Source organism: Rhodoferax sp. (genome assembly GCF_028688795.1).
Lineage (GTDB): Bacteria > Pseudomonadota > Gammaproteobacteria > Burkholderiales > Burkholderiaceae_C > Rhodoferax.
Map to the genome: position 1 here is coordinate 1 of NZ_JAQTXM010000026.1, position 57671 is coordinate 57671.

General features: G+C 57.7%; 44 protein-coding genes and 1 pseudogene (1 of these 45 running past the window's edge). 17 read left to right on the forward strand and 28 right to left on the reverse strand.

Annotated elements, in window-relative coordinates:
- Positions 1-568 (forward strand): GMC oxidoreductase (locus PHQ58_RS17330; protein WP_300113296.1); only part of this gene is annotated, 568 nt, incomplete at its 5' end.
- Between the two features lie 128 nt (positions 569-696).
- Here PHQ58_RS17330 and PHQ58_RS17335 read toward each other — a convergent pair.
- The 4 genes from PHQ58_RS17335 to PHQ58_RS17350 form a co-directional block, all read right to left on the reverse strand.
- Positions 697-1953 (reverse strand): type II toxin-antitoxin system HipA family toxin, encoded by a 1257-nt coding sequence (locus tag PHQ58_RS17335; protein ID WP_300113297.1) that lies wholly within the window; start codon positions 1951-1953, stop codon positions 697-699.
- Complete coding sequence (locus PHQ58_RS17340; RefSeq protein WP_300113299.1) at positions 1943-2281, reverse strand: helix-turn-helix domain-containing protein; 339 nt, start codon at positions 2279-2281, stop codon at positions 1943-1945. The genes PHQ58_RS17335 and PHQ58_RS17340 overlap by 11 nt, the downstream gene beginning before the upstream one ends.
- Before the next feature lie 55 nt (positions 2282-2336).
- Positions 2337-3098 (reverse strand): ABC transporter permease, encoded by a 762-nt coding sequence (locus PHQ58_RS17345; RefSeq protein WP_300113452.1) that lies wholly within the window; start codon positions 3096-3098, stop codon positions 2337-2339.
- A gap of 89 nt (positions 3099-3187) precedes the next feature.
- On the reverse strand, positions 3188-4111 hold the full coding sequence (locus PHQ58_RS17350; RefSeq protein WP_300113301.1) for an ATP-binding cassette domain-containing protein: 924 nt from the start codon (positions 4109-4111) through the stop codon (positions 3188-3190).
- A gap of 242 nt (positions 4112-4353) precedes the next feature.
- Here PHQ58_RS17350 and purT point away from each other — a divergent pair, with 242 nt between their 5' ends.
- The gene (gene purT, locus PHQ58_RS17355; protein ID WP_300113304.1) at positions 4354-5598 is read left to right on the forward strand and encodes a formate-dependent phosphoribosylglycinamide formyltransferase; all 1245 of its coding nucleotides are present in this window, start codon (positions 4354-4356) and stop codon (positions 5596-5598) included.
- Positions 5599-5714: 116 nt separating this feature from the next.
- Here purT and PHQ58_RS17360 read toward each other — a convergent pair whose 3' ends face one another.
- The gene (locus PHQ58_RS17360) at positions 5715-8804 is read right to left on the reverse strand and encodes an EAL domain-containing protein (protein ID WP_300113307.1); all 3090 of its coding nucleotides are present in this window, start codon (positions 8802-8804) and stop codon (positions 5715-5717) included.
- Between the two features lie 190 nt (positions 8805-8994).
- Positions 8995-10509: an AMP nucleosidase gene (locus tag PHQ58_RS17365; RefSeq protein WP_300113310.1), complete on the reverse strand. Its 1515-nt coding sequence runs from the start codon at positions 10507-10509 to the stop codon at positions 8995-8997.
- A gap of 96 nt (positions 10510-10605) precedes the next feature.
- Here PHQ58_RS17365 and gshA point away from each other — a divergent pair, with 96 nt between their 5' ends.
- A complete protein-coding gene (gshA, locus tag PHQ58_RS17370; protein ID WP_300113314.1) occupies positions 10606-12168 on the forward strand; it encodes a glutamate--cysteine ligase in 1563 nt (520 codons plus the stop codon).
- An 80-nt stretch (positions 12169-12248) separates the two neighbouring features.
- Here gshA and PHQ58_RS17375 read toward each other — a convergent pair whose 3' ends face one another.
- From PHQ58_RS17375 to PHQ58_RS17385, 3 genes are all read right to left on the reverse strand, one after another.
- Entirely contained in the window at positions 12249-13403 is a 1155-nt protein-coding gene (locus PHQ58_RS17375) for a M14-type cytosolic carboxypeptidase (RefSeq protein WP_300113317.1), read from the reverse strand.
- Positions 13404-13582: 179 nt separating this feature from the next.
- A complete protein-coding gene (locus PHQ58_RS17380) occupies positions 13583-18652 on the reverse strand; it encodes an ExeM/NucH family extracellular endonuclease (protein WP_300113320.1) in 5070 nt (1689 codons plus the stop codon).
- A gap of 59 nt (positions 18653-18711) precedes the next feature.
- On the reverse strand, positions 18712-19485 hold the full coding sequence (locus tag PHQ58_RS17385) for a PEP-CTERM sorting domain-containing protein (RefSeq protein ID WP_300113322.1): 774 nt from the start codon (positions 19483-19485) through the stop codon (positions 18712-18714).
- A gap of 250 nt (positions 19486-19735) precedes the next feature.
- On the opposite strand from PHQ58_RS17385, the gene dbpA reads away from it, so the two are divergent.
- Both dbpA and PHQ58_RS17395 read left to right on the forward strand, forming a co-directional pair.
- Positions 19736-21124, forward strand: a complete 1389-nt coding sequence (gene dbpA, locus PHQ58_RS17390; protein WP_300113325.1) for an ATP-dependent RNA helicase DbpA — start codon at positions 19736-19738, stop codon at positions 21122-21124.
- A 164-nt stretch (positions 21125-21288) separates the two neighbouring features.
- Positions 21289-21522 carry a hypothetical protein gene (locus tag PHQ58_RS17395; protein ID WP_300113328.1) on the forward strand — a complete coding sequence of 78 codons (234 nt, stop codon included), beginning with the start codon at positions 21289-21291 and terminating at the stop codon, positions 21520-21522.
- Positions 21523-21557: 35 nt separating this feature from the next.
- Here PHQ58_RS17395 and PHQ58_RS17400 read toward each other — a convergent pair whose 3' ends face one another.
- The 9 genes from PHQ58_RS17400 to PHQ58_RS17440 all read right to left on the reverse strand — a co-directional run bounded on the left by PHQ58_RS17400 (position 21558) and on the right by PHQ58_RS17440 (position 27597).
- Positions 21558-22541, reverse strand: coding sequence for a GDP-mannose 4,6-dehydratase (locus PHQ58_RS17400; protein ID WP_300113331.1), 984 nt, complete (start codon positions 22539-22541; stop codon positions 21558-21560).
- 6 nt (positions 22542-22547) lie between these two features.
- The gene (gene gmd, locus PHQ58_RS17405) at positions 22548-23678 is read right to left on the reverse strand and encodes a GDP-mannose 4,6-dehydratase (RefSeq protein WP_300113334.1); all 1131 of its coding nucleotides are present in this window, start codon (positions 23676-23678) and stop codon (positions 22548-22550) included.
- Positions 23679-24100: 422 nt separating this feature from the next.
- Complete coding sequence (locus tag PHQ58_RS17410) at positions 24101-24457, reverse strand: type II toxin-antitoxin system RelE/ParE family toxin (protein WP_300113337.1); 357 nt, start codon at positions 24455-24457, stop codon at positions 24101-24103.
- A complete protein-coding gene (locus PHQ58_RS17415) occupies positions 24454-24849 on the reverse strand; it encodes a type II toxin-antitoxin system ParD family antitoxin (protein ID WP_300113340.1) in 396 nt (131 codons plus the stop codon). Before PHQ58_RS17415 ends, PHQ58_RS17410 begins: the two co-directional genes overlap by 4 nt.
- 269 nt (positions 24850-25118) lie before the next feature.
- Positions 25119-25967, reverse strand: coding sequence for a peptidylprolyl isomerase (locus PHQ58_RS17420; RefSeq protein WP_300113343.1), 849 nt, complete (start codon positions 25965-25967; stop codon positions 25119-25121).
- A gap of 19 nt (positions 25968-25986) precedes the next feature.
- Positions 25987-26214: a hypothetical protein gene (locus PHQ58_RS17425; RefSeq protein WP_300113346.1), complete on the reverse strand. Its 228-nt coding sequence runs from the start codon at positions 26212-26214 to the stop codon at positions 25987-25989.
- Between the two features lies 1 nt (position 26215).
- Positions 26216-26443 carry a hypothetical protein gene (locus PHQ58_RS17430; RefSeq protein WP_367187342.1) on the reverse strand — a complete coding sequence of 76 codons (228 nt, stop codon included), beginning with the start codon at positions 26441-26443 and terminating at the stop codon, positions 26216-26218.
- A gap of 568 nt (positions 26444-27011) precedes the next feature.
- Positions 27012-27377: a hypothetical protein gene (locus PHQ58_RS17435; RefSeq protein ID WP_300113350.1), complete on the reverse strand. Its 366-nt coding sequence runs from the start codon at positions 27375-27377 to the stop codon at positions 27012-27014.
- A gap of 28 nt (positions 27378-27405) precedes the next feature.
- Positions 27406-27597, reverse strand: a complete 192-nt coding sequence (locus tag PHQ58_RS17440) for a DUF6447 family protein (protein ID WP_300113353.1) — start codon at positions 27595-27597, stop codon at positions 27406-27408.
- A 204-nt stretch (positions 27598-27801) separates the two neighbouring features.
- Here PHQ58_RS17440 and PHQ58_RS17445 point away from each other — a divergent pair, with 204 nt between their 5' ends.
- The gene (locus tag PHQ58_RS17445; RefSeq protein WP_300113356.1) at positions 27802-28512 is read left to right on the forward strand and encodes a helix-turn-helix domain-containing protein; all 711 of its coding nucleotides are present in this window, start codon (positions 27802-27804) and stop codon (positions 28510-28512) included.
- Between the two features lie 30 nt (positions 28513-28542).
- Complete coding sequence (locus tag PHQ58_RS17450) at positions 28543-28914, forward strand: integrase core domain-containing protein (RefSeq protein ID WP_300113359.1); 372 nt, start codon at positions 28543-28545, stop codon at positions 28912-28914.
- Between the two features lie 270 nt (positions 28915-29184).
- Here PHQ58_RS17450 and PHQ58_RS17455 read toward each other — a convergent pair whose 3' ends face one another.
- The 4 genes and pseudogenes from PHQ58_RS17455 to PHQ58_RS17465 form a co-directional block, all read right to left on the reverse strand.
- On the reverse strand, positions 29185-30720 hold the full coding sequence (locus PHQ58_RS17455; RefSeq protein ID WP_300113362.1) for a class I SAM-dependent methyltransferase: 1536 nt from the start codon (positions 30718-30720) through the stop codon (positions 29185-29187).
- Positions 30721-30896: 176 nt separating this feature from the next.
- Positions 30897-33938 (reverse strand): hypothetical protein, encoded by a 3042-nt coding sequence (locus PHQ58_RS17460; RefSeq protein WP_300113365.1) that lies wholly within the window; start codon positions 33936-33938, stop codon positions 30897-30899.
- 108 nt (positions 33939-34046) lie between these two features.
- Positions 34047-34328 (reverse strand): annotated as a pseudogene (locus tag PHQ58_RS23680) (DUF4214 domain-containing protein); the annotation flags it as partial.
- Positions 34329-34497: 169 nt separating this feature from the next.
- Positions 34498-35778, reverse strand: a complete 1281-nt coding sequence (locus PHQ58_RS17465; RefSeq protein ID WP_300113368.1) for a FecR family protein — start codon at positions 35776-35778, stop codon at positions 34498-34500.
- On the opposite strand from PHQ58_RS17465, the gene PHQ58_RS17470 reads away from it, so the two are divergent.
- The 9 genes from PHQ58_RS17470 (at position 35777) to PHQ58_RS17510 (ending at position 48910) form a co-directional block, all read left to right on the forward strand.
- Positions 35777-37060: a tetratricopeptide repeat protein gene (locus PHQ58_RS17470; protein ID WP_300113371.1), complete on the forward strand. Its 1284-nt coding sequence runs from the start codon at positions 35777-35779 to the stop codon at positions 37058-37060. The two genes, PHQ58_RS17465 and PHQ58_RS17470, sit on opposite strands and share 2 nt — an antisense overlap.
- A 31-nt stretch (positions 37061-37091) precedes the next feature.
- Positions 37092-37886: an ABC transporter permease gene (locus PHQ58_RS17475; RefSeq protein WP_300113457.1), complete on the forward strand. Its 795-nt coding sequence runs from the start codon at positions 37092-37094 to the stop codon at positions 37884-37886.
- The gene (locus tag PHQ58_RS17480) at positions 37886-39121 is read left to right on the forward strand and encodes an ABC transporter ATP-binding protein (RefSeq protein WP_300113374.1); all 1236 of its coding nucleotides are present in this window, start codon (positions 37886-37888) and stop codon (positions 39119-39121) included. Before PHQ58_RS17475 ends, PHQ58_RS17480 begins: the two co-directional genes overlap by 1 nt.
- A complete protein-coding gene (locus PHQ58_RS17485; RefSeq protein ID WP_300113377.1) occupies positions 39118-43710 on the forward strand; it encodes an FkbM family methyltransferase in 4593 nt (1530 codons plus the stop codon). The genes PHQ58_RS17480 and PHQ58_RS17485 overlap by 4 nt, the downstream gene beginning before the upstream one ends.
- Positions 43711-43719: 9 nt before the next feature.
- The gene (locus PHQ58_RS17490; RefSeq protein ID WP_300113380.1) at positions 43720-44493 is read left to right on the forward strand and encodes a Crp/Fnr family transcriptional regulator; all 774 of its coding nucleotides are present in this window, start codon (positions 43720-43722) and stop codon (positions 44491-44493) included.
- Positions 44483-44776 carry a hypothetical protein gene (locus tag PHQ58_RS17495; protein WP_300113383.1) on the forward strand — a complete coding sequence of 98 codons (294 nt, stop codon included), beginning with the start codon at positions 44483-44485 and terminating at the stop codon, positions 44774-44776. Before PHQ58_RS17490 ends, PHQ58_RS17495 begins: the two co-directional genes overlap by 11 nt.
- A gap of 107 nt (positions 44777-44883) precedes the next feature.
- Positions 44884-45936: a glycosyltransferase family 1 protein gene (locus PHQ58_RS17500; protein ID WP_300113386.1), complete on the forward strand. Its 1053-nt coding sequence runs from the start codon at positions 44884-44886 to the stop codon at positions 45934-45936.
- Positions 45933-47057, forward strand: a complete 1125-nt coding sequence (locus tag PHQ58_RS17505; protein WP_300113389.1) for a glycosyltransferase — start codon at positions 45933-45935, stop codon at positions 47055-47057. Before PHQ58_RS17500 ends, PHQ58_RS17505 begins: the two co-directional genes overlap by 4 nt.
- A 17-nt stretch (positions 47058-47074) precedes the next feature.
- Positions 47075-48910 carry a CHASE2 domain-containing protein gene (locus PHQ58_RS17510; protein WP_300113392.1) on the forward strand — a complete coding sequence of 612 codons (1836 nt, stop codon included), beginning with the start codon at positions 47075-47077 and terminating at the stop codon, positions 48908-48910.
- An 81-nt stretch (positions 48911-48991) separates the two neighbouring features.
- On the opposite strand, the gene PHQ58_RS17515 is transcribed toward PHQ58_RS17510, so the two are convergent.
- From PHQ58_RS17515 to PHQ58_RS17535, 5 genes are read right to left on the reverse strand one after another with little or no spacing between them, the layout of a single operon-like run.
- Positions 48992-50350 (reverse strand): TolC family outer membrane protein, encoded by a 1359-nt coding sequence (locus tag PHQ58_RS17515; RefSeq protein WP_300113395.1) that lies wholly within the window; start codon positions 50348-50350, stop codon positions 48992-48994.
- A gap of 4 nt (positions 50351-50354) precedes the next feature.
- Positions 50355-51719 carry an HlyD family type I secretion periplasmic adaptor subunit gene (locus PHQ58_RS17520; RefSeq protein WP_300113398.1) on the reverse strand — a complete coding sequence of 455 codons (1365 nt, stop codon included), beginning with the start codon at positions 51717-51719 and terminating at the stop codon, positions 50355-50357.
- Positions 51720-51747: 28 nt separating this feature from the next.
- Positions 51748-53496, reverse strand: a complete 1749-nt coding sequence (locus tag PHQ58_RS17525) for a type I secretion system permease/ATPase (protein ID WP_300113401.1) — start codon at positions 53494-53496, stop codon at positions 51748-51750.
- A gap of 14 nt (positions 53497-53510) precedes the next feature.
- The gene (locus PHQ58_RS17530) at positions 53511-55244 is read right to left on the reverse strand and encodes a type I secretion system permease/ATPase (protein WP_300113404.1); all 1734 of its coding nucleotides are present in this window, start codon (positions 55242-55244) and stop codon (positions 53511-53513) included.
- Positions 55241-55846: a hypothetical protein gene (locus PHQ58_RS17535; protein ID WP_300113407.1), complete on the reverse strand. Its 606-nt coding sequence runs from the start codon at positions 55844-55846 to the stop codon at positions 55241-55243. The genes PHQ58_RS17530 and PHQ58_RS17535 overlap by 4 nt, the downstream gene beginning before the upstream one ends.
- Positions 55847-55970: 124 nt before the next feature.
- Here PHQ58_RS17535 and PHQ58_RS17540 point away from each other — a divergent pair, with 124 nt between their 5' ends.
- Complete coding sequence (locus tag PHQ58_RS17540; RefSeq protein WP_300113410.1) at positions 55971-56138, forward strand: hypothetical protein; 168 nt, start codon at positions 55971-55973, stop codon at positions 56136-56138.
- Between the two features lie 99 nt (positions 56139-56237).
- Here PHQ58_RS17540 and icmF read toward each other — a convergent pair whose 3' ends face one another.
- On the reverse strand, positions 56238-57671 hold the final stretch of the coding sequence (gene icmF / locus PHQ58_RS17545; protein WP_300113413.1) for a fused isobutyryl-CoA mutase/GTPase IcmF. It continues 1908 nt past the right edge of the window; 1434 of the gene's 3342 nt are visible here — the last part of the coding sequence; its start codon lies off the right edge, out of view — the gene reads right to left on this strand; it ends in the stop codon at positions 56238-56240.

Below are 57671 nucleotides of genomic sequence, written 5' to 3' on the forward strand. Positions count from 1 at the left end.
GGGCGCATGGCAGGAGTTGCTGTTGTTCGGGGTGGTAGGCAATGTAGCTTGTGCTCATGCCTGTATTTCACTTCAAACCCGTCAATTTGGCATCGGGGAAATCCCTTCTGCCGCCCAGACTCCTAGAAGTTATGGCAGCGTGCGCCTGGCCAGCAAAGACCCGCAGGATCTGCCGCTGGTCGACCCTGATTTTTTGGCCAGCCGTGACGACATGGACCGCATGGTGCGTGGCTTCAAGCTGACCCGCCACATCCTGGCGCAGCCCGCGCTGGCGCAATTTGGCGGGCGTGAGCTGGCCGCCACCGCCCAGGCGCAAACGGATGAGGAGATCGAGCAAGTCATCCGCAACCTGGCCGACACCATTTACCACCCAGTGGGCAGCTGCCGCATGGGCCCGGGTGAGATGGATGTGGTGGACGCCGAGCTGCGCGTGCACGGCCTGCAGGGCTTGCGCGTGGTGGACGCCTCCATCATGCCGCGTGTTGTGGGCGGCAACACCAACGCCCCGGTGATCATGATGGCCGAGAAGGCTGCAGACATGATCAAGGCGGCGCGGCAAGTGCCCTGATTCCATTTCTAAATCATTCGTGTCGTTGTTGCTTCGCCTTGCCGTGCAACTGCACTGTCTGCGGCTTCGCGCCTAGACACAAATGATTTGTAAACGGAATGAGCATTCACCCAGGCTGGCGGCCCCGGTCAAGCCGCAATGCGCTCGGCCTGCTGCGCCATAAAAGCCGTGACACGTCTGGCCAGGGCCGGGCTGCCGCCTGAGCTTGTGATGGCTAGGTGAGCCTGGGTGCTTACGGTCTGCCCAATACTTTGAATGATGTGCGCCGCACTTGTGCTTGACAGCCCGAAATGTGGTGCCGCTTCACGCGCCAGTGCCAGGCTGGAGGCGCGTTGGCCAGGCAGAATGGCCAGCTCCTGGTAGCCGGTGTGGCTGTTCAATTGCGCTACCAGGTCAAAGGCTGGTGCTAGCAGCCAAACCCCTTGGCCTTGATGCAGCACCCCGTGGTTTTTGACATGGTCGTCGCTGTTGCCCGCCACCAGGTTGAACACCATACGCCGAAAAAGCTCGGTGACATCTTGCTCTGGCTTGGCCGAGATGCGGCGCAGCGTTTGCGCCAGTTCCACATAGCTTCCATCACTGGATTCGTAGGGCACGTTGAGCAGCGCCGAGGCCGAGAGGTAATGCCAGCGCTGCTCATCGCTGATCGGGCCGGCGCGGTCAAAGCGCGCCACCAGCAGCGCATGCCCGCCCACCAGTTCGCGCAGCTGAAACGGCGGCACCGTGATGCCGCAGGCACTGGCCATGCCGAGCGTGGCGGCTTCTACCACCTCCATGTCGTGCTCGTCACCCATGGAGGCGAATTTGGCAATAAAGCGGCGCCCTTCGTGCACAAAAGTGGCCTTGGGCCTTGCCCCGCCCAAGCTGGCACCACCACGCAACAGTTGCTGCATGCGTGGTGTCACCGCCAGACCGGCTTCAAGATGGCGCGCGGCCTCGGCCAGGTCGGGCAGCAGCAATATATCTGCGGGCGGCACATCGGTCTGGATGGGCAAGGTTTCAGAAAACACCATGGCCCCAATTCGATCGTCATTGGTGAGCAGCAACGCATCGAGGTCAGACACGGCCCGCCCCTGTTGCGCCTCCAGCACCTTGCGGCCCCAGGCATCTGGCAAGGCATCGCGCAAGCTCAGCGGCATGGCGCCACCGTCGCGCAAACGGCGCTCTGGCAGGACAAAAACAGCGTCACGCAAGGGCAAATGCTCGGGGTTCAAAGGCTGGGCGTTGGGCGTTTGTAGAAAGCGGCGACCGTAAGCGAATTCCCCGGATTCCATCACGCCATGGCGCACCAGCTTCAGCAGGCCAACCGGCTGCACATCGTGGTTGGCCTGCCAGGCTAGGCCAACGTAGGCCAAACGCTCGGCTGGTGCGGCGTCAGAAGTCACGTTCGCTTTCAAGGATCACGCCGGGCGCAGCACGTCCGGCCGGGCGGCGCACGCGCTTGTTGGCAGCCAAGGCGGCAGGTGCGGGGGCCACGGCGGCGAGCGAATCGGTTTCACCCAACAGCCACAGCGCATGCATCAAGAGGCCGACACGGGTGCCCGGTTTGCCAGCCTCCAGCGCGCGCAGGGTGGTGGGTGAGCACATCAAGCGCTCGGCCATGTCAGCTAGCGTCCAGGCCTGCTGCACCCGGTGCGCACGCAGGCGTTGACCCAGGTGTTTGAGCGCCAGTTGTGCTGGCGCGGGAAGGATGGTGGCGACCGGAGTTGGCATCAGTCAATTGGTGATTAAGGGGCTTAATCGACAGTTTACTGGCTAATTTGCCAAATCACCCCCGAAACCGCTTGCGGGTCAGCGCCAGCGCCAGCCAAAAACCCACAGCGGCGTAGACCGCCAGCACCGCCACGGGCCGCAGCCAGTCGGTCGGCCACTGGTCCATGAACAGTGGGCGCACCAGCGCCACGGCATTGGTCAGCGGCAACCAATGTGAGATGGCGCGCACCACGGGTGGCAACTGGTCCAGCGGAAAGAAGATGCCGCTCAGGAACATCATGGGCGTGAGAAACAGCGTGAAGTAGTAGGTGAAAAAGTCATAACCCTTGGCCAGCGCGTTAAAAATCAGCGCGACACAGCTGAAGGTGATGCCCACGCCCAGCAGCACCGGCCAGGCCACCAGCAGCTTGGGGCTGTAGCTGATGCCAAGCGCCAGCATCACACCCAGAATGGCGGTCACGGTAAAAATTGCCTTGAAGGCGGCCCACAGCATTTCGGCCATCACGATGTCGTCCAGGTTCACCGGCGCGTTCATGATGCCGTCCCAGGTTTTTTGCACATGCATGCGTGAAAACGCCGAATACAGTGCCTCAAAGCTGGCCGCGTTCATGGCGCTCATGCAGATCGAACCACTGGCCAGAAACAAGATGTAAGGCACTTGCACGCCATCCACCGTGACCTTGCCCACCAGCGCGCCCATGCCGTAGCCAAAGGCCACCAGCCACATCAGCGGTTCGGCAATGTTGCCTACCAAGCTCGGAATGGCCAGTTTTTTCCAGACCAGCAGGTTGCGCAAAAACACCGGCCACCAGCGCATGGAAAGTTCTGGCGCGCGCCAGATTGACAAGCATTTTTGGCTTGTAGCCCCTGTAGTCATTGCGTGAGTAGCTTCATTTTTAATAGTATTCATGCGTCTTCCCGAATCTGTCGGCCGGTGAGTTTGAGGAACAAATCCTCCAGATTGGCTGGGCGGTGCAGCGTGCGCAGCTGCGGGTAAGCGGCCAGGGCCTGCATCAGTGGTTTGGCGTCTGCGGTGTAGAAAAACACGGTTTCACCACTCACCTCCAGCCGCGCCGCCAGCGCTTTCAGGGGTGAATCCACCAGCGCCAGGGCGCCAGCGCCAAACACCTCAACCACGTCGGGTTCCAGGTGCTGGGCAATCAGGTCGCGCGGCGTGCCTTCGGCAATCTTTTTGCCGTGGTCTACCACCAAGAGCCGGTGGCACAGGCGCTCGGCCTCGTCCATGAAGTGGGTGGTGAGCAAAATCGATTTGCCCTCGGCCAGCAGCAGTTGCAGGCGCTCCCACATCAGATGGCGGGCTTGCGGGTCAAGCCCGGTGGTGGGTTCGTCCAGCAGCAGCAGGCGCGGGTTGTTGACCAAGGCGCGCGCCAGGCTCAGGCGCCGCTTCATGCCGCCAGACAACTCGCCGGGCTTGGCGTTGGCCTTGTGTGTCAGCGAGGCAAATTCCAGCAGCGCCGGAATACGCTCACGAATTTGTGCCTCTTTCATGCCGAAATAACGGCCGTAAACCAGCAGGTTTTCAGCACAACTGAAGTCGGGGTCGAGCGTGTCCATCTGGCTCACCACACCTAACTGCGCCTTGATCGCCAGCGCGTCCCGGGGCATTTGCAGACCAAAGGCACTCACCAGCCCTTCATCGGGCACGGTCAGCCCCAGGCACATGCGAATGGTGGTGGTTTTGCCCGCACCGTTGGGGCCAATCACGCCCAGGCATTCGCCCGGCGCAATGTGGAAAGACATGTCGTTGACCGCCGTGGCGTCGCCATAGCGCTTGACCAGGTGTTGAACGGAGAGGATGGGTTCATTCATATGGGCGGAATTGTCGCCCAGACTGCGTATTGAGCCTGCAGATGGTGAGTGGATTGATAAATTTCAGCACCTTTGCGGCATGGCCTTTGCATTCGCTGGTTGAACTCAGGCTGACACAGAAGATTGACCGAATCGGCATCAACTGACACTCAGCAAAGCACTTAAAGAAGAGGAAAAGTGCCCCACCCCTGCATAAAATCGAATCACTTGTTTAACCACGGAACGCTCTCACGCGCCAACCTATGACCACCATCGGCACCCCCTTGTCTCGCCACGCCACCAAAGTCATGCTGCTGGGCAGCGGCGAGCTGGGTAAAGAAGTCATCATTGCATTGCAGCGCCTGGGTGTGGAAACCATTGCCGTAGACCGGTACCCAAACGCGCCCGGCCACCAGGTGGCGCACCACGCACGCACTGTGGTCATGAGCGACCCGGCGCTACTGCGCGAGCTCATTGAGCACGAAAAGCCCGACCTGGTGGTGCCCGAGATCGAGGCCATTGCCACCCCCATGCTTGAGGTGCTGGAGGCCACTGGCGTGGTGCGCGTCATTCCCACAGCCCGCGCGGCGCGCCTGACCATGGACCGCGAAGGCATTCGCCGCCTGGCCGCTGAATCCCTGGGCCTGCCGACCAGCCCTTACAAGTTTTGCGACTCACTGGTCGAGTTGCAGGCCGCCATCGATGGCGACGGCGCAGGCGGGCAGGGCATTGGTTACCCGTGCATCGTCAAGCCGGTGATGAGCTCCAGCGGCAAAGGTCAAAGCAAGATCGATGGCCCGGCAGACGTGCAAGCCGCCTGGGACCACGCCATGGCCGGTGGGCGCGTCAGCCACGGCCGTGTCATCGTCGAGGGTTTCATTGACTTCGACTATGAAATCACGCTGCTCACGGTGCGCGCCAAAAATGCCGAGGGCAGCATCGACACCCACTTTTGCGAACCTGTGGGCCATGTGCAAGTGAACGGCGACTATGTCGAAAGCTGGCAACCGCACCCGATGAGCGCCACCGCCCTGCAGCAAGCCCAGCACATTGCCAAAACCGTCACCGACGACCTCGGTATGGAGCTTGACGGCAAGCCCAGCGGCTTGGGCCTCTTTGGCGTGGAGCTGTTTGTGAAGGGTGACATGGTGTGGTTCAGTGAGGTGAGCCCGCGCCCGCACGACACCGGTTTGGTGACGTTGACGACCCAGTGGCAAAGTGAATTCGAGTTACACGCCCGCGCCATTCTGGGCCTGCCCGTCAACACCGCCCTGCGCAACCCCGGCGCCAGCGCCGTGATTTACGGCGGCGTAGAGGCCAAGGGCATTGTGTTTGACGGCGTTGACGACGCGCTGCGCGTGCCCGGCACCGACATTCGCCTGTTTGGCAAACCCGAGAGTTTCATCAAACGCCGCATGGGTGTGGCGCTGGCGGCGCATGCGGACATTGAGCAAGCGCGTGTCAACGCCAAGCTGGCAGCTTCCAAGGTGAAACCCCGTATGGCGTGATTTGAATGCTACTTAATATGTAGCTGCTTACGCTTATTGAATAAGGGCTAGAGCCTTATTTTTCATAAATTAATGGATGGGCTACCGGCATGCCCGCCGCAAGCCGCCCAGGGCAGCTACTTGGCTGCTGCTGACAGCGTGGGCCTCAGCAGCAGCTGGGCAAACGCCTCGGCTGGTACCGGGCGGCTGAAGAAATAGCCTTGAATTTCATCGCAACCGTCGGCGCGTAAGGCGTCCAACTGGGCTTGCGTCTCGACCCCTTCGGCAATGGTCTTGAACCCCATGCTGTGCGCCATGTGAATGATGGCCCGCACCAGCGAGCCGTCGTCCGTGCCGCTGTCGAGGTCGCGCACAAAACTCTGGTCGATCTTGAGCTTGTCGATCTGGTAGCGCTTGAGGTAGCTCAGTGACGAATAGCCGGTGCCAAAGTCGTCAATCGACAGGGTGATGCCCATGGCGTGCAGGCGGCTGATCTGGTCGAGCGTGAAGCCGGAGTCTTCCATGGCAATGCTCTCGGTCAGCTCCAGCTCAAGCAGGTTTGGGGCCACGCCCGAGGCGCTCAGCGCCTCGCTGACGGTGTCGCACAGCGTGGCCTGGCGAAACTGCAGGGCCGACAAATTGACTGCCACCGGCACCACGGGCAGGCCAGCCGCCTGCCAGTCGGCCACTTGTTGCGTGGCGGCGCGCAGCACCCATTCGCCAATTTGAAGAATTTGTCCGCTGCTCTCGGCAATTGGGATGAAGCGCATCGGTGACACCAGACCCCATTCCGGGTGCTGCCAGCGAATCAGGGCCTCGGCGCCAATGATGCGCGAGGTCACGGCATCCACCTGCGGCTGGTAATGCAGCAACAGCTCGCCCCGGGCCATGGCCCGGCGCAGGTGGTTTTCCACCAGCAGCATCTCGCGTGCGCGCTCGTGCATTTGTTCTGTGAAAAACTTGAACTGGTTGCGCCCGTTCTGCTTGGCCTGTAGCAGGGCGGCATCGGCGCATTGCGACAGGCGGTCCAGGTCATGGCCGTTATCCGGGTACATGGCAATGCCAATGCTGCCCGTCAGGTTTAGCTCTTGTCCGGTGCCCAGCACCACGGGCTCGTGCATCAGCGCCAGCATGCGGGTGGCCACGTGGGCGGCTTCTTCGGCATCGGTCTGGGTCAGCAGCACCATGAACTCATCGCCACCTTGGCGGCACACCGAGTCATTGGATTGCAGCTGGGCGCTCAGGCGCAAGGCCATGGTCTTGAGGATGCTGTCGCCCACCGGGCGGCCCAAGGAGTCGTTGATGGTCTGAAAATGGTCGATGTCGATGAACATCAGGGCTGCGCTGCTTTGCTCACTGTGGGCGCTGGCCAGTGCCAATTTGGCAAGGTCCTGCAGCATTCGGTGATTTGGCAGCTGGGTCAGGGTGTCGTAGTGTGAGAGGTAGTCAATGCGCGCCTGGGTCTGCTTCTTGGTCGACAAATCAGACAGCATGCAGATGTAATGGGTGATGGCTGCGCTGCTGTCCCTGACGACACTGATGGACAACCATTGCGGGTAGATATCGCCATTTTTGCGCCGGTTGGTGACCTCGCCCTGCCAATAGCCAGTGGTCTGGAGACTGGTCTGCATGGTGGCATCAAAGTGACCGTCAGGTTCATCGGCTGCGAGCAAGTGGGGACCGCGTCCAAGCACATCGTCCAGGCTGTAGCCGGTGATGTCAGTAAAGCTGCGGTTGACCGACAGCACGCGGTTGTTCTGGTCGGTGATCACAATGCCGTCGTGGCTTGAATCAAACACCTGGGCGCTGAGCCGCAACTGCGCTTCAAGCCGCTTGCGCTCGGTGATGTCGCGCGAGATCATGACAAAGCGTGGTTCAGCCCCGGCATCAACCTGCTTGCGCGCCACCGACACCTCAAACCATGTGGGCGTGCCGCCAATCGGAATTTCAATTTGTTTGCCCAGCGACAGCCCGGTGGCATGGGCTTCTTGCAGGGCCGCCAGACACGTGGCGGTGGCGGGTGCGGGCAGCACCTCGGCAATCAAGTGGCCCAGCAAAAAATCGGGCGGCACAGCCAGAGAACTCATTTGCGTGGTGCGGTAGCGGTGGTAGCGCCCGTCCAGCCCTAGTTCAAACAGCACGTCGGGCATGGCGTTGAGCGTGGCTTCCATGTCGGCGTGCATGGTGCGAAGTTCTTGCGTCATGTCGCGCGCCAGGCTAACTGCACGTTCTTGTCGGGACGAAAGCAAGGCGATCAGCCAGCCCACTAGCAGGCTGAAGGCCACCCCCAGCGCGGCCATTGGCCCATAAGCCCATTTTGCGGAGTATTGCGCGTCAAAGGCGGGCAGGCTGTGAAACGTCAGCTGCCATTGCTTGCCACCAATCTCAAGCGTTCGGGTGGCGCTTAAAGCGGTGGCCGTCAGTGCCACCTCAGTCTGTTGGCCATACATGCGCGCGGTTGGCAGCGCAACTGGCCCGTCATAGATGTCAAAGCGCACGCCCAGTTGGGGATCAAGCCGCAAGCTGGTGACCAGATCATCGATGCGAAAGACAGCGCCCACCCAGCCTGAGAGGGCCGCCTGCCGTTCGCTGGCTGTGGCAAGGGGCACGCCTTGGCGGTAGGTCGGCACATACATGACGGACGCGGGCCGGTTTTGCCCGGTGTCTTGCACCAGCCCCAGGCGGCCCGTCAAGGCCACTTCGCCAGAGTCACGCGCGCGCTCCAGCACCGGCTTGATCAGTGGGTTGGTGGCGGTGTCAAAGCCGATGGCGTTCACATTCACGCCGGTGTAGGGAGCAATCAGCACAATGGGCGCGTGCAGCGCCTGGGTTACGGCAGGTTTGATCTGGTAGTTGGGGTACTGCAGTTGCTGCGTTGCCAGATGGTTTGTCAAATCAGCTTGGGCCACATGGGCCGACACCGACACCGCTTGCAGACCCGGCAGCATGGTGTCTAGCCTGAGCGAGTCAAAGTAGGCTTTGTACTCGGCGCGAGTGATTTGCTCCGAGCCTTCCAGAAACCCTTTGACGCCGCGCAGCACGAGTTCAAAATGGTTGGCCCGGTGCTGCAGTCGGTCGGCCACATAGTCGGCCACCTGGCTGAATTTTTTGTCACGCGTGTCGCTGCTCTCCTGCGCTTTGTTGCTCCAAAGCACAAACGTCATGCTGATCAAAATAAGGGTCACCACCGCGGCGGCGAACTTGCCAAAACGCCACTGCGTCAACATAGCGCTATGCCACCTCCTAAGTGAGGATTCGAATATTTCATGGATCTGCCCTGATTTTGTAACAGCTTGAGCTGCATTTTCAACGAGTCAGGCGAGTGTAATTTGAAATGCCAAGGCCCAAAGCGGGCAAACCCTTGGGTTGAATCGGGTAGCGTCCTCGCCCTATTGGGTTGCGAAAATACAGTCAGATTTACTGAAAAGCCACCTCGGCAAAGCTGCGCAGCTTGCGGCTGTGCAGTTGGTCTACGCCCTGCGCGCGCAGCAACTCCAGTGCGCGGATGCCAATGCGCAAATGCTGATCAACCCGCTCGCGGTAAAAGTGGTTGGCCATGCCGGGCAGCTTGATTTCGCCGTGCAGCGGTTTGTCGCTCACGCACAAAAGAGTGCCGTAAGGCACCCTAAAGCGGAAACCATTGGCGGCAATGGTGGCGCTTTCCATGTCCAGCGCAACGGCGCGGCTCTGGCTGAAGCGGCGCTGCGGGCCGTTGTCGGGCAGCAGCTCCCAGTTGCGGTTGTCGGTGCTGGCCACGGTGCCGGTGCGCATGATGCGTTTGAGTTCCAAGCCCTTGAGTTGGGTGACCTCGGACACGGCCGATTCAAGCGCCACCTGAATTTCAGCCAGCGCGGGTATCGGCACCCACAGCGGCAGCTCTTCGTCAAGCACGTGGTCTTCACGCACGTAGGCGTGGGCCAGCACATAGTCGCCCAGCTGCTGGGTGGTGCGCAGGCCGGCGCAGTGGCCCAGCATGATCCAGGCGTGTGGGCGCAGCACGGCAATGTGGTCGGTGATGGTCTTGGCGTTGGCCGGGCCCACGCCAATGTTGACCATGGTGATGCCACTGCCATCCGGGCGCACCAGGTGGTAGGCGGGCATTTGTGGCAGGCGTGGGGGCGCTTTGCCGGGGAAATTGGGGTCGGCGCGCAATTTCATGCTGACATCGGTATCCGACCCCAATTTGAGGGTGATCACATTGCCGGGCTCCACAAAGGCCGCATAGTCGCTGGCCGCGTCTGTCATGGTGGCGTGGCCCAGTGCGATGAATTCGTCAATGTAAAACTGGTAATTGGTGAACAGCACAAAGTTCTGAAAATGCTCGGGCGCGGTGCCGGTGTAATGGCGCAGCCGCTGCAGCGAGTAGTCGACCCGCGGCGCGGTGAACAGCGACAAGGGCTGCGGCTCTCCAGCACGGGGCACATGGGTGCCATTGGCAATGCCGTCGTCCATGGCGGCGAGGTCGGGCAGGTCAAACACGTCGCGCATCAACTGCTGGCGCTGTTGGCTTAGCGTGCCTTCCACGTGTTCGTTGTCGGCAAACGAGAAATGCACGGGAATGGGCTGGTTGCTGGTGCCTACTTCAAGCTCAACACCGTGGTTGTCCAGCAGCAGGGTGAATTGCTCCAGGTAATACTTGGCGTATAGGTCGGGGCGGGTCAGGGTGGTCTCAAAGCGGCCTGGGCCGGCCACAAAGCCGTAGCTCAGGCGCGCGGATTCGCTCGATGCTTGGCGCCTCACGGTGTCGGTTTGCACCCGCACAAACGGGTAGCAGGCGCGCACATGGCCCGGTAGCTCGTCGCCAGCCACGTAGCGCTGCATGGCTTGGCGCAGGTGGGCAATGCTGTTGTCGTAAATCAGGCGGGCCTGGGCCAGTGCAGCGGCGGGGTCGGTGAAACGCATGGGCGCAATGAAAGTGGGTAGGTAAGGCATGCGGTGATTGTTCCACGCGCTGATGACATTGCGGTGGCGTTGCGTCTTTCAAAACTGCCATACTGGCAACCCCTGAAATAAGACAAGCCTATAGACATGCTGAAATTCACCTGTTGCAACGAAGTGCGTCAGTTTTTGGAGCCGGCTCAAGCCCAGCTGTTGCTAGGCATCGTGCGCGGTTTTGAGCGCGAGTGCCTGCGGGTGGACCGCTCAGGCCAACTGGCTGTCACCCCGCACCCTTTGGCGCTGGGTTCCAAGCTGACGCACCCCTGGATCACCACCGACTATGCCGAGGCGCTGCTCGAATTCATCACGCCACCGTCTGCCGAGCCCGGTTTTCCGATCGACTTTTTGAAAGACATTCACCGTTTCAGCGCCCAGCAGCTGGGCGGCGAATACCTGTGGGCGGGCTCCATGCCCTGCAGAATTGGCACCGATGCCGACATTGCCATTGCCAATTACGGCACGTCCAACGCGGCGCGCTTCAAGATGGTCTACCGCGAAGGCCTGGGCCTGCGTTATGGCCGCGCCATGCAGACCATTGCCGGCGCCCACTACAACTGGTCGTTGCCCGAAGACTTTTGGCTGAGCCTGCGCGACTGTTGCGGGGGTGGGCCAGACCTGCAAGCGTTCATCAATGAGCGCTACTTTGGCCTGATTCGCAACTTTTTGCGCTACGGCTGGCTTATTCCCTACCTGTTTGGCGCCTCACCCGCGCTGTGCCAATCGTTCCTGCAGGGGCATCCTTCCGACTTGACCGAGCTGGCCCCCGGCACGCTACACGGCCCCTACGCCACCAGCCTGCGCATGAGCGACTTGGGTTACCAAAATCACGCGCAAGACAAGCTCAACATCAGCTTCAACTCGCTGGCCGAGTACACCCAGGGGCTGGAGGCCGCCATTCGCACCCCTGACCCGTATTACGCCGAATTGGGTGTGCGCGACGGTAGCCACTGGAAGCAACTGAGCGACAGCGTGCTGCAATTAGAGGCCGAGTTTTACGCCCCCATGCGCCCGAAACGCGTGGCCCCAGACGGCATGCGCCCGGCCAAGGCGCTGCGCACCCTGGGTGTTCAGTATGTCGAGATGCGGCTGTTTGACCTGAACCCGTTCATTGACATCGGCATTGCGCCCGAGCAAAGCCTGTTTGCTGATGTGCTGTTGCTGATGTGCCTGTTTCGCAGCAGCCCGCCCATCACCTGTCGCGAGCAAAGCGAAAACGACGAGAACAAACACCGCGTGGTCACCCGTGGCCGCCAGCCCGACTTGCAGCTGCTGGTGCACAACCGCGAGCAGCCCATGCGCGGGCTGGCACACGAGTTGTTTGACGACATGGCGCCGTTTGCCGACATGCTTGATACCGCTTACGGTGGCCGGCGCTACCAGGGCGCGCTGCAAGACCTGCGCAGCCGCATTGACCAGCCTGAGGCCACACCGTCGGCCCAAGTGCTGGAGGCCGTCAAAAAGCAGGGCAGTTATTTCAACTTTGCGTTTGAGATGTCCAAAACCCACACGCAAAATTTGCAGGCGGTTGGGCTTGACGCCGAACTGCAGGACAAGTTCAAAACCAGCGTGCAGGCATCGCTGGCCGCGCAGCAGCAGGTGGATGCGGCGCCCGAGGGGCCGTTTGAAGATTTTGTGGCAGCCTATTTTGCTTAAATTTTGATGAAATCAGCCTGTAGCCCCCGAATTTAAAGCGCAAGTAGCTATGTAAAAAGTAGCGTAAATGGGCTGCGCATTTAAGCGCGCAATTGGTCCACCACGGCCAGCACCGGCTGCAGCACGCTGGCGCCCAGGCGCTTGGCGCGTTCACCGTTCCAGCCCACCTGCGCATCAGGCAAATCGGCGTTGTCCTTGAACGGCATCTCAATGGTGAAGGCCAGGCAGCCAAATTGCTGGCCGATCCAGTTGGTGGCCAGCGTCAGGTTGGCCTCGCCGTGTTTGCCGCGCGGGTAACCGTGGGTGGTTTGGAAATCGGGGCAAGTCGCCAGCCAGCTGGCCTTGAATGTATCTTCCAGCGCGGCGATGCGCGGGTTGTAGCCGGGCGTGTCTTCGGTGCCCACCACAAAGTTGTAGGGCAGACCTTCGTCGCCATGGGCGTCCAGGTTCAGATCGACGCCCACGTCGAGCATCTTCTGGCGCACCCAATACACCTGAGGTGATTTTTCCAGGCTAGGAGCGGCCCACTCGCGGTTCAGGTTGGCACCGGCTGCGTTGGTGCGCAAGTTGCCGCGCACGGCACCGTCCGGGTTCATGTTGGGCACCACGTAAAACACACATTTTTCCAGCAGCACACGTGCCACTGGGTCCGCGTCATCCAGCAGACGCTCCAGAAACCCTTCGGCAAACCACTCGGCCATGCTTTCGCCAGGATGCTGGCGCGCAATCAGCCAAACCTTCTTTTTCTGCGCCAGTGGCGTGGCGGAAGTGACATCGGTGACGCGTAGCAGGGTCATGTCGCGGCCGTCGAGCGTGCTGCCCAGGTGCTCTGACGTCACATGCGCCGAGTTGGCGGCCGAGCCCACCAGATCCAGATGTCGCTCGTGGGAATACGGCTCAAAGTAGGCCAGGTAGACGTGGTTGCTGGCCGGGGTGAAGGCGGTGCGCATCACCTGGCCATCAAAATTCGTGTCCAGCCGGAACCAGTTCTGGTGGTCATAACTGCACACCACCCGGTAGCCGTCCCAGCCCTTGGGGTAGGCGCTTTGCCCGGCGTTCAAAAAGTTCAGCCGTATCGGCAGGCCGGCGGCACCATTCAGGCAAAAGTAAAACCACTGGGCAAATTCGCTGGCGTTGTCTTGGGGAATGCGTAGCTGAATGTCTTGCGGGTCGTCCAGGCTCACGACCTCGATGGCGCCGGCGTCAAATTGGCTGGAAATATGAAGTGTCGGCATAGGGTATTCAAGTGGTAAAAAACCATTGTAGAAGCCGATTTCGATGCAAGTAGTTTTGCCAATCACACAAAAAGAAAGCGCCAAAAGCTACATTATTAATAGCTATTGGCGATTATTTGTAAAGGGCTAGAGCCCAGAAAGACTAAAAGAAGAGAGCTATTTACCCATATTCTCGGCGATCAGTTCAGCAAGCCAAAGGTGTTCGCTGTCTCATTTGTCACCCAAGTGGTACCAATCAGCTGGATGGAGCCATCAGCCGAGCCAGTTCCACCCTCTGTCGCGCCAATGTCCGTGCTGGTTAAGCCATTGGCAGCGCCGCCCACAGCCGTCATCACGCCCTCGTAGCTCAAGAATTGCACCACCGTGGTCCCATTGACCAGTGCAATGCCGTCGGGTGAGCCGTTCTGAATGCCATTGCTCGGGTAAGTAAAGGCAACTTCACCAAAGCCATTACCCTCGTCGTCAATGACGGTGCCAGCAAGCAGCTTGGTGTTGTACGCAGCACCGCCGCTGCCGTTGTAAAGCACCAACGACCAACCCGTCAGATCCGTGCCCGCCACGCCGCTGATGGCGATGCGCTCGTTGGCATCGGTGCTGTTGTTGTCATAGTGGATTTCACTGATGTACACCGCCGATGCCACAGGCGCCGCGGCCGTGGTGAAGTCCAAGGCACCGTCACCCGCGACACCGGCAAAGTTGTTGCCTGCCAGGTCGGTGACCACGCCAGCGCCAAATTGCAGTGCATAGTGCTTGCCGGGCTGCAAGTCAGCCAGCGGGTTCAAGGTCAACGTGGCACCATTGAAGACCGCCTGCGCGCCATTGACATTAATCACGACATCAGCAGCACCATCCAGCGCCTTGAACGTGATGGTGCCGGAGCCCGCCATGACAGCCTCATCAAAAGTCAGCACCACATCGCTACCCACCGACAGATTGATGGCATTGTCTTGCGGCGTGCTGCTGAGCAATTGTGGCGCAACCGTGTCAGCCGGCGTGGGTGGCAACTCAGCGGGGCTACCCGCTTCGCTGTGCAGGGTAAGGCCAATCACCACCGGGTCATGGTCTGACGCGCGGTAGGCATCGGCGGCGTACAACTCGGCCGGATTGAATTCGGTGTTGTAGTCCAGCGCAATCTGCTCGTCGGCGTTGATGTGCCAGTGGTCGATGCCGGTGACTTCGGTGCTCAAGCCCGCGCTGGCCAGTGCGTGGTCAAGCGAGCCGCGCAAACCGTCAAACACGTAGCTGTAGTCCGCAGCGCTGCCAAGGTAGGTGTAGCTGCCATTGAGCGCTTCAGCCGTGGCAGACATGTCATACCCGCCCACCACTTGGGTTTCATCAAAGCTCGCATCGGTCAGGTACCGGATCGGGTCTTCCTTGGCATAGCTGTTGAAGTCGCCCACCAGCAGGTAGTCGCCATCGGTGGCGCCGGTGGGGTTGGTGGCAATCCAGCTGGCCAGGTCTGCCGCTGCTTCCAGCCGGGTTGGGTTGTTGTTGCCCTGGCCATCGCCAATGTCTGCATCCCCCGAGAAATTGGTGGACACACTGCCCTTGGACTTGAAGTGGTTGGCCACCAGGGTGAACTGTTTGCTGCTGTCGTCGATGTAGCTGAAGGTCTGTGCCACCGCCGGACGGCTGCTGTCGGCAAATGCCGTGTAGACGTCGACATCGGGCGTGGCCGCCTGCCCCAGCGGCTTGACGGTGGTTTTGTTGTAGATGATGGCGACCATGATCGCATCTGACCCGGCGGTCGGTTCATCAATACCATCGCCGTCATCGTAAGGCGCGCTTATATAGTCATAGCGATCACTTCCTACCGCAGCGTTGAGTGCATCGATCAGGTTGTCAATGGCGCTGATGCCATTGGCAAAACCATTGTTTTCCAACTCGTTGAGGGCCAATACGTCCGCGCCCGTGCCGATGATGGCCTCGACAATTTTGGCTTGCTGACGCGCAAACTCCACCAAGTTGTTGGCGCCGCGTGGCTCTAAGCTGATGCCGTAGGGGTTGGTGAAATTGTCTGTGGTGGTGCCCGAAACCGCAAAATCATTGAAGTAGTTCAACACATTGAAGCTGGCGACCTTGATGTCAGCGGTTGCGCTGGCGTTGATGGCGGCGCTGTCCGGGCTCAGGGGGCGTTCAGCCGCAGTCAGCGCCACCGCGCTCACCGGCAGCAATTCGTAGGAACCAAAGCCATAGCTGAGCACTCCTGTCACTGTGTCGGTGCTATCGCCAACCCGCACAAAGTTGTCCGCTCCCAGCGGAGCATTAGCGCGCTCGATCATAGTGCCAGAAGCTAGCGCTGCCAGGCCGGGATTTTGCAAGCTGCTGCCATCGTCAAGCTGAATGCTGTTGCGTGCCAAAAAGTCGGTGTAGGCGGCATTGCCAGCCACGCTGGGCAGATTGGCCTGCGTGTATTGCTCGGGCACCGCATCGGCGTAGAACGTCAGCTCGCCATAACGTGCAAAGGTGTAGGTGTCGCTCACGTACATGTCACCACCGCTGGCAGCAGACACTTCGACCAGCATGCCTTCAAACTGCTCCAACGCAGCGCTGTTTGCCAGCGGCAACGTGACCTGTGTCGGCGCGTCCAGGCTGGCAGCATTGCCGTCCCGAATCACGATGAAGTTGCTCACATTGGCCAGTTCGGTCAATTCATAGTATTCGGTCACGGTGCTGCCAAAGCGCACCAGATCGCCGACGCTGTCGGCGTTGACGGGCGACGGGTTGGTGCCGTAAAAAACCGCAATGCCTTCGGAGGTTTGGGTATTACCGTCTTGGTCGGTCAACTCTTCTTGCACAAAGAACAGTTTGGACGCAGGTAACCAGGCGGTCACGCGGGCTTCAATCGTCACCACCTGGCCCAACATGGCAGAAGCTGCGCCATCACCCTGGATGGCACTGATTTTGGTGACTTGCGGGAACTGAAGGGCGTTGTTGACGATGGGCGTTGCCACCGTGTCGCTGAGGTTGTAGTTGGCGCTGTTGCGTGCTGCTGCGGCAAAGGCCGCCATGTCGCTGTAATTGAGCGAGCCGTTGTACACCACGTTGTCGTTGGGGGCAGGCAAAAAGGACTGCGCAAACGCGGCGATGCTGTCCGGGATGACCCCCGCTGCTGCACCACCCACGTTGATGCTGGCCACAAAATGGTCTACCGTCACCGCACCTGCAGCACCGTTGCCTAAGCCGGCAATGCTGCCCTGAAAGGCGAAGATGGTCTCGGCCGAAGCCGACAGACCACCGGCCTTGCCTTGGGTCGATCCCACGCTGGCAATCGGGTTGTTACCGCTGGACTGGTCAGGCTGAATCGTCACCACCGTGCCGGCCGCCAGGTTGGTGCTGGCAGTCCACACATAGGCCGACTCGCCCGAGACCGGAAAACCGCTGGCAGTGTGGTCGCGGTCGGTAAAGCCGACTTGCGTTCCTGCCACGATGTCTTTCAAAATGGCAAAGGCAAAGGCATCCGTTGTGTCGGCATTGACGGCCAGAAACACCAGCTCGCCAGCCGCCAGCACGGTTCCCACCACGGCCGGTGCTTCGGTTGCAAAGTCCAGCGATGTGGTGCCCGTCAAACCTGCAAAGCCGTTGCCCGCCGCATCCACAATGGCGCCGCTGCCAATTTCGAGCGTGTAGCTTTGGCCGGGCTGCAGCAGGGCGGATGCCTCCAGAATGACATGGTTGTATTCAAAGCGAAGGGCCGGGTCGTTGGCCGCAAAAGTGGCCACGATGTTGCCCCCCGACTTCAGCACCAGAGTGCCACTGCCGGCACGCACTGGCTCATTGAACGTCAGGTCAATATCGGCATCGGCAGAGACCGCTGTTGCGTTGTCACCCGGCAAGGCGCGCACCAGCACCGGGCTGGCCACATCGGCAGTGGCTGCGCCACCCAAAGTCACCAGATTACCTGTGAACGATTGCTCGTTTACAGGCAAATCCTTGGTTTCCTGAGTTTGTCCTGCCAGCACCACAGCACCGTCGTCCTGCAACAAATGTATTTTTGCGCCGGCCGACAAGTCAGCGGGCACGTCGACAATGGCCTCAAAAGAAGCCCCGTCAGCCAACAACGTATCCAGTGCCACGGCTTGCTTCACCAGGTGCGTGGCCACGCCGTTGGCATCCATACTGCCGTCCCAGACATAGAGCTGAAAATCGTCTGCCACATCCGCCGTAGCCGCGCCAGCGGGGCCAGCCAACACCAGATACTGACCCGACGCATTTTTGTCGATACTGCGAATGGACCGGCCACCCAGATCAAGCTCAATGGCGGGTCCAAAGACGGGTAACGCGCTGCCGTCAAGCACAGAGAGCGGGTTGGTCAGTTGCACGATGAGTGCTGTATTGAGTGCTGCCGAGCCAGTGACCGGCGCCCTGAAGGCAATCCACAGCGCACTGCCATTGGCAGAGCTGGTCATGCCCTCCACGCCAAAACCGCTGTTGGACTCGGGTGTGCCTGCGGCTGTTGCTGCTGCAAAGCCAAAGTGATTCGCACCAAGACCGTGCGCGTTGGACTGGTCCCACGCCACCAGCGCCGCTTCAAGCCCGCTGAATTTGCCGTTAAACGTCAGCGTGGTGTTGGCACCCGTGCCAGCCACCTTGGCAGATGCCAGCCATTCCCGATTGGCTTGGTCCACGCCACTCTTGTTGTTGCCATGCGAACCCATGAAAAACAGGGTGTCGCCGATGCGTGTGGAGGACTCCAGGTCAAGTTCTGCGCCATTGATGCCCAGGTAGGCGGCAAAGTCGATCTCTTTGAGCGCTTCGCCACCCTCACGGTTGTACACACGCCAGGCGTTGCCCTCGTCGTCGCCGACCAGCATGAACTGGCCATCCAGCACCACGGCAGTGGATGCGTCGGCGGCCCCTTGGGTGCTGGCGGCGTTCGGGGTAAAGACTTGCACCGGTGCGGGGTTGGCCACTGGCTCGAAGACATCGGTCACCTGAACGGCAAAGCTGGCAAACACATTGGCCGATGCAGGTGCCAGCGCATCACGCGCGGCAACCGTCACATTCAGCAAGGGGTTGGTCTCAAAGTCAAGGCTCAGCCCGGACTTGAGTGACAAGGTGTAAATGCGGCTTGAAACTTTTGTTATTTGAAACAAATCGGCATCGTCACCCAGCAGCGTCAGGGTGTTGTTGGCCCCCACTGGGCCCAGCAAGCTGATCTGCGCATAGGGGGTTTTGACGGAAGTGCTGCTGTTTTCGGCAACAGTTGAGCGAAAAGTTGAAATGCGAACTGAGGTTGGGCCGGCCATGGTGGTGTCCTTTGAGGGGTGGAATTGGGGTGAACAGGGACAAAGTAGGTGACTGGCGGTCAAGCGGCTGTGCCAGAGCGACCGATACGGCCCTTTTGACCACGGCCAACCCAAGTTGCCAGACCCAAGGCAGTGAACAACAGGGCTAGGCTGCCAGGCTCGGGCACCGTAGACATGGCGCTGGCCGAGATCGCGTAGCTCACGCTGTCAAGCGCAACAGAGGAATCGCCCGTGCCATCCTGGCTTGCGAACACGCCGTAGAACACATCAAGGAGACCCAGCGCAGGCCCGGTCAGGTCGCTGCCTGCTGGTGCGATGGCGTCAACCCCAAATGCGCCGCTGAAGGGCGAAGCATCATCCGACACGGCGGCCGCATCGGCCAACACTTCAACCAGAGGATCAAGATGCGTCGCAGAAAACACGCCGCCAGCAAAACTGCCTTCGAAAACGCTGGCACCGCTGTATGCGCTAGCCGTGCCGCCGGATGTTGCCAATGCATAACTGCCCGCCACGCCCGCAACCAGACCCAGTGGCATCCCCGCAAAACTGAAGCCGCTCTTGGCGACGACCACAACTGCCGCGCCACCTGACGAAGGGGGGGATTCTTGATAGGCAACGTTGCCGTCCGTCGCCCCAGCTTGCAGTGAAGACTGAAACGCAAAAGTGATCCGGTCATTCGCTACATTGGCCGTCACGTTGCTCCAGAACGCATCGTCATAATAAAAATCGACCGTGTTGCCGGAGCCAGCCAAGACCAGCGCAGCAGAGGCGTTGAGCGAACTGATGCCCAAAATGAGCGTTGCAAGCTTGCGATAAATAGAATTGAGCTTCATTGGAAAATTTCCGGGTGAATGGGTTGTGCGGTGCAGGCTGTTGCTCTGCGCCTCAAGAAAACCAGCAAGCCCTTTTTGGAAAGGATCGCGTCAGATGCGTCTGGTTTGCAGGAGCTTAGAGGTGCTTTGTGACATGCGCGTGAAGCACTTGTCTCTTGCTGTCCGCCAAAAGTGCCGGGACATGGGGTAATCAAGGACCACCTGCTAGCAGGCGTGCCAATCGCCCGGCAGTCATACCGATAATCGAGCCATGACACACACTGAAAATTTCGCCTTCAATACCCTGCCGCTCAACCCCGCCACGCTGGACAACTTGCAGCAGCTCGGCTACCTCAGCATGACCCCCATCCAGGCGGCCAGCCTGCCCACGGCGCTGGCGGGCAAAGACCTGATCGCCCAGGCTCAAACCGGCAGTGGCAAGACCGCCGCCTTTGGCTTGGCGCTGCTGGAGCGGCTGAACCCGCGCCGTTTTGCCGTGCAAGCCCTGGTGCTATGCCCCACACGCGAGCTGGCCGACCAGGTCACGGTGGAAATCCGCCGTTTGGCACGCGCGCAAGACAACATCAAGGTCGTCACCCTGTGCGGCGGCGTGGCCTTGCGTGGCCAGCGGGCCAGCCTTGAAAACGGCGCACACATTGTGGTTGGCACGCCCGGGCGTGTCATGGACCACCTGGCCCGCGGCTACTTGGTGCTGGAAGCCCTCAACACTTTGGTGCTGGACGAAGCTGACCGCATGCTCGACATGGGCTTTTTCGAAGACATAGCCACCGTCACCAAGCAATGCCCACCGGAGCGCCAAACCCTGCTGTTCTCCGCCACCTACCCCGAAGGCATTGAAAAACTCGCCAAACAGTTCATGCGCGACCCGGTTCAAATCACGGTGGCCGACACGGCTGGCACAAGCTTGATCGAGCAGCGCTTTTATGAAGTGACCCGCCCAACCCGGTTTGAGGTGGTGGCCAAACTGCTCAACCACTTCAGGCCAGAGAGCACGCTGGCGTTTTGCAACACCAAACAGCAATGCAAAGACCTGGTGATTTACCTGCAAGCCCAGGGGTTCAACGCGCTGGCGCTTTACGGTGAACTGGAGCAGCGTGAGCGCGACCAAGTGCTGGCGCAGTTTGCCAACCGCAGCACCTCCATTCTGGTGGCCACCGACGTCGCCTCGCGCGGCATCGACATCAAGGAGCTCAATGCGGTGATCAATGTAGACATCACCCCCGACCCCGAGGTGCATGTGCACCGCGTCGGCCGCACCGGGCGCGCGGGTGAGTCTGGCCTGGCTTTAAGCCTGGCCGCCATGTACGAGATGGGCGCGGTGGGCAAGATTGAGCAGTACCAAAAGTCGGCATCGGTCTGGCACAAGCTGGAAGAACTCACCCCCACTGGCGCCGGCCCTCTGCTGCCCCCCATGGTCACGCTGCAAATTCTGGGCGGCCGCAAGGAAAAAATCCGCCCCGGTGACGTGCTGGGCGCATTGACGGCTGACGCAGGCTACAGCCGAGAGCAAATCGGCAAGATCAACGTGACCGAATTCACTACCTTCGTGGCAGTAAACCGCGACATTGCACAGCAAGCCATGCAAAAGCTCAACGCCGGCAAGATCAAAGGCAAAAGCGTGAGGGTGCGGCTGGTGTGAGACTGTGAGGTGTCGTTGCTGCGTTCGCAATGACGACACCGTGTCGGAAAAAACCTGACACGCGGTGCAGCCAAACGCCGACTTCAGTTTCAAAGTGACAGGGTTACAGTTCATCTCAAGGCGACGTGCATCGTCGCCTGCATTGATTTACCGAGGAGCCCACCATGTCAACCATCACCGAATTCTCTAACCCCTTCAGCCTGATGATGGAGCCCGAGCGCGTGTTGCAGACCATGGAGCGCTCACAGCAGTTGCGCGGCCTGCGTCGCCACAAACTGCGCCCGCTGGACAAACCACTTATTCCCTACACCTCAGAAGCCCTGGCCAGCCGCGCCGCGTTTGACGCGGCCATTGATGCGCAGGAGCTGGATGATGCGGCAGGGTATTTGCTGAACTAACCCCTATGGCTGGCGTGGCCCGCTAATTGACCTAGTCACTTTTTCGACTGTTCTGCGGCCACCATGGCTCGCACCACATCGCTCATGCGCTTATCGGCACGCCAATCCAGTTTCTCAGCAGCCAGCGCAGGGTTTGCCCGGCTGAAGCGCATGTCGGTGGGGCGCATCAAAGTAGGGTCGCTGACCACATGCTCAAGCCAATCGAGGTCCAGGGCGGCAAACGCCTCTGACACAAAATCTTTCAGTGCGTGCGTCTCCCCTGTCGCAATCACAAAGTCGTGCGGCGTATCTTGGGCCAACATACGTGCCATGGCATCCACATACTCTGGGGCCCATCCCCAGTCGCGATAAATGTCCAGGTTGCCCAATTGCAAACGTTCATTGCTCCCAGCCGCAATTCGGCAGGCTGCCCTGACAATTTTTTGCGTTACAAAACGCTCAGGCCGCAAAGGTGACTCATGGTTGAAAAGAATGCCAGAGCAAGCAAACAAGCCATAGGCTTCCCGGTAATTGGCCACCTGCCAAAACGCAGCAGCTTTCGCAACGGCATAAGGGCTGCGTGGCCGGAACGGTGTTGACTCGTCAGCCGGCAAGTCGCCATTGTCACCAAAGCACTCGCTAGAACCGGCACTGTAAAAGCGTGTCTTGCACCCAAGGAAGCGGATCGACTCAAGCAAGTTGAGCGTGCTCAGGCTGATGCTCTCAAGTGTCTCAACAGGCTGCTCAAAAGACAAGCCCACCGAGCTTTGGCCAGCCAGGTGATACAGCTCTTGGGGTTCGTAGCGTGCCAACATCTGCACCACGCTGCGAAAATCGTTGCTGGCCATGGAAGCCAGCTCAACGCGGTCTCGAATGCCAATTCGGGTCAAATTGGCAAACGAGCTAACTTGTGCATCGCGTGAAGTGCCCACCACCCGGTAGCCGCGGTCTAGCAGCAACTTGGCCAGGTAGGCGCCATCTTGGCCAGAAATACCGCAAATCAACGCCGTTGGTTTGTGGTCGGTGCTTGATTCACTCATGGTTTGTTACTCGCGGCTGGGGGCTACATGGTAGCCATGCTGACTAAGGAGCGCGCTTTTCTTGGCGTCGGCCAAATCATGGGCCACCATTTCGGCCACCATCTCATCGAGTGTTATCTCTGGTACCCAGCCCAAAGTTGCCTTGGCTTTGGTGGGGTCGCCCAGCAGCGTTTCAACCTCGGTGGGGCGGTAATAGCGCGGGTCTACCTTGACGATGACCTGCCCCACTTTGAGCGCTGGCGCATCAGGGCCGGTGATGCTTTTGACCACAGCCACCTCTTGCTCGCCCTGACCCTCAAAAGCCACAGCAACACCCAGTTGCGCTGCCGCCTTGGTGATGAACTCACGCACGCTGTATTGCACACCGGTGGCAATCACAAAGTCTTGCGGCTGCTCTTGCTGCAGCATCATCCACTGCATGCGCACATAATCTTTGGCGTGGCCCCAGTCGCGCAGGGCGCTCATGTTGCCCATGTACAGGCATTGCTCTAGCCCCTGAGCAATGTTGGCCAGGCCACGGGTGATCTTGCGTGTCACAAAGGTTTCGCCCCGGCGAGGGCTTTCGTGGTTAAACAAGATGCCATTGCATGCATACATGCCATAGGCTTCGCGGTAGTTCACTGTGATCCAGTAGGCATAGAGCTTGGCCACGGCGTAGGGGCTGCGGGGGTAAAACGGTGTGGTCTCTGACTGTGGTATCTCTTGCACCAGGCCATACAGTTCGGAGGTGGAGGCTTGGTAAAAGCGGGTTTTTTTCTCCAGCCCCAGAATGCGAATGGCTTCCAGCAAGCGCAGGGTGCCCATGCCGTCCACATCGGCGGTGTATTCGGGGCTCTCAAAACTTACGGCTACATGGCTTTGGGCACCAAGGTTGTAAACCTCGTCAGGCTGCACTTGCTGAATGATGCGGGTAAGGTTACTGGTGTCAGACAAATCGCCGTAATGCAGCTTGAAGCGGGCGTTGTCTATGTGTGGGTCTTGGTAAATGTGGTCTACGCGCTCGGTGTTAAAAGAGCTGGCGCGACGCTTGATGCCATGAACGACATAGCCTTTTTCAAGCAAAAGTTCAGCCAGGTACGACCCGTCCTGGCCGGTAATGCCGGTGATGAGTGCGACTTTTGGGGTGTGAGTGGTCATTGCTAATACCGAAATTTTGGTGCGCAGGATGCGCAGCCGTGGGAGTGCATTAAAAGCTGTTTGACGCCATGTCGGGTAAGCCTGCAGGGTCGACACAAAGTTGCGCGAAACAAGGTAGACCAGCAGCGCTGGCCAGCTTGTGAGTATAAAACAGCGGAAAAGCGACAACCTGGCGGAAGTCTCGATGTTGCTGTAGCAATGGACGAACTCATGGTTCCCGACCAAATTCGGGAAAACCGCGTCCTACGGAATAAGTGTACCCGTCAGTATCGATTTGCCTTTTTTCTAAGCAGTCACCGCCGCCAGCAAGGTCTCATTGGACAGATGGATGTACCTCTGACTCGTCTTGAGCTGGGTGTGCCCCAAGACCTTTGCCAGTCTTACGCCCGTGTCCTTTGCATTGGCATTGAGCAGCCACGATGCTAGTGGAAATCGCCTGCAGGAAGATGCCGTTGCAGATCCATACTATCGTGCAAAATCCGCAGCACATCGATGACCTCGACCCCTTGTAGATGGCCGACCTGAAACATCAAAAAATGTCTCCCTTTGCGCCCCTTTCTGGCGACATGCAATGTGTACAAGCCAAGACCAATTTCGCTTCGTGTCTTGATACCCAAGATTTCAGGGCCAGCGCACAGATCTTCAATCGTTGCGGACAATGTTTCAGCATACGTATGGGCTTGGTCTAGCCCAAATTTATCGACCGTCCACTGCAAAATATCTTGGTAGTCTTCCTCGGCCGCAGACGCAAGACGTACATGCCAACTATTGGCGGTCACTTCGCACCAAGCACTTTAGTGGCAGCGGATGCAAGGTGCCGCTTCAGTTCGTCTGCGGAAGTAAAGCTGCTGTACGCCCCTGAATTGATGTCAGCAATACCAATACGTGCTGCTTCTTTCAATGCGGTCAATCGGTACTGATCCTCTGTTTCCCGATGCTCAATCAAACGCAACCCCTCACGCAGCACCTCACTTGCATTTTGATATCGACCCGAGGTCACCAGATTTTCAACAAAGTGAGCTTGATGTTCCGTTAGGACAACATTTTTTGTAGGCATAGCGGCCTTTCTATAAATTGAGGTATGGCACATTATGCCAATAACCCACCCCATCCAATGGCCATAAACGCGGCTTGCTTTGGCGGCACTGCGGTATCGGGAATGTTTGGCCATAGGGGAAACTCCTTCGGGTTGAGGAACGAGAAACGAAATATCGCTTTGGAAAGTACAGACGTAAAAAAGCCCCAGCAGGCAGAACCTGATGAGGCGACGAGGAGGGGAGTCGGGGACTAAAGCTACTTATTACATAGCTGCTTACGCTTTATTTGTATGCTCTAGAGGCTGATTAATATGTAAATAAGTTCAATTGAACTTCAACGTCTCACTGGCCTGTGCCTGTTTCAGAACTGACGGCAATGCCGCCTACAAGTCTTTGGAATACGTCACAGCGTCTGCACCGCCAAAGTGATGGTCACATCCGCCGTCGGAACATCGGCAAAGATACCAACCGTGCCAGTTGGCATTGCCGCAATGGCATCCACCACGTCCATGCCCTGCAACACCTTGCCAAAGACCGCATAGCCTGGATTGGAAGCGCTTTGGTAGTCCAACGACGGGTTGTCCACCAGGTTGACAAAGAACTCCGACGTGGCGGAGTCCGGCACACTGGTTCTGGCCATCGCCACCGTGCTTCGAGTATTCAACAAACCCTTGTTGGACTCCAATGCAATAGGCGCTACTTGCCCCGCCTTCTTGACCAGACCGGTGGTGTAGCCACCGCCCTGAACGACAAAGCCAGCAATCACCCGGTGGAACAAGGTGCTGGCGTAGTAGCCAGAGTTTACGTAGCTCAGGAAATTATTCACCGTGATGGGTGCCTTGGTGGGGTCGAGCTCCATCACCACATTGCCCTTTGACGTGATCACGGTGACCTGGGGTGACAAGACGTTGAGCGTGTCAGAAAAAAGCACTGCACCAATGGCAGACTTGATGGTTATAGGCAAGGGGCCGGTGGCCGTGACCTTGCAGGTGAGCGTGGCCAGGTCTGGTGTGCTGCTTGTGCTGTAACTGGGGTTGGTGCATGTGCCGGTGTCAGCAATCATGTCATTACGCATGAATTTACCCGCCACTGAAATATTGGCGGTCTGCCCATAGCGCAGGCTATTGGCCTTGATCTGGGTCACGATGGGCTCAAAGTTGTCGCCGCCACCACAGGCGCTTAACAAGGCAATAAGGCTGGTGGTTACAAAAGTTCTAAGCATCTGGATGGGCGAGAAGTGAAGTAAATTCAAACGGTATTTTCATTTGGCGCTATACCAGCAGCAACACGTTCAACCCAGCCATACCCACATCGGGCACGCCAACCACCTGGATGACGTCTTGTTCTCCCTCCGCATCACCGTGGTGCAGGTAAACGTCCGGCCCCAAAGGAATCCAGCCCATTGCGTCTGCTGCAAGTGCCTGCAACTCGGCCAAAGCTGTCACATCCAGTAGTACCAGGTCTGTATTGGCAAACGTCAAATAAGCAGGCAAGGTCATCTCAATTGAACTTGATGGTGTCGCTGGCCTGTGCCTGCTCCAGCACGGACGGCAAGGCGGCTTGCAGGGCTTTGGAATAAGCCATGCGGGCGGTTTGCAGCACAGCGGTATGGGCTTGCAGACGGGCTAGCTCGGCATCGACAAATTGCAGGCTAGTGAGTTGTGCACGGGCCTCGGGGGAGAGCGTGTCGAGGTCGTAGGGGTGGTTGTCTATGGTGATGGTGGGCATGGTGTGGTTGGCTGTGCAAAGATGATTTGATATGAATTAAATAGCTGTTTACGCAATTAACACAAGGGCTAGAGTCCATTTTCTTATAAATTTATCGGGCATTGGCACCGAACCTTCGTAGCCTCTGTCTGCTGCTTGGCCATTTTAGGTTCTCGCTGGTATATGCTCGCCGCCATTTATTATGGTTTGGATGGCGCAGCTTTGAACTTCATTTTTGGCACGTTGTTGGGCCTTGGGTAACTATGTCATCCGCAGCACCCTTCGTCGCCACGTCACCCATGTCTGCGGTTGCAGCTTGGGTCACAGAGACAGTTGTGCCGCCGGTAACAGCAATAGTGTCCAGTGCAACAGCACCTGTTTCACCAACAATTTTTGCGCCAGTTGAATTGACAACCACTGCGCCTGTTACGGGGGGCGTGCCACCGATAGTGAGCAAACCTGTGAAGTCAAGTAAAAAACCGATTTTTTCAACGAGTTACGGGTAGTTCCGGGGTGCTGTTTTTGCCTCACCTACCGCCAACCCAACTGCAAAAAGTATGCATTGCCCGATTTTGCAATAGGAGCGGGTTTAGCCTAAGTCGATGCCCTCCAATACCTCAAATGATGGCGTGTAGCCGGGTTGATCGAAGCGGATGCCGGTCCACTTATTGGCCAAGATATCAAAGCCGATCTGCGCATTGATGATGGCGATACTGTCGCCCGGTTGCACGATCAGAAAATAGCCCAGCACATCTGGGTCGTAGGAACAGTCTTCACTGAGGGGCAGCAATGGTCTTGTGCACCAGTGTTCGCAGTCCAGAATCAGCAAAGAGGGCAGCATCGGCAGGATCGCGAATGATTTGCATAGTGCTCCTTTGGGCGAAAAAAAGCCCACGACCCTTTCGGGAAGCAGGCACAGTGGATGGAGGTTGGATTTGCTACAGATTTTGGGCAAGCACTCCCAGCTAGTCGTCGCTTAGCCGTTACAGACCTAGCAACAGCGGGATACCAAAGGCGATCAGCAGAAAGACCAGAAAACTTGCCAGGACTGCGCTTTGGGCTTGTAGGCGGGCTAACTCGGCATCGACGAATTGCAGGCTGGTGAGTTGGGCACGGGCCTCGGGGGAGAGGGTATCGAGGTCGTAGGCTTGGTTGTCTATGGTGATTTGAGGCATGGTGGAGGTAGTTTCGTAAAAATAGATTGATATGAAATGAATAGCTACTCACGCAATATCTGTTTGGGCTAGAGGTCTTTTTATTGTAAATTTGACCTGTCGTAAGAATTGATCAAAGCCGTATTTCACAGATAAGTCTGTGATTTAAAAGTGCGGGCTGGTTTATGCTCGCCGCCATTTTTTAGTGAATTGGATGGCTCGGCTTTGAACTTTATATTTGGCACGTTGATGGGCCTGATTGTTGGCATCTTTATCGGCACGGTCCACACCCGCAACGCACGGCGTTACTGGCAATGGCGGCTGGCACGCAAGCTGCAACTTATTGCGGTACGCAACGAGATGAAAGGCTACCGGCACAAACGCAAGCGCCCCATGCTCAAGCGCTGGCAAAAGTTTCTGCTGGGCTGGCTGCATAGCATCTCCCCAACATTGACCCGGTACAACAATTTCAGGCCAGAGACGCTGGTTGGCTGGCACCGGCGCTTTGTCAAACGCTGGTGGTTGATGTTGGTCGTGGCGGGTAAACGACGTGTTGCGGGGCGACCCAGGATTGACCCCACGGTAGAGAAAATCATCATCGACATCAAGGCAGAAAATCCCAGCTATGGCACTAAACGCATCAGCTTCATGGTGACACAGCAACTGGGCATGGCGGTATCGCAGACGACCGTGCGTAATATTTTGAAACGCCAGCAGCGCCAACCAAGCAAACCAGCAGCACCCAAGGGCCAGCGCTGGAAAGATTTTCTCAAAAATCACCGCCACGTCATGGCATCGATGGACTTCAAGGTCACCTTTGACTGGCGGGCAAGGCCGCTGTATATTTTCAACGTCATCGACCATCACCGCAGAGAGCTTGTGGTGTGCCGTGCCACCTACAACCCCAGCAGCGACTGGGTGGCGCAACAAATCTGAGATGCCTACCCTTTTGACGAGGCCCCGAAAATGATGTTGATGGACCACGACAGTATTTTCATTCCGGTAATGAAGAAGACGCTGCCCAACATGGGCATCAAGGTCGTGCGAACCAGCATTGGCTGTCCTTGGTTGAACGGGGTGGTGGAGCGGTTTAACCGGACGCTGACTGAGGAGCTGCTAGATCACGTCATCCCCCGGAGCGCACTGCACGTCAACCAACTGCTCAGACAGTACCAGGCCTTTTACAACACAGCCAGACCTCACCGGGCCAATGACGGGCAGTCGCCGATTCAAGAGGTAAATGCAGCCAACGACGTAACTTTTACGCCGGGTACGCTGCGGGTTGAGGCCATACCCTGGTTGGGCGGGCTGCACCACAGTTACCGCAGGGCAGCGTAAACCAATTTCCTTGTGCTGGAGTTCGGGACATCGGCAACAACCGCCGAGGGGCGGTCACGCCTGAGTGGTGAAAAACGCCATTTCGGCAACACTGGCACCAACGATTTCTCAACCGTTCTTCAACGAAATGAACTTGCTGCAGCTGAAATCTGGCACCGCAACCGCCCCAAGTCACCAAAAAATGACTGGAAAATCGTCAGTTGGAATTAGTGCGCCTTCCAGTGTCAATCGCCTGCTGACGGTCCTCTGCGCCTGATTCGACAGACGACTTCACGCGATCTGCAACGCCTTCAGAATCGGCAGCTGCTTGGTCATAAAGGCTGTGGCTTGAACTGTCAGTTCGGCGATGTTGTCTTCAGGTGTCTCCAGCGTCTTGCCGCTCTTGACAATTTTTTGCCCTTGCGCGGCAAGGTTTTGCCAGACGAACGACGCCCACTCAGCAGGCTGCTTCTTGCCTTGGCTGATTGCCAGCAGGAACAATTGCTGAAAGCGATTGACGGTGAAGCCACCGCCGGTGACGGGGCTTGCCAGATAGCTGATGTCGGCGCTACCCCGCGCTTTGTCAATCAAGTGGACGTTCAGCTTGTCGGTGTGCTTCTTGGCTTTGGGTATCAGCGCCTCGTCCTGCACCGCAGCCAGATGACCGGCGCCAGTAAGAATCATCGCAGCTTGCGTCACTTGAGCGAAGGTCACACCTTTGTCTTTCACCGCTTGCTCAATTTGGCCCAAGGTCTTGGGCTTGTGGTCGGCCAAAACGTCAAGAATGGGGTTGTAGACCGGCTCCTGCATCGTCGCCTCACCAATGGCACCCGTGACCTTGAGGGACACGTCAGAACGGGCTTGCACCAGAACGACTTTCTGGGCGCGAAAGGCTTCTGTCTGTTCCAGTGTATTCAGCGTACGTAGCCCCTTGACCCAGTAGTCCCTGCGAAACTGCTGGTTGACCATGAAGTCGCGCACCGTTTGGCGGAACATGGCGTCGGGAATTTCTTTCAAAAAATCCTGCTGTTCTGCCGTGAGGTTCACGCCGTCGATGTGGTCAAGGTAATGGGCAGAACAGGCGTAGTTGATCTTGGCTGGGGTCAGCCATTGCGCCATGCTGGCAAACGACATCGGCAGCCAGTCACGGTTGAAATACTCATGGGCGAGGTAGTTGCGATCCTGGCCTTTGATGCCCTTCAGCCGCTCGATCGCCCAAGGGTTGGCTTTGGCGTAGGTCGGGTTGGTGGCGAACAGCTTGTCGGCAAACGCCAGCGCGCCATCAATGCGTGAAACGATGCCCTGACCAGCCACGCCCATAACCTCGGAGTGTTCGGTCAGCAAATCACGCATTGGCACAATGGGTGCCCATCCGGGCTGGGTGTTGTAACTGATGTAGAGCACACCACCGACCTTGAGCTTGCGCCGGATGAAATCCACGATCACGGCGCGATTCTCGTCACTGATCCAGCTCCAGATACCGTGCAGGCCAATGCTGTCAAACTCAGGCAAATCTGTGCGGGTGCAAAAGTCAGCAAAGGCTTCGTCCGTCAAATGGGCGTTGGATCCAGACACTGCGGCCAAAGACTGAGCAAAGGCGGCTTGGGTCGGGTTGAAGTCGGTGGCGTGCCAAGCGCCGCCTGACGCTGCTGCATGGATGTTGGTGCTCAGGCCTTGACCGTAGCCAAGTTCACAGTGAGTACCGTTTTCGGGAGGCACAAGCCCGGCGTTCAGGAAGGCAAGACGCGCTCGCAGTGGATTGAGTTCGGGGTAATAGCCAAAGGTGTAGCCAATGTCGGCCACATAGCCGGCGGTCCAGTCAGTCATGCGTTGTCCTTTTGTATTGCATCTGGGGTTTTTTCTGAGTACACCTTGCAAGGTGTACTCAGAAAAAACCCCACTGCCTTGTGAGCAGCGGGGTCTTGATTATTTACTCTCAATAGATTGAGAGGCAGGGGATTTTCCGACGCATCGGATGCCCCCGCTGCAGTCTATTGCAACTGTTAGCTCAACACAGCTACCGCACCAACCACAGTACCGAAATCGGCGATTGTGTGCAGACCAACCAGCTTGATGACGCCGTCTGTGCCTGCTGTAAATGCTGTATCAGCACCTTCGTTAGAGATCACATAAGTGTCAGTGCCGTACTGGAATGACAGCGCTTGGTGTGCCGCAGTGGACATACCGAAGGCAGCTGTAATCGCAGCAGTCAGGCTGGCGGTTGCTGTAATGGTGTTTTGCTGTGCAGCAGAAATAGTGAGCACAGTAGCATCTGTTGCGTCTGTAAATACAAGCACGTCACCAATGGCTGCCCCAGTGATCGTGGCGCTGATACCTGTGGCTTGTGTGCCAGTATCAGAGACCAAAATCTTGTTGAAGACAGTGGCTGTGTTGGTGTGTGCACCCAAAGTCACATTTGCAGCAAAGGTGGCGTTATTTGCGCCAGCGTTGACATCAATCAGGTTACCGCCAGAGCCAACAGTAACGTTCACTACACCAGCCGTGCTGTTGTCAGTAATGACGTTGTTGCCATTGCCCAGTGTGATTGTGTCTGTTGCAAGCGCTGCTGCACCTGTCAGGGTGATGTTCACATGGGCATTGTCGGTAGCGCCGCTAACGGTAACGCCGGTGGTTGCACCAATGGCTGTTGCAGGTGTAAGGCTGTTTGCACCCAGCGCCACATTGCCGGTGAGGGTAATGGTTTGCAGTGTTCCGCCGACATCACCAATAACGCCAACTGTTGCACTGCCTGTGCCTGTGTTAGCGATGGTCAATACCTTACCTGTCAGACCAGCCAAGGTTGTCACTTCCGATGCATTGGTACCGGTAAATGTCAGCGTGCCCAAGTTTGCATCAGTCAACGTTGTGATGGTTACGCCAGCAGCACCAGTTGCAGTGTTGTTGATGGTGAACCCGGTTGCTTGGGTCGTTGCTTGGTTCAGGCCAGTAATCGTCAAGCCTGCGTTACCGCTGACATTCAGTGTTGACAGACCGTTGTCAGTCAAAGCTGTAATCGTGTGAGCTGTATTGAAGGTGCTGCCGTTGCTGACAACATTCAATGTACCCAAACCGACGTCATTGGCATCTTTCAATGTCAGTGCAGCAGTGATGAAGCCGGCCTTGTTAGCTGCCGTACCGAGCGTCAGGCTCAGAGCGTCAGCGGTGCCATTGGCATCTGCCACTTGATAAGTAATTGCAGCCGCTTGTGCTGCGTCAATAGCCAGCGCGGAACCCGCCGTCACTTTTGTGAAAGATGTCACACCGGCAAGAGCACCGAATACTTCGATTGATTTCAAGCCTGTTGGCAGTGTTGACAGATCAAATACACCTTGCGATGCAGTGCTCGTGCCCAGAACTTCAAACCCAGTTACCTTGGTCGTTGTGAGTTTATCTACGGTAGCGTTGAAAGTAGCCGCCGTGTTGTTCAGAACGATGATGTCTGTCGTGCCAGAACCGCCAGTGATGACCTTCTTGGAGTCAGCAGCGATCGTGATGACGTCTTGACCGGTCGAACCAACAAAGGTTTGAGTTGCTGCATCCAAAGTTGCAGTAATCTTGCCGCTGGAGGTGGTCGTGAAGCTTGCCAAAGTAGCGCCAAGAGCCGACACATCACTGTTGAAACCAGCTGCACCAGAAACTGCGATTTTAGTCAACGAAGCGTTTGGCGTTGTGAGCGTCAGAACATTCGAGCCAGCCACATTCAGGGTGGTCAGACCGGTGTCTGCAAACGCCTTTAATGTTGAATCTTTGGTCGCAGTCGTCACGTTCAACGTCTTGATTTCGTTGTTGGCGTCGGTGATGGTGTTATCAGTACCAAGGCTGACCGGCAAAGACAAGCCATTCAGTGTCAGATTCAACGTATCGGAAGCAAGCGCAGCAACCCGGGTCAACGTCAATGTGCCTGCCGTGCCAGTCAGTGACAGGTCGGTCAGGGCATTGCTGGTGATTGAGGAAGCAGCACCGTAGTTGGACAAAGATACTGTCTTAATAGAACCAACGGCAGTCGTGGTGCTATCAGCAATTGTGACCTTGCCGTCAACAACACCGGCAAGTGCAGCAACAGCAGCGGCACCAGCACCAGTCACAGCAGTCACGCCATTCAAACCAGGAGCGGCAGTGACACCAGTCACAGCAGCAGCGAATGGAATTGCAACGACGGCATCGGTAGCAGTTGCAGCAGCAGTCTGGTTGACGGTCACCGTTGTGGTGGCAGCGGTACCTGTAACACCAATTAAACCACCAGTTACAGTGCTCGCATTCGTCGCAGCTGCTGTGGCTGATTCATTCAAATTGGCATTGATGGTAACGACTGTGCCACCCTTAACATTGATGGCGTCAGCAGTTTTTGGACCTGTTTGAGACGCGAGCATATTTGCGGTAACGTCAAGCGTTCCAGCTACTGCGGTCGTAGTGCCAACGTTGATCGTTCCGGCAGCAGTCACGCCGTTAGCCGTGACAGCAACGTTCGAGCCGCCTTGAACGGAGATCGTTGAAGCAGCAGCAGCAGCGTCAGTCAGGGTCACGGCAGTTGTTGCAGCCGCAGTGAGTGCACCAGCAGCAGAACCACCGAATTCTGTAGCAGTCAACTTGGTCAAGCCAGCCCAACCTGATGCATCGCCAGTCAATGTACCAGCAGCGACAATGTTTGCCGTCTGGATGTTCTTGACGGTTGCGCTGGCTGGGAGAGCAAGCGCTGCTGTTGTGTCAGTCACATTCAGGGTGTTAACACCTGCACCACCGTCGATTGAATCGAGTGCTGTCAGAGTAGCTACTGTTGTACCAGCCGCATTCACGAAAGGAGCTGCGTTGAATGTGTCATTACCAGCGCCGCCTGTGAAGGCTGCACCTTGGTCCACACCTGCAGTGAGCATGAAGGTTTGACCGCCGACACCTGCATTTGCATCAGCGCCAATCGCCACAACCGAAGCCACGCTAGCGGTTAGGGCTGCGGGTGCAATGGCCGTTGCCAAAGATGCATCGGTCGTGATGGTGGAAAGCCAGACCTTGGCTGCAGCGTTGGCAGTTGCGCCAGAGTAGGCGAGCACTTCGGCGGCTGTGTCGAGTTGAGCGGTGAACGCAGTGGCGGCCGTCACGCGGTTAGCCAAGGCAGTTACGTCGGTGAGTTGGGCGCCAGCACCCAGTGCCAAGGCCAAGTTGGCAAGCGTCACAGTGCCTGCGTCCAAAGCCAGTGTCCAGTAGTTCAGGCCATCCAAATCAGCAGCGCGGCCAAACAGGTTGTGATAAACCAAATCCACTTTGGCGCCATTAGACAGCGCGGTAAATGCAGCGGTGTACTCTGGTTGCTGTGCGAACGTGGCGTACAAATTGCTCAGTGAGCCTGTGTATGTACCCCAGTAGTTCAGGCCAGCAACATCAGCTGGGCGGTTAAAAAATGTGACATACGCTTGTTGAATTTGCGCGGTGGTTAAAGCCATTTGGATATCCTCTCAAGATTAAAAATTGGATTGAAAGCACACTGCAGTAGATGCTTTTAACCCTTGGTAGCACTAAGCCGTGGTGATTATGTGAAGGTTAAGTGGCTTAAATGTGTGATGTGCGTCACATAAATTCACATTCGTGGTGATCTAACAACGTGATGACGGGCTATTTCATCCAATAGGTGACGCCACTGGCACTCTGGGTGTCATCAAGGCGGCTTTGAAACAGGTAGCCTGCCTGCAGGCCAGACGCGTTAGACAGTGCGCCTTGCACCAGCATGTTGTTGTTGCCGAGGTGTTGGTTGGTGTTGCCAAAGCTGCCGTCTGGGGCCACATAGCCTTCGGCGTGACGGTTCAGGCGCATGCCAGGCGCGACCAGATCAAAGCTGGTGGCAAAGTGGTTGTTTCTAAAGTCCAGTGCCAGGCTTGCGTTCTCCAAGCTGGCCAATACGCCCTGGCCGGTGTTCAGGTTCATCACCTGGGCTTGTGAGGCTTGCAGCGTAAAAGTTGCACCGGCTTCTTGGGGTTGCTGCCAGCTTGCGGTGGGGCTGCGCAGCAAGGCAAAGTAGCTGTTTAGTGCCACCAGCTTGCCGCTGGCCATGGCCTGTGGCAGGTCGAAGTCTGCGCCTTGGTTGGCCAAGGCTTGCCACCGGCCCCATGTAAAACTGGGGGGTATTGCCGCAGGCGTTTGTGGCTCGGGTGCGACGCCAATCACAGGAAGCGGGTTGGTTTTCAAAGGTGTCAAATTGACTTCTGCTGGACTGATGCTGATTGCGGCCACAGGCTCGTCTTTGCGCGGTGGGGCGGCGCTATCTGGGGCCAATGTGGCGTCACGCAGGCGCTGGGGCGCGGCCATGCCACGCAATACCTGCAAAATTTGGCCGGTTTGCTCTGCAAACAGTTCTTGCACATAAGCGTTGTCACAGGGACCAGCGCCAGCAGCGTTGCAGCCCTCGCCGAACGAGCTGACTACCACGCCGCCTGACATGACGGCCACCCGGGTGGCTTGGTCGGTGGTGAACACGGTGAAGTCTGTGCCACGCACGCCTATGGCGGCCAGTGGCGTGTTTAACCGGAAGTTTTGCCGCGCCTCTTTAACGGCCTGGCCCGATATGCTGCGCAGCACGCCTGATTGCAGCTCTATCTTGAAGCGGTTGTTGCCTGGCTCGGCCGCGTCAACGTGGTAGGCCGGTATGCTTGCGGTGGTGTTGGGGCGCAAGATGAAAAAGCCGTTGTCCAGCGTTTTGATATACAGGTAGCCGTCAGCCCCGGTGGTCAGGGTGCTGCCCTCTTGCACGGGGTCGCCGGCTTTGGCGGGTTGGCCAGCTTGCAGCGCATGCCCCATGCTTTGCACAATTTTTCCTACCTCGGCACTCTGGGCTGGCGGCGTAGCGCCTAGCAATATGACAATCAGGGTCTGACAAAAAATGGCGGTTTTGAACTTCATGCGTTTTATTTTAGGATTGTTACGGGTTTTTGTACAAGCCAGATGGTGGGCGCGCGCGTGCCGGGTGCTGGGTGCCGGCGTGTTGTGTGCCAGCGGCGCCGTGTGTGCCAACGGGCTTTATGAGCAGGCGCTTGATGCCATAGCCATGGGCGACACGGTTACCGCGGCGGCGCTGCTGGAGCAATTAACGCAGCAGCAGCCAAATCATGCTGGGGCCTGGCTTGACATGGCCATGTTGTACTGCGGTGCCGGCTACACGGCGCAGGCGCTGGCTTTGTTTGATGCCATAGAAGCCCGTTTTGCACCGCCGCCTGGCATTGTGGAGCTGATGGCATGGCAGCGTGCCAAGGGTTGTCGGGGTGGTGCAACCCATGACAGCGCCCGGTCTGCCATGGGTTGGGGTGCCCAGCTGGGCCGGGGCTATGAGTCCAATGTAAATCAGGGTGTGCGCGATTTAAATGTGACGCTCAATGGCGCTGCAGGGCCTCTGTATTTGCAGTTGACACCCGACTATGCGCCCAGGGGCGATGGTTTTACGGCTTTGGGCCTGGATGCCAGTTGGCCGGTGGGCCAGCTTGGCACCAGCACCTGGGTGCAATGGCAGGGGCAGCTGTTTGACAAGCAGCGCAGTTTTGATGTTGGCGCTTGGCAGCTGGGGGTGACGCAGCCTTGGCATAGCCAGGGTTGGCGCGGGCAGTTGCAGGCCAGTGCCAGTTGGCTTGATCTGGGGGGCGCGCGGTATCAGCAGGCGACAGGTGTGCGTGCTTCGGTGGGGCCTGTGGCGGGCTTGCCACCAGGTTGGCAGGGTGATGTGTCGATGGGTTGGCGAGACATTCAATACAAGACTGTGTCGGGTTTTGATGCGCGCTGGCTGGATGTGCGGACTGCAGTGGGCTACACCGCTACAAATTGGGCGCTGCAGGGCAGCGCGGGCTGGCAGCGCGACACAGCTTTGGCAGTACGCCCTGGCGGCGACCGCATGGGTTGGTCTGCCGATGTGTTGGCGCGTTGGGTGCTGCAATGGGGTGGTGTGGCTGAGCTGGGTGGCACGGTACAAAACTGGCTTGACAATAGCCCCTATGCAGCCGGGCTGATTGACCAGCAGCGCGTGCAGCGCAGCAGCAGCTTGCGCGCCGCGCTGGTATGGCCGGCGGGGCCGCAAGGCCAGTGGGTTCTTGAGGGGCGGCAAGTGCGTAGCATTGACAACATAGCGCTGTTTGGCTATGACGCACTGTCGCTGCAGTTGGGCTATCAATGGCGCTTTGGCAGGCGCGAACCGTAAAGGAGTTTTAAGTGCAGGACGAGGTTTTCAGGTGCTAGCCATGGCGCGGGCGCTGTGGGCGTTCAGGGGGTTTGTGTTGACGTCGGTGCAGCGTGAGTTTGCTGCCCGTTATCAAAACTCGATGTTGGGCATGGCGTGGATGGTGATTCACCCACTGTCGATGATTGTGGTTTACACGGTGATTTTTTCGCAACTGATGCGGTCTCGTTTGCCGGGCGTGGACAGCACGTTTGGCTACAGTGTGTATTTGTGTGCCGGGTTGTTGACCTGGGGCTTGTTTGCCGAGGTGGTGACGCGGGCGCAAACGGTGTTCATTGACAACGCCAATTTGCTCAAAAAGCTGAGTTTTCCCAGACTGTGCCTGCCGCTGATTGTGGTACTGAGTGCTGTGCTGAATTTTCTGGTGGTGTTTGCATTGTTTGTGGTTTTTTTGCTGCTCACGGGTAATTTTCCTGGCTGGGTGGTGCTGGCGTTTTTGCCGGTGCTGGCCATTCAGCTGGCCTTTTCGGTGGGGCTGGGTATGACGCTGGGGGTGTTCAATGTGTTTTTCAGGGATGTGGGGCAGGTGGCCACGATCGTGATGCAGTTTTGGTTTTGGTTGACGCCCATTGTTTATACAAAAAGTGTGCTGCCTGAGGGCGTGCAGGCCGGGCTGGCGTGGAACCCGATGGCGGTGGTGATTGACGCTTATCAGCAAATTTTTGTCTGGCACACCTTGCCGGCTTGGCGGGGTTTGGCCTGGGTGAGTGTGCTGGCCGTGCTTTTATGTCTGGCGGGGTGGCGAATGTTTCGTCGCCATGCCGGCGCCATGGTGGATGAACTGTGATGGACGCTATTTGTATCAAAGACCTTGGCAAGGCCTACCGGCAATACCCCACGCGCTGGGCGCGCTTGCTTGAGTGGCTGCCCGGGCAGCACCGACCCCGCCACACGCTGCGCTGGGTGCTGCATGAGGTGTCGTTTACGGTCAAGGCGGGTGAGGCGGTGGGAATTGTGGGCATGAATGGTGCGGGTAAAAGCACTTTGCTCAAGTTAATCACCGGCACCAGCCAGGCCACCACGGGCAGTGTGCAGGTGGTGGGACGCATTGCGGCGCTGCTGGAGCTTGGCATGGGGTTTCACCCCGACTTTAGTGGGCGCCAAAATGCCCTGACAGCGGGGCAGTTGCTTGGCATTAGCGCGCAAGACATGCACGATTTGATGCCGCAAATTGAGGCTTTTGCCGAAATTGGCGACTACATGGACATGCCCGTACGGGTGTACTCCAGTGGCATGCAGATGCGGTTGGCCTTTAGTGTGGCCACGTGCGTTCGCCCAGAGGTGCTGATTGTGGATGAGGCGCTGTCGGTGGGTGATGCCTATTTTCAGCACAAGAGCTTTAACCGCATTCGCGAGTTTGGCAAGCTGGGCACCACGCTGCTGATCGTGAGCCACGACAGGGCAGCCATTCAATCCATTTGCAGCCGAGCCATTTTGCTGCGCGATGGGTCCGTGGCGCTGGACGGTGACCCCGAAACCGTGCTTGACTATTACAACGCGGCGCTGGCGCAGTCGGGCTTACAGCGCGACACCAGCGCGCTGGAGCAGCTTAAGCGGGCAGACGGTCGGGTGCAAACCGTGTCGGGCACCAAAGAGGCCGTGGTGGAGCGTGTGAGCCTGCTAAATGAGCAGGGCGAGCCAATTGAAATGCTGCGGGTGGGTCAGGCGGTGACGCTTCAGGTTGAGGTGCGGGTCAATGCTGACGTGCCCCGGTTGGTGTTGGGCTATGGCATCAAAAACCGGCTGGGTCAGGTTATGTATGGCACCAATACCTGGCACACCGGGCAGATCATAGAGGCCCCCAAAGCTGGCGACAGGTTTGTGTTTTCAATGCGTTTTGACGCGAATTTGGGGGTAGGGAGCTATTCAGTGCAAACGGCTTTGGTAGACAGTGATTCACACCTGACGGCCAATTACGAATGGCGTGATCTGGCCTTGGTGTTCAATGTGGTGAATGTGGACAAATGGGTGTTTGATGGCGCGGCGTGGTTGCAGCCGCAGATCAGCATTGAAACTTTATGACTTTTATTTCGTATTCTCAAAACCGCGAAGATGTGATGCTGTGGCGGGCCTTGAAGCATGTCACGCCTGGGTTTTATGTGGACGTTGGGGCCAATGACCCGTCTGACGACTCAGTGACGCGTGCTTTTTACGAGCGCGGTTGGTCGGGCATCAATGTTGAGCCGCTGGCCAGGCACATCAGGGCGCTGCAGCAGCAGCGTCCGCGCGATGTCAATCTTTGCGTCGCAGTGGGGGCCTCGGATGGCGATGTGGAGATTTTTGACACCGCGGTGCGCGGCTGGGCCACGGCCAATGCAGAGGTGGCCCAGGTGCATCGGGCTCAAGGGGTAGCGGTAACGGCCAGCCGTGTGCCGTTGCGCCGGCTTGATGGCATATTTGCCGAGTTTGTGGCTGCATCACCTGTGCATTTCTTGAAAATTGATGTTGAGGGGTTTGAAGCAGCGGTATTGCAGGGCATGGACTTTGCCCGCTGGCGCCCCTGGCTGGTGGTGGTAGAGGCCACGGTGCCCAATTCGCAAGTGCTTGACGACCATTGGGAGCCACTGCTGACACAAGCGGCTTACGACTGCGTTTATTTTGACGGTCTGAATAAGTATTACCTCGCGCATGAGCACCCCGAACTGAAAGCCGCTTTTGCTGTGCCCCCCAATGTGTTTGATGACTATATTGCAGCCGAGCAGGTGCGGCTGCAACAACTGGCTGACGAGGCGAAGCTAACGCAGCAGGCCGCGCAGGCCGAAGCGCAGTTAACGCAGCAAGCGTTGCAGGCGGCGCAAGCGCAAGCACTGGCCGACAAACTGCGGTGGCAACACGAGTTGGGTGGTGTAAAAACAGCGCTTGCAGCACAACAGGAAAAAGCCGGCGTGCTGGCTGGGCAGGTGGCCGCTTTGCAGGCGCAGCTGGCCGCGGTGTATGCCAGCACATCATGGCGCGTGACACGCCCATTGCGAGCTGCTTCCAGGCGACTCTTACAGTTGCGTGGGCATGCAAGCCCAGCAACGGTTACCGATTTAAATAATAAGGACAATAAGCCCGTAGCCCTTTTGGATAAAGAGCAAGGCGCTATGAATTTTGTTTATTGGAGTTCGGTAGCACTGCGTAATTCTGCCGTTGCATTTGCACCAGAACTCGATGGCACTGAAGCGGCTGGCTTGCCAACCGATACCGCTTGGCGGCTGGTGGGGCATGTTGAGGGGCATTACAGTTTGGCAATGGTCAACCGGGGGCTTGCTTTGGGGTTGGCCGCGATGGCACCAGAGCGGGTGCAAATGGTGGCCTACCATGGACAGGCTTATACGGCGGGCAACGACATGCCTGCGCCCGAGCAGAAGCGCATAGCCCGGCTGTTGGCCCATGTCACGCCGGCAAATGCGCCAGTGGTGTCGATCGTGCACCACTTTCCACTGATCACCGACGCAGCACCCGCGGCTTGCCGCTTGGTGATGTTCTTCTGGGAAGAGTCTGTTGTGCCGGCAGACATGGTGGCCCATATCAACACGCATTTTGATGGTGTGCTGGTGGCCAGCTTGTTTGTCAGGCAGTGCCTGCGCAACTCAGGCTGTACCTTGCCAGTGTTTTTGGTGCCCATGGGGCTGCCGCACTTTGCCAGCGTTGCTGATTTGGCGCCACAGGTGAACTGCCCAGCTTCAGGGCAAAACTTCAGGTTTTTGCATGTGTCGTCAGCCTTTGCACGCAAGGGCATTGATGTGCTGCTAGAGGCTTTTTTTGCGCGCTTCACCGGTGCGGATGCGGTAGAGCTTTACATCAAGTCATTCGCTAATCCGCACAATAACTTGGCTGAGCTGGTTGCACAATTTGCGGATAAGTTCCCAGACGGACCCCGCGTGATTCTGGATCACGACGAGCTGGATGCGCAGCAAATGCAAGCGCTTTATGCCAGCGCGCATGCAATGGTGCTGCCCAGCCGGGGCGAGGGCTTCAACATGCCGGCTGCTGAGGCTTTGGCCATGGGTTTGCCTTTGGTGGTGACTGGTTTTGGGGGCCAGGCTGACTTTGCCAATGTGCAAAACGCCTACATGGTGCCGTATTCGTTTGCTTTGTCAGGAAGCCATTTGCATACCGAGGGCTCTTTTTGGATCGAGCCTGACCGTGAGTCGTTGGTGCAGTTGCTGGGCATGGTGCGCGACGACGTTCTGGCTCAATCTGCAAGGCTGCAACAGCAACGTTTGGCCGGGGCCCAGTGGGTTCGCCAGCAGTGCACCTGGGCCAATGCGGCGCTTGCCACGCAGAATGCGGCAACGGCGTTGTTGACGGGGGCTGTACTTAAGCCAGCAGCGCGGTCGGTTCGTACGGCGCTGCTTAGCCCTTGGCATACGTCGTGCGGCATTGCAGAGCATGCGCATGCGTTATTCAAGGCGTGGCCACAGGACGCCGCCCTGACCGTTTTTTGTGACATGCGTACACCCGCCGACGCTTCGCAAGCAATTTACGCCCCCCACTGGACACTGAATGACTGTGACTCTGTGGTGGCCACTTTAGAGACCATTGCCGCTGGAAACTTTGAGGTTTTGGTGGTGCAGCATCAGCAGAGCCTGTTTTTGCTGACTGATGAGGTTTGTGCTGCGTTGGCGCAAGTACAAGCCAGCGGCTGTGTGGTGGTGCTTGAGCTGCATTCAACGCTGCCGCTGGTGCGTGAGCGACGCATCAGTCAATTGGCCATCCAGCATGTGCAGACTTTGGCGCGAGTGTTGGTGCACAAGCTTGATGATGTGAACTATTTGTTGGGGCTTGGCTTGGTCGACAACGTGATGTGTTTGCCGCTAGGTGTCACACTGGCTCAGTCAGATGTACCGAAGAAATCTGTCAGGCAAGGACTGGGGCTGATGCCCGATGATCTTGTGCTGGGTTGTTTTGGCTTTTTGTTGCCGCACAAAGGTATGGACCGAGTGATTGGTAGCATGCCCGGTTTGGCGCATGCCACTGGTAAAACGGTGAAGTTGCTGGCCATCACGGCGGCCCTTGATGAGCGTAGCCAGCAGACCTTGGCCGAGTGCCAAACCCTTGCGCAGTCGCTCGGCGTGGCGCAAGACATCATCTGGGTGACTGAATTTTTGCCAATTGAAGACTGTTTGCGTCAGCTTAAAGCGGTTGATGTGATGGTGTACGCCTATGGGCCCACGCGTGAGAGCGCCAGCGCCGCAGTCACGGTGGGCCTTGCCACGGGCGTGCCAGTTCTGGTGAGCGATCAGCCTATCTTTTCAGATGTGAAGCATTGCAGCCATGTCGTGCAAAACATGACTGCGCAAGCCCTGGTGGATGCCGTGTGCTGGCTTCTGCAGCATCCACAAGAGTTGGAGGCCCAGGCGGCACGCCAGACGCAATGGTTGGCGCACCGCGATTGGGCCCGTATTGGCCAGCAATTTAGGGCCACGGTACTAGGTTTGTTGGCCGATCAGGCCGCAGCCCCGCTGGTCTGTCCTGTGCCATTGCCAAAGCAGCGTCAGCTTTTGGTGGATGTGTCTGAGTTGTATCACCGCAATGCCAAAACCGGCATTCAGCGCGTGGTGCTGAATATTTTGCGTGCTTGGCTGGCGCAGCCACCTGCCGGTTTTGTAGTCCGACCCGTTTTCTCTTTGGACGGCCAAGGTTTCAGATACACCCATAAATTTTTTGAAAGCCTGCAAGGTCAGCCCGATGCGCCGGACGAGCAGTTGGTTCAAGTGGCATGGGGGGATATTTTCTTGGGGCTGGACTTGAGCGCGCATCTTTTCCCGGCAGCAGAACAGACGCTGCATCAGCTGCGCTTACGCGGCGTGCGGGTGTGTTACGTGGTTTATGACATCATTCCGCTACTGCGGCCAGATTTTTCTGTGCCCGGCATGCAGCAGGCTTTCGCTAATTGGTTGCAGAGCCTGCGCAGGCAAGCTGACCGCCTGGTGTGTATCTCTGAGGCGGTGGCGCAGGATGTCAGGTTGTGGATGGGTGGGCATACCGAGGAAGGTGCTTTCCCTGATGTGCGTGCGTTCCATTTGGGCTCAGACCTGATGCAGGGGTTGGCCCCAGGGGCGCCTAGTGCAACCGCCGTAACTGTCATTGCGCGGCTAGCTTCCCAGCCTTCTTGCCTTATGGTGGGAACCCTGGAGCCGCGCAAGGGATATCGGCAGGTTTTGCAGGCTTTTGATTTGCTTTGGCGAAATGGCTCGCAGCTTGTGCTGGTGATTGTGGGCAAACCGGGCTGGATGATGGACGATTTTTGTGTTCAATTGCGTCAACACCCGCAAGCAGGTCTCCTGTTGCACTGGTTTGACGATGCTTCTGACGCAGTGCTGGAAAGTCTTTATGACAACTGCAGTTGTCTGCTTGCAGCCTCTGAAATGGAGGGGTTTGGTTTGCCCTTGATTGAGGCAGCGCGCCATAACTTGCCTATCGTTGCACGTGACATTCGCGTTTTCAGGGAGGTTGCAGAGGATCACGCTTTCTATTTTCAGGGGTCCGCGCCAGAAGATCTCTCACGGGCCTTGCTGACGTGGCTTTCCTTGCATCAGCAAGGTTTGGCCCCGGGCAGTCAAGCCATGCGCCGGTTGACCTGGCAGCAAAGTGCAGATCAATTGCTGCAGGCTATTTTGTAAAAGCGTGGTTTGAATAGTTACAAAACAATAAGGTCAGGGGGAAGTCGGGTGGGTAAGAATGTTCGTGCACCAGCCAAAGATTCGGTGGCAACAAATTTGCAACAATTGCAGCAATTGCCTTTGCTTCAAGGATTGAGCGAGTACGTGCTGGCACAGGTTGCAGCGCACACCCAAGTGCAAGTCATTTCGCGGGGGCATGTGGTGGTGCGCAAAGGGGACAAAGATGCGCAAATGCTGTTTGTTTTGCGTGGGCGTCTGCAGGTCATTGACCTGAGTGAAGACGGGCGCGAGGTCGGTTTGAATTTTTTGACCGCAGGTGAATATTTTGGCGAGTTGTCTGTGATTGACGGGTTGCCGAGATCTGCCACCGTAGTTGCCACTGAGAATTCGATGATTGCAGTTTTGCCGCGACCTTATGCCATGGACCTTATTTACAAAAATCCATCTGTCATTGAAGATTTGTTGAAAAAAATGGCACGCTCCATCAGGCGCGCATCTAGTTATCAGGGTATTTTGTCGATACCAAATGCGTTTCACAGGGTGTTTGCGTTGCTAAACCAGATGACTTGCGTTGCACCAGGAGGATTGGTTGTTATAGATAATATTCCGACGCAACATGAAATTTCTATTATGGTGAATACAAGCAGAGAAACAGTTTCACGCGCGATGAGATTCTTGATTGAAAAGGGTATTGTTGAAAAAGATTTGCGCAGATTGATTATTAGAAAACCTGTTGATCTCGATGGGATATATAAATCAGCAGAAGGTGGTAATGGGTATTGAAGTAAATATTGTATTGATTGCAAAGAAGTTAAGATTAAAGTTAAAAGAAGAAGACAAAGTAAAGCATATCACCTGGAGTTTTTGGATAACTGCTCTTGCAATGATTTTTTTATCGACTCAGGCGTCAGTTTTATTGGCATTCTTAATTGGTTTTGTAAAAGAAGGATGGGACCATTTTTTTGGTAGTGGATTTTGCTGGTTTGATATGCTTGGGAATGTTGTTGGTATTATTTTTGCACTTATTGGTTATCTGTTTATAACTTGGAGTTTTTCTTTTATATGAAGGTTTTAGTAAATGGTGTGCCGTTATTATCGCCATTGACTGGCATAGGCCAATATATTCGTCATTTGTTTGCCGCAATCGATCGCATGCAATTGGCCGAGGTATACATGCACTACGGATTGAGTATTGAAAAAGGTATTCATCTGCCAAGTGAGCGCACCGCGCAAACTTTGTCGCGCGTGAATGCCTTGGCACAACGTTTTGTGCCATATCCGCGGACGGCACGTCGCTTGGCTGAAAAAGCCATGTTTGCCTACCAGACCAAATTTGCTTTACGTGATGCGCTCTATCACGAACCAAACTATGTGCCCATGCCTTTTGATGGGCCATTGGTGCTGACCATTTGCGATATGTCATGCTTCGATCACCCTGAAACACACCCGCAAGAGCGCGTGCGCTTGATGCAGGGCGAAATGCCCAAGGCGCTTGAGCGTGCTGATCATATTTTGGTGATTTCAGAATCATCAGGGCGCGCTTTGCAGCGTTGGTTTGATGTGCCATCTGAAAAAATAACGACGACTTACCTGGCTGCAGATGCGCGATTTCGACCGTATGACCCAGTGGCTTTGGCCCAGCCACTAGCTGAGCTGAATTTGAGCGCGGGCGGTTACGTTTTGTGCGTGGGTACGCTTGAGCCGCGGAAAAATCTGACGACGTTGTTTGCTGCGTATGCCGGACTGCCTGCAGCACTGCGGCGTGAGTATCCCTTGGTCGTGGCGGGCATGAGTGGCTGGAATACCCAGGAGCTTATGGCGTCTGCGCAGGCACTGATAGAAAAAGGTGAGTTGCGTTTGCTGGGTTATGTACCCGACGCGCTCATACCGCCGTTGTATGCCGGTGCAGCCGCTTTTTGTTATCCGTCGCGTTACGAGGGTTTTGGTTTGCCTGCGTTGGAGGCCATGGCCTCTGGTGTACCGGTGCTGACCGCCAACCAAACCTCGTTGCCTGAGGTGGTAGGTGATGCGGGCTTGATGGTGGCGCCAGATGATGTGGAGGGCATGCGTGACAGTTTGCAGCGAATGTTGGAGGATCGTGTTTTCGCTCAAGCACTTAGCAAAAAGGGGCTGGAGCGTGCCAAGACTTTTAGTTGGGAGCGCTGTGCTCAGGAAACCGTAGGCGTGTACAACCAGGTGATGAGGGACCGAGGACGTGTGGTATGAGTAAACGCCGGGTCTTGCACCTGTACCGCACGTATTTTCCTGAAACCCAAGGCGGCTTGCAGGAGTCGATCCGGCAGTTGTGCCTGGCAACCACGCCGCTGGGTGTTGACAACGTGGTGTTTGCTTTGGCGCGAAACCCTGAGCCGGTCGAGATGACCTTGCCAGAGGGGCGCCTGGTGCGTGCGCGTTCCTGGTTCGAATTGGCTTCTTGCGACTTTGGTGCTTTGGCGGCGTTGCGGCGTTGCCGTGCCGAGGCTGACCAATGCGACATCATTCAAATTCATTTCCCTTGGCCTTTTGCCGACATGCTGCTGCCCTTTATTCGGCGGCGTGGACAACCCGTGGTGGTGACTTATGTGTCAGACATTGTTCGGCAGAACCAATCTGGGTTAGGGCAGCTCTACGCGCCGCTTCGCCGCTATTTGTTAGGCGCCGCGACTAAGGTGGTGGCTTCGTCGCCTAACTACGCTCAAAGTAGCACGGTGTTGCGCGATTACCAGCACAAGCTCATGTGTATTCCGCACTGCCTGGTAGATGCGCAACCCGTCGACGCTTCGCTTTGTGACCGCTGGCAGGCGCAGTTGGGCCGCAATTTCTTTTTGTTTGTAGGCGTGTTGCGCTATTACAAGGGGCTGGACTTTTTGTTGCAAGCAGCCCAACAGGTGAGCACGCCGATAGTTATCGTGGGTGACGGGCCTGAAGGCCCGCGCTTGCGCAGCTTGGCCAAGGCACTTGGGTTGACGCACGTGCATTTTCTGGGGGCCTTGGATGACGCCGACAAAAATGCGTTGATGGCCTTGTGCCGGGCGGTGGTGTTCCCTTCGCACTTGCGCTCTGAAGCCTTTGGCATCACCTTGCTTGAGGGCGCTCGCCAGGGCAAGCCCCTGATTTGTTGCGAAATCAGTACAGGCACCACCTGGGTCAATCGGCACAACGAGACCGGCTTGGTGGTGCCGCCAGCTAATGCCGATGCTTTGGCTAACGCCATGAACCATTTAGCTGCAGATGATGCGTTGTGCCAGCGCCTGGGTGCAGGTGCTCGCCAGCGCTGGGAGCAGCACTTCAGGCCAGAAGTGGTTGGCGCGGCGTACCGTCAGCTTTATGACGATTTATTGGCTTAAGGCTTGAAGATACTGACATGACCAGTAGGGGCGCTCGCTTGTCAAGTGTCTGGTGGGTGCGCGCTGGCTTAGGTTTGTTGGCACTGGTGCTGGCGCTGGGTTTGGAATGGCTGCGTCCGCCCTGGTTGGGCCGGTTGGACGAAGGCCTGCGCGACGTTTTTTTGCGCCACACAGCAAGCCATCAGCACGAGGCGCGCTTGGTGGTGGTGGACATCAGTGAAGCAGCGTTGCGCGACATGGGCCCCTGGCCCTGGCCGCGCCAACGCGTGGCTGACTTGGTCGAGATTCTGCTGGGTACCTACGGTGCGCGTGCGGTGGGTCTGGACATTGTGTTTCCCGAGCCGGCAGACCCGCAAGGTGATGCCCGGTTGGCATCCCTTGCCCAACACGCGCCGCTGGTTTTGGCGCAAATTTTTGACTACACCTTGCGGGACGCATCCAATGTGCAGGGCGTGTTGTCGGGTGGGCTGGCGCCGTCTGGCGTTGCAGGCTTTACGCAGGCCTTTGGCTACATTGGCAACCACGAAGGCCTGGCGCGGGCCCAATGTGTTGGCAATATTGGTTTTGTACCGGATGCAGATGGCGTGCTGCGCCACACGCCCACGCAGACTTTGTTTCAGGGGCAGGTGTATGTGCACTTTGCCAGTGCCATGCTGGCTTGCGGCGCTGACACCGCGCCTGGTTTGGGCGGGTTTGCCAATAGCCAAGGCTTGTGGCGTGTGCCTTACGCGCGTGACTTTTCGGCCTATACGGTCATTGCCGCCACCGACATCCTGAATGAGAGCGCGCCACGCGCCTTGCTGGCTGGGCGTTACGTGCTGGTGGGTTCTTCGGCATTGGGCCTGGGTGACCGGGTGAGTACGCCGCTGGCGCCGTTGACCAGCGGCGTCATGGTGCATGCCGCCAGCTTGTCGGGTCTTTTGGACATGGCAGAAGGCCACGCTCAATCGCCCTGGGCTGGGCGGGGGTGGTTGGTGGCTTGGTGCGTGTTGAGTATGGCGTTGGCCGTGTATTTGATGGCCAGGGTGGCGGCGTGGCAGGGGTTTATTTTGCTGCTGGCGTTGGTGCTTGGTTGGTTGGGTGTGGCGTTTTGGGGTGTGGCAAGGCAGGCCGAATGGTCGGTGACAGCGCCTTTGTTTGGGTATTTTTTTCTGTTGGTAGCCGCCGTGCCACATGAGTGGTGGCAGGCCCAGCTCAGGGGCCGTCAGCTGCTGCGCTCGTTTTCGCACTATGTGGCCAAGCCGGTGCTAGATGAAATTGTGCGGCTGAATTTGCAACATAGCCTGAGCCCCAAGCTGTTGGACGTGACGGTGTTGGTGGCTGATATGGAGGGCTACACGCGGGCCACCTCGTCTTTGACTTTAGAGCAGGCCGCAGCGCTGACCAAAGATTTTTTGGCTTGCCTGACGCGCCCTGTGCTGGGCTGGCAGGGCACGCTGGACAAGTACACAGGCGATGGCTTGGTGGCTTTTTGGGGGGCACCACTGCCATGCCCAGACCAGGCTGACCGGGCGGTGAGCGCGGCGCTGGCCATTTTGGTCGAGGTAGAGGCGCTGAACAAGCGCCGCGCCCAGGAAGGGCTCATGCCGGTGCAAGTGCGCATTGGCATTGAGAGCGGTAGCGCTTTGGTGGGTGATTTGGGCACAGCGTTTCGCAGCACTTACACGGCTGTGGGCGATTGCATTAATTTTGCGTCAAGGCTGGAGGCTGCCGCACGGTACTTGCCAACGCAGCTGGTCATTGGGCCCATTGCCCGGCGCCAATTGGTGCAGCACGCTACAAAATCGCTTGGGGAGATCAGCCTGCGCGACACCAGCACCACCATTGAGGTGTTTGCCGTGCAGGAAGATTAATTTATATAAAAATAGCCTCTAGCCCTTTCATTTGTTTCGTAAGTAGCTAGTTTATTAATAGCAAAAATTCTGCTTCCAGGCTCAGTTTTGTAAGACCAGATTGACCGCCACCACTGCCTCGTCGTCAGCGCCCCCCACCAGTGCCAACAGCCTGATCTTCGAGATCAAGTACATGTAGCGTGCTTGCGCCAGGTCACGCAACACCACAACGCGTTGCTGCTCGGCATTCAAGATGTCGAGCACGGTGCGGCTACCGGCCTGAAATGACTTGTTGCTCGACAGCACCAGCTGGTCAGCTGAGCGCAGCGCTTGTTCCAGGGCTTTGATTTTTGGCATGTTTTCTGTCATACCGCGAAACTCTTTGTAAACACGCAGGCCAAGGTCACGCCGGCCGACCTCCAGGGTTTGCTCTGCACGGTCTTGTGAGGCAAGCGCTTGCCGAATCGATGCGTTCACGTAGCCGCCTGAAAAGATCGGAATATTCAGCTGCAGACCCACAGAGTTGTTGGTGTAGCGGTTGCTGGTGTTGGTGACGTTTTCGCTCGCGCTTTGCTGCCACTGCGCTACCGCATCAAGCGTGGGGTAGTGGCCCGATTTTGCCTTGTCAACCTCTTGGCGGGCAATCTCTACCCGCGCTTTCAATGACTGGATTTGGGGGCTGCTTTGCTCAGCGCGTGCCGTCCACGCGTCTAATTGATTGGGCTCGGGGTTGGTCAAGGTCAGGGCTTTGACGTTGAGCGTGGCAAGCTTGTCGATGGGCTGGTTGATCAAGCTTTGAAGCTGTTGCAAGGTGTAGCTGACGTTTTGACGCGCCTCAATTTCAAGTGCCACGTTCATGTCGATACGAGCTTGAGCATCGTCAATGTCGGTGCGCGTGCCAGAGCCAGCCGCCAAGGCCTTGCGGGCAGCATCCAATTGGGTGGTGTAAGCCACTTGCTGGGCCAGTACCAGGGCCAATTGGTCGTGGGTCAGCATGGCTTCAAAATAGGCGCTGCTGACCCGCACGGCCAGGTTTTGCTCTTCCAGTGCCAACGCTGCTTCAGCATCATCGACCTGGGCACGGGCCTGGCGGTATTGGGCTGCCAACTGGGGGCGGTAAAGCGGCTGACGCAAGGACACGGTTTTGTTGCTGCTGGGGTAGCCGGTGTGGGTGGTTTGCTCCTGCCCCAAAAAATTGGGCGTGGTGCTTTCCAGGTGGTTGTCGGTGCGGGACAGGTTGGCGCTGATGTTGGGCAGCATTTGTGACCGCGCTTGCGGCAGGCGTTCACGCTCGGCCGCCGCAGAGGCGCGTGCCGCCAGCAGGGTGGCGTCCTGTTTTTGGGCGGCAAGGTATACCTGCAGCAAGTCCATGGCTTGAACGGGTAAGCAAAGCCCCAGCAGGGCACTGCCCGCAACGAGCCAATGGGCCACCCGTTTGTTGTGTTGGATGTGGTGCTTCATGGGATTACTCTTCTTTCATGGACGCAGCCAGGCGCTTGGTCAGCGGGCTGAGCAAATAAGTCAACATCGAACGCTCACCCGTCAAAAAGATCACTTCTACCGGCATGCCGGGTTGCAGCTGACGCTTGCCCAGCTGCTTGTAGCCTTCAGCGGTCACACCCACCCGTGCCAGGTAGTAACCCACACCGGTTTGTGGGTCAACCAGCACGTCGGCTGAGACGGAGGCAACCTTGCCATGCACCACCAACTGGGGCGTATGGGCAAAAGACGAGAATCGTACGTCGACCGGCATGTCTTTTTTGACGCGGTCGATCATGTGCGGCGCCACGCGGGCTTCGATCAGCAAGGCTTGGTCTTGTGGCACGATGTCCATCAGCTTTTGCCCGGGGCCAATAACGCCGCCCACGGTTTGAAAGGCGAGACCTACCACCTGGCCAGTGGCGGGTGATTTGATGTCAATGCGGCTGAGGTCATCTTTGGTCGCACGGAATTTTTCAGCATCACCGGGCACCTCGCGGCCAACCTCTGCCAACTGGGACTCAACCTCTTTGCGGTACTCTTGCTGGCGAACAATAGCGCGCTGTTGCAACTCTGCTACGGCGCGTTTGGCGCGGATGGTGTTGCCCAGCAGCTCGGCAATGCCAGAGCTGGCCTCTGAGTTCATGCGCTCCAGCTCCAACTGGCGGTTGCGCGGGGCGTAGCCTTCTTTGACCAAGCCACGCGTGTTGTTGAGCTCTTCGGCCAGCAGTGCTTGCTGGTTTTTGCGGTTGGCCAGCATGCTTTCGTAGGCTTGGATCAAGCCTTGTTGGCCTTGGATACTTTCGGCGGTGGATTGCAGGTCGGCCTGCAACGCAGCACGGCGTGAGTTGAAGAGCTGCTCTTGCGTGAACACCACCTCACGCATTTGTGGGTCGTTGGCGGCTTGCACCACGTCCGGGTGGAAGCTGATTTTGCTGGCGCCCCGTTGCTCGGCCTGCAAGCGGCCTTCCATGGCGCGCAAGCCTACATAGCGCTGGCGTGCAGACTCAAAGTTGGCCCGAGCCACGGCTTCGTCCAGACGAATCAAAAGTTGGCCTTCTTTAACCAGGTCACCTTCACCGACCAAGACTTCCTTGACCAGGCCTCCGGTTAAATGCTGCACGGTTTTCCGCTTGGTGTCGATGGAGATCATGCCTTGGCTGGGCACACCTTCGTCCAATGGCGCCAGCCCGGCCCAGAGCAAAAACCCGCCAAAACCCAAGCCCAAGGCCCAGAGCCCGATGCGGGCGGCACGGCCGGTGTGCGCAGCAAGTTGCTGCGTGTCGGGTGCGGTATCAGTGGAGGAGGTTGCGCCTTGCGCAGTGTTTTTAAAAATATCTTTGATAGCCATGACGGTCTCAGCAATCTATGTAAAAAAGTTAAGCGGGTAACGCCGTGGAACCCGGCACAGGTGTGAGGGTGGCTGGGGAAGCGGGGGCTGGGCGGGGTGTTTGCAGGGCAGCAATGACAGCATCACGCGGGCCATTGGCCACCACTTGGCCATCGCGCAAAATCAGCAGCCGGTCTGCCACAGCAATGGCGCCTGGGCGGTGGGTGATCAAGAACACGCTGCTGCCTTTGGCCTTGAGTTGCGCAATGGCTGCAAACAGCGCTGCTTCACCGGCATCGTCAAGGTTGGCGTTGGGTTCATCCAGCACCACCAGTTGCGGGCTGTCATAAAGAGCGCGGGCCAGGCCAATGCGCTGGCGCTGGCCACCTGACAACAAGTTGCCAGCCTCGCCAATGGGCGTGTCGTAGCCTTTGGGGAAACGCAAAATCATGTCATGCAGGCCGGCGCTTTGAGCGGCTTCAATCACTTTGGCGGGGTCTACTTCGCCAAAGCGCGCAATGTTTTCGGCAATGCTGCCTTCAAACAACTCAATGTCTTGCGGCAGGTAGCCCAAATAGGGGCCAAGTTCAACCCGGTTCCAGCCTTCAATGGGCAACTGGTCGAGCAGCACCGTGCCTGCCCGGTCGGGCCAGATGCCCATAAGCACGCGGGCCAGGGTGGATTTGCCCGAGCCTGAGGGGCCCAGCACGGCAGTGACAGTGCCCGCGGGCACTGTCAAGTTGATGTTTTTAAGGATCGGGTCAGCCCGGCCAGGTGCCGTGGCAAACACCTCTTGCAGTGTGACGGCACCTGTGGGGGCCACGCGTTTCAGGGCCGGGTCTCGCGCGGGGTAGTCAATGAGCATTTGCTCCAGGCGAGCAAATGCGAAGCGCATGCCGATGAACTGGCGCCAGCTGCCCACCATCATGTCAATGGGGGCCAGTGCTCGGGTCATGAGCACGTTGGCCGCGATCATGCCGCCGGGGGAGAGTTGGCCGTCAATGACCAGCAAGGCGCCAGCGCCGAGGGATAGAGACTGCTGGGCGTAGCGAATGAACTTGCTCCAGGCCATGATGCGGTGGGTGAGTTGCTGGGCCTCGCTGCTTTTGTCAAGGTGAATTTGGTGCCGCGCCGCCCAACGGTTGCGCAGGTTGTGCACCATGCCCATGGATTCAAGCACTTCAGCATTGCGCAGCTTGCCTTGCAAAAATGCACCAGCGTCGGCGCCGGCTTTGGTGGCGGCCTCAGACGGGGCCAGCGTGTGCCGGTGACCAAACCAAGCCAGCGAGGCTTGAATGATGGCAAACACGATGCCCAGCACGCCCAGCCAAGGGTGCAGAAAGAACAGCACCGCCATGTAAATGGGGGCCCAGGGGGCATCAAAAAACGCAAAGATGCCGTTGCCGGTTAAAAACTGACGGATCTGGATCAGGTCGCCAAAAGCGCGCGATGGGCTGGCACCGGCCTGGCTCAAATGGGCCTCAAAGCTGGCGTTAAAGACTTGCGTGCTGAGCTGCTCGTCCAGCCGTACGCCGGTGCTGACCAGCAGGCGTGAGCGCATCCACTCGGCGAACGCCATCACGGCAAATAAAAACAAGGCCAGCAGCGACATGGCGATCAAGGTGAGCTCGCTCTGGCTGGCCAGCACGCGGTCATAAACCTGCAACATGTAGATCGTGGGCGTCAGCATGAGCACATTGGCAATCATGCTGAAGGCGCCAACGATCAAAAATTCGCGCCGGAACGCCCACAAGGTGGAAGTTAGCTCGCTTCGTTTGAAAAATTCAGGTGTTTTCATGGGGGGTGTGGCGGTCAGGCTTGGGTAGCGTTGGGTGCCGTGGCAGGTTGGCGGGCCTTGGCCGCGGCTTCATTCAGGGCTTTCAGGACATCGTCACGCGGACCAAACATTTGGGTTTGACCGTCACGCAGTACCAGCATCTTGTCGGCCACCGCCAGCACGCTGGTGCGGTGTGTCATGACGACAAATGTGGTGCCGCGCGCCGCCAGTTGCGAGATGGCGCTGGCCAGAGCTGCATCGCCTTGTTCGTCCAAACTGGAGTTGGGCTCGTCTAGCACCACAAAAGCAGGCTTGCCGTAAAGGGCTCGGGCCAGGGCGATGCGCTGGCGCTGACCGCCAGACAGCATGGCGCCTTCGCGCCCAACAGGACTGTCATAGCCTTGCGGCAAGGCCAGAATGAATTCATGAAGGCCAACTGCGCGGGCAGCGGCTTCGACCTTGGCCATGTCAACCTCGCCAAAGCGGGCGATGTTTTCTGCCACGGAGCCGTCAAACAACTCAACACCTTGGGGCAAGTAGCCAATGTGTGGGCCCAGTTCAACTTTGTTCCAGGTAAAGACGTCGGCGCCATCAAGTCGCACTTTGCCGTTGATGGCTGGCCACAAACCCACCAGCAGCCGTGCCAGGGTGGTTTTGCCGGACGCTGAAGGGCCAACCACGGCCAGCACTTCGCCGGGCTGCAGGCCAAAGCTGACGCCTTTAAGAATGGAGATTTGTGTGCCGGGGGCGCTGGCCATGAGGTTGTCCACCAGCAACTGGCCTTGCGGCGCTGGTAGCGGCATCCCGGCTGGGCGCAGTGGCACCGAGGCCAGCAGGTTGTCCAGCCGGCTGTAAGCCCCACGCACGTTCACCACGGTTTGCCACTGGGCCACAATTTGCACCAGAGGGGCCAGCACTCGGCCACCCAAAATGGAGCCCACGATCATGTAAGCGGCACCGCCGTTGAGTTGGTTGCGCAACAGCAGCCAGGCGCCCAGGCCCAGCAACATGGAGCTCACGGTGTTTTGTAGAAATTTACCGATGGCTTGGTAAAAGCCGGCGTGCTCTGAGGCTTGGGCTTGCAAGCCCAAAAATTCCCGCTGTTTGGTGATCCAGCGTTGGTGAATGTCGCGCAACATGCCCATGGATTCAATGACTTGGGCGTTGCGCAGGGTGCCGTCTGCATATTGCTGGGCGGCCACCGCGCTGCGGTTGGCGGCCAACAAGGGTGGTTGGGTGCTGCGCTCGTTGAGCCAGCCGACAAAGGTCTGCAAAATGGCGGCCACCACCGCTGACCAGCCCAGCACCGGGCTGATAGCAAAAATCAGAATCAAGAACACCATTGATACCGGCGCTTCCATGAGGGCCAGCAGCACAGGCGTATGAAGAAAATCACGTACCGAACGAAAGTCGTTCATGGGTTGCGCCGTGCCGCCAGGGGCGCGCTTGAGGTTGGCCTCGAAAATAGCAGTGAAGATTCGGCTGCTTAATTTCCGGTCAAACGCCAGTGACGCCTCATGCATGACCTCGGAGCGCACCCATTCCAGAACTTCCATAAGAACGAAAGCGGCCAACACCAGCAGCGTTAGCATGGCCAGTGTGGTGTGACTGCGGCTGTTGACCACCCGGTCATACACCTCAAGCATGTAGCCCGAAGGCGCCAGCACCAGCAGGCTGGAAAACAAGCTGAACCAGGCGGCTTGTTTAAAGTAAGGGTTGAGCTCAGTAACGGCTTGACGCAGCTCTGTGGCGGGTTTGTTTTGACTCATTGGGCCTCCTCGACCATGACATATTCTGGAAATTCCGATTCGGATGACATTTTTGACTGTTCTGCGCTGTCAGCAGGCTCTTCGCCAAACTGAAAAACCAATTCAAATCCAGCGTCTGCTCGGCGTGACAAAACGATTTCACGTAGTTTTTTAACGGCAAAGTCGCTCTCGTTTTCGGCGCTGAGCGCCAAGGCAAAACGGAGTCGGCCGTCAAGTGTGTACATCGACAACTGGCCTTTGTTAACGCTTAAGGTGTGGCGATCGAAGTAAACAGGGCAGTTGTCGGAGAACCGCAGCAGGGGCAGCGGCTTGTCACCCAGGCGGGCCAGGTTGAATGGGCTTTGTGGGTGCTGAAACACCATACGGCAGGTGCGCGACACGGAGTAAATGGCGTTGCACACCATTTGGGAGCCCATGTCTGGGAACTGTTCACGTAACGCCCGGTATTTGAGGTGATGCAGTGCCACCCGGTTCCACACCTTGGTTTGCTGCACGGTGGGCGACAAGGCATTGCAAACCCCGGCAAACGCTGACTGCAACTGCGCCAGGCGGGCGTGTTGCTCGGCGTTGGTGTTGAGTGGAATGCGCAGCGTAAAATTCATATAGGACATTGTAGGAGAAATATTCATATAGGAATATTGCGCCGATGAAAAACTGTGGGGTTCTGTGCTGGACGGCTAAGAGCAGGGATAATCCAGCGTTTTATTCATTCACAGGAGCCTACCCATGAGCAAAGAATTCCGTACCGAAGCCGAACGCAAAGCATCTCCCCGCCCTGTCGCGCCTAAAGGCGTGTGCTACACCGCTGGCCACGGCCAGATGCGCAGCCTGGAGCGTGGCGTGGCCACCAACAACAAGAAGAACCCAGGCAAGCGTTGCAAAAAAGGCGGCTGATCGTCAGGCGGTCGGACTAACCGGCCCTGCTCAGCACCCACGGTGCACCAAACAAAACGGCCCTTTCGGGCCGTTTTGCATTTAAGGTTGCTTCAAGAATTACATATTGCGCCGGTACTGCCCGCCCACCTCAAACAGGGCATTGGTGATTTGCCCCAGTGAGCACACGCGCACCGCGTCCATCAACACTTCAAACACGTTTTGGTTGTCAATGACGGCTTGTTGCAGCGTTTTCAGCATGGCGGGTGCCTCGCCAGCGTGGCGGGTGTGGAAGTCGGCCAGGCGGTTCAGCTGGCTCTGTTTTTCTTCTTCGGTGCTGCGCGCCAGCTCCAGTTTGTCATTCACTGGGTCGCCGTGCGGGTTGCGGAAGGTGTTGACACCGATGATGGGTAACTCGCCGGTGTGTTTGAGCATCTCGTAGTGCATGGATTCGTCCTGAATCTTGCCGCGCTGGTAGCCGGTTTCCATGGCCCCCAGCACACCGCCGCGCTCGGTGATGCGTTCAAACTCCAGCAGCACCGCTTCTTCCACCAGTTCGGTCAGGTCTTCGATGATGAAGGCGCCCTGTGATGGGTTCTCGTTCTTGGCCAGGCCCCATTCGCGGTTGATGATGAGCTGGATGGCCATGGCGCGGCGTACCGAGTCTTCGGTGGGCGTGGTGATGGCTTCGTCGAACGCGTTGGTGTGCAGGCTGTTGCAGTTGTCGTAGATGGCAATCAGCGCCTGCAAGGTGGTGCGGATGTCGTTGAACTGGATTTCTTGGGCGTGCAGGCTGCGGCCGCTGGTCTGGATGTGGTATTTGAGCTTTTGGCTGCGTTCGTTGGCACCGTATTTTTCTTTCATGGCCACGGCCCAGATGCGACGCGCCACGCGGCCCATCACGGTGTATTCGGGGTCCATGCCGTTGCTGAAGAAGAAGCTCAGGTTCGGCGCAAAGTCGTCAATGTGCATGCCGCGCGCCAAGTACGCTTCGACAAAGGTGAAGCCGTTGGAGAGCGTGAAAGCCAGCTGGCTGATCGGGTTGGCACCGGCTTCGGCAATGTGGTAGCCCGAAATTGACACGCTGTAGAAGTTGCGCACGTTATGGTGCACAAAGTAGCTGGCGATGTCGCCCATGACCTTCAGGCTGAATTCGGTGCTGAAAATGCAGGTGTTCTGGCCCTGGTCTTCTTTCAGGATGTCGGCTTGCACGGTACCGCGTACGTTGGCCAGAACCCATTCGCGGATTTTCAGTGCTTCGGTGTCAGTTGGTTCGCGGCCATTGTCCAAGGCGAACTTTTCCAGGTTCTGGTCGATGGCCGCGTTCATGAACATCGCCAAAATGCTCGGCGCCGGGCCGTTGATGGTCATGCTGACGCTGGTCGCCGGGTTGCACAAATCAAAGCCGCCGTAAAGCACCTTCAGGTCGTCAATGGTGGCGATGCTGACGCCACTGTTACCGACCTTGCCGTAAATGTCCGGGCGTGGGTCGGGGTCGTTGCCGTAGAGCGTGACCGAGTCAAAGGCGGTGCTCAGGCGCTTGGCCTCCATGCC

Bases quoted from the DNA above. Each gene is read 5' to 3' on its own strand.
- PHQ58_RS17520 (WP_300113398.1), bottom strand. From the start codon at position 51,719: ATGGCTATCAAAGATATTTTTAAAAACACTGCGCAAGGCGCAACCTCC.
- gmd (WP_300113334.1), bottom strand. From the start codon at position 23,678: ATGACCACTCACACCCCAAAAGTCGCACTCATCACCGGCATTACCGGC.
- PHQ58_RS17510 (WP_300113392.1), top strand. From the start codon at position 47,075: ATGACCAGTAGGGGCGCTCGCTTGTCAAGTGTCTGGTGGGTGCGCGCT.
- PHQ58_RS17470 (WP_300113371.1), top strand. From the start codon at position 35,777: ATGCGTTTTATTTTAGGATTGTTACGGGTTTTTGTACAAGCCAGATGG.
- PHQ58_RS17500 (WP_300113386.1), top strand. From the start codon at position 44,884: ATGCACTACGGATTGAGTATTGAAAAAGGTATTCATCTGCCAAGTGAG.
- PHQ58_RS17350 (WP_300113301.1), bottom strand. From the start codon at position 4,111: ATGAATGAACCCATCCTCTCCGTTCAACACCTGGTCAAGCGCTATGGC.
- PHQ58_RS17480 (WP_300113374.1), top strand. From the start codon at position 37,886: ATGGACGCTATTTGTATCAAAGACCTTGGCAAGGCCTACCGGCAATAC.
- PHQ58_RS17530 (WP_300113404.1), bottom strand. From the start codon at position 55,244: ATGAGTCAAAACAAACCCGCCACAGAGCTGCGTCAAGCCGTTACTGAG.
- dbpA (WP_300113325.1), top strand. From the start codon at position 19,736: ATGACACACACTGAAAATTTCGCCTTCAATACCCTGCCGCTCAACCCC.
- PHQ58_RS17380 (WP_300113320.1), bottom strand. From the start codon at position 18,652: ATGGCCGGCCCAACCTCAGTTCGCATTTCAACTTTTCGCTCAACTGTT.
- PHQ58_RS17505 (WP_300113389.1), top strand. From the start codon at position 45,933: ATGAGTAAACGCCGGGTCTTGCACCTGTACCGCACGTATTTTCCTGAA.
- PHQ58_RS17455 (WP_300113362.1), bottom strand. From the start codon at position 30,720: ATGACTGACTGGACCGCCGGCTATGTGGCCGACATTGGCTACACCTTT.
- PHQ58_RS17535 (WP_300113407.1), bottom strand. From the start codon at position 55,846: ATGAATTTTACGCTGCGCATTCCACTCAACACCAACGCCGAGCAACAC.
- PHQ58_RS17465 (WP_300113368.1), bottom strand. From the start codon at position 35,778: ATGAAGTTCAAAACCGCCATTTTTTGTCAGACCCTGATTGTCATATTG.
- PHQ58_RS17400 (WP_300113331.1), bottom strand. From the start codon at position 22,541: ATGAGTGAATCAAGCACCGACCACAAACCAACGGCGTTGATTTGCGGT.
- PHQ58_RS17345 (WP_300113452.1), bottom strand. From the start codon at position 3,098: ATGCGCTGGTGGCCGGTGTTTTTGCGCAACCTGCTGGTCTGGAAAAAA.
- PHQ58_RS17415 (WP_300113340.1), bottom strand. From the start codon at position 24,849: ATGGCCAAACATTCCCGATACCGCAGTGCCGCCAAAGCAAGCCGCGTT.
- PHQ58_RS17525 (WP_300113401.1), bottom strand. From the start codon at position 53,496: ATGAAAACACCTGAATTTTTCAAACGAAGCGAGCTAACTTCCACCTTG.
- PHQ58_RS17430 (WP_367187342.1), bottom strand. From the start codon at position 26,443: ATGCCCACCATCACCATAGACAACCACCCCTACGACCTCGACACGCTC.
- PHQ58_RS17425 (WP_300113346.1), bottom strand. From the start codon at position 26,214: ATGACCTTGCCTGCTTATTTGACGTTTGCCAATACAGACCTGGTACTA.
- PHQ58_RS17365 (WP_300113310.1), bottom strand. From the start codon at position 10,509: ATGCCTTACCTACCCACTTTCATTGCGCCCATGCGTTTCACCGACCCC.
- PHQ58_RS17375 (WP_300113317.1), bottom strand. From the start codon at position 13,403: ATGCCGACACTTCATATTTCCAGCCAATTTGACGCCGGCGCCATCGAG.
- PHQ58_RS17340 (WP_300113299.1), bottom strand. From the start codon at position 2,281: ATGCCAACTCCGGTCGCCACCATCCTTCCCGCGCCAGCACAACTGGCG.
- PHQ58_RS17495 (WP_300113383.1), top strand. From the start codon at position 44,483: ATGGGTATTGAAGTAAATATTGTATTGATTGCAAAGAAGTTAAGATTA.
- purT (WP_300113304.1), top strand. From the start codon at position 4,354: ATGACCACCATCGGCACCCCCTTGTCTCGCCACGCCACCAAAGTCATG.
- PHQ58_RS17385 (WP_300113322.1), bottom strand. From the start codon at position 19,485: ATGAAGCTCAATTCTATTTATCGCAAGCTTGCAACGCTCATTTTGGGC.
- PHQ58_RS17515 (WP_300113395.1), bottom strand. From the start codon at position 50,350: ATGAAGCACCACATCCAACACAACAAACGGGTGGCCCATTGGCTCGTT.
- PHQ58_RS17360 (WP_300113307.1), bottom strand. From the start codon at position 8,804: ATGTTGACGCAGTGGCGTTTTGGCAAGTTCGCCGCCGCGGTGGTGACC.
- PHQ58_RS17395 (WP_300113328.1), top strand. From the start codon at position 21,289: ATGTCAACCATCACCGAATTCTCTAACCCCTTCAGCCTGATGATGGAG.
- gshA (WP_300113314.1), top strand. From the start codon at position 10,606: ATGCTGAAATTCACCTGTTGCAACGAAGTGCGTCAGTTTTTGGAGCCG.
- PHQ58_RS17450 (WP_300113359.1), top strand. From the start codon at position 28,543: ATGATGTTGATGGACCACGACAGTATTTTCATTCCGGTAATGAAGAAG.
- PHQ58_RS17440 (WP_300113353.1), bottom strand. From the start codon at position 27,597: ATGCCTCAAATCACCATAGACAACCAAGCCTACGACCTCGATACCCTC.
- PHQ58_RS17485 (WP_300113377.1), top strand. From the start codon at position 39,118: ATGACTTTTATTTCGTATTCTCAAAACCGCGAAGATGTGATGCTGTGG.
- PHQ58_RS17540 (WP_300113410.1), top strand. From the start codon at position 55,971: ATGAGCAAAGAATTCCGTACCGAAGCCGAACGCAAAGCATCTCCCCGC.